The sequence below is a fragment of the Aquibacillus saliphilus genome (assembly GCF_020404745.1).
Lineage (GTDB): Bacteria > Bacillota > Bacilli > Bacillales > Amphibacillaceae > Aquibacillus > Aquibacillus saliphilus.
Genome location: NZ_JAIZAP010000004.1, coordinates 1 through 57,671, shown reverse-complemented (window position 1 = coordinate 57,671; position 57,671 = coordinate 1). Strand labels below are relative to the sequence as shown.

The 57,671-nt window shown below is 36.2% G+C and carries 53 protein-coding genes and 1 pseudogene; 23 read left to right on the top strand and 31 right to left on the bottom strand.

The annotated features are described in order from the left end of the window. Positions 1 to 70 precede the first annotated feature (70 nt). Positions 71 to 1,249 (top strand): annotated as a pseudogene (locus LD272_RS05440) (flotillin family protein); the annotation flags it as partial. 254 nt (positions 1,250 to 1,503) lie between these two features. Here the strand turns inward: LD272_RS05440 and proC are convergent. Beyond that, positions 1,504 to 2,298 (bottom strand): pyrroline-5-carboxylate reductase, encoded by a 795-nt coding sequence (gene proC / locus LD272_RS05435; protein ID WP_226035578.1) that lies wholly within the window; start codon positions 2,296 to 2,298, stop codon positions 1,504 to 1,506. 322 nt (positions 2,299 to 2,620) lie between these two features. On the opposite strand from proC, the gene LD272_RS05430 reads away from it, so the two are divergent. Then, a complete protein-coding gene (locus LD272_RS05430; protein WP_226035577.1) occupies positions 2,621 to 3,409 on the top strand; it encodes an ion transporter in 789 nt (262 codons plus the stop codon). 186 nt (positions 3,410 to 3,595) lie between these two features. Here LD272_RS05430 and LD272_RS05425 read toward each other — a convergent pair whose 3' ends face one another. From LD272_RS05425 to pflB, 3 genes are all read right to left on the bottom strand, one after another. After that, positions 3,596 to 4,018 carry an organic hydroperoxide resistance protein gene (locus tag LD272_RS05425; protein WP_226035576.1) on the bottom strand — a complete coding sequence of 141 codons (423 nt, stop codon included), beginning with the start codon at positions 4,016 to 4,018 and terminating at the stop codon, positions 3,596 to 3,598. Positions 4,019 to 4,195: 177 nt separating this feature from the next. Further along, a complete protein-coding gene (gene pflA / locus LD272_RS05420) occupies positions 4,196 to 4,936 on the bottom strand; it encodes a pyruvate formate-lyase-activating protein (protein ID WP_226035575.1) in 741 nt (246 codons plus the stop codon). 124 nt (positions 4,937 to 5,060) lie between these two features. Further along, the gene (pflB, locus tag LD272_RS05415; protein ID WP_226035574.1) at positions 5,061 to 7,316 is read right to left on the bottom strand and encodes a formate C-acetyltransferase; all 2,256 of its coding nucleotides are present in this window, start codon (positions 7,314 to 7,316) and stop codon (positions 5,061 to 5,063) included. 434 nt (positions 7,317 to 7,750) lie between these two features. On the opposite strand from pflB, the gene LD272_RS05410 reads away from it, so the two are divergent. The 4 genes from LD272_RS05410 to LD272_RS05395 all read left to right on the top strand — a co-directional run bounded on the left by LD272_RS05410 (position 7,751) and on the right by LD272_RS05395 (position 9,826). After that, positions 7,751 to 8,005 carry a hypothetical protein gene (locus LD272_RS05410; RefSeq protein WP_226035573.1) on the top strand — a complete coding sequence of 85 codons (255 nt, stop codon included), beginning with the start codon at positions 7,751 to 7,753 and terminating at the stop codon, positions 8,003 to 8,005. Next, entirely contained in the window at positions 8,006 to 8,251 is a 246-nt protein-coding gene (locus LD272_RS05405; RefSeq protein ID WP_226035572.1) for a hypothetical protein, read from the top strand. A 125-nt stretch (positions 8,252 to 8,376) separates the two neighbouring features. Then, positions 8,377 to 9,009 (top strand): LysE family transporter, encoded by a 633-nt coding sequence (locus tag LD272_RS05400; protein WP_226035571.1) that lies wholly within the window; start codon positions 8,377 to 8,379, stop codon positions 9,007 to 9,009. 85 nt (positions 9,010 to 9,094) lie between these two features. Continuing rightward, a complete protein-coding gene (locus LD272_RS05395; protein ID WP_226035570.1) occupies positions 9,095 to 9,826 on the top strand; it encodes a YqcI/YcgG family protein in 732 nt (243 codons plus the stop codon). Positions 9,827 to 9,878: 52 nt separating this feature from the next. Here the strand turns inward: LD272_RS05395 and LD272_RS05390 are convergent, their stop codons facing one another. The 3 genes from LD272_RS05390 to LD272_RS05380 form a co-directional block, all read right to left on the bottom strand. After that, positions 9,879 to 11,264 carry an amino acid permease gene (locus LD272_RS05390; protein WP_439647382.1) on the bottom strand — a complete coding sequence of 462 codons (1,386 nt, stop codon included), beginning with the start codon at positions 11,262 to 11,264 and terminating at the stop codon, positions 9,879 to 9,881. A 423-nt stretch (positions 11,265 to 11,687) separates the two neighbouring features. Next, complete coding sequence (locus LD272_RS05385) at positions 11,688 to 13,127, bottom strand: MDR family MFS transporter (protein WP_226035568.1); 1,440 nt, start codon at positions 13,125 to 13,127, stop codon at positions 11,688 to 11,690. Positions 13,128 to 13,152: 25 nt separating this feature from the next. Beyond that, positions 13,153 to 14,028: a TetR/AcrR family transcriptional regulator gene (locus LD272_RS05380; protein WP_226035567.1), complete on the bottom strand. Its 876-nt coding sequence runs from the start codon at positions 14,026 to 14,028 to the stop codon at positions 13,153 to 13,155. A gap of 359 nt (positions 14,029 to 14,387) precedes the next feature. Here LD272_RS05380 and LD272_RS05375 point away from each other — a divergent pair, with 359 nt between their 5' ends. Further along, positions 14,388 to 15,554 carry an iron-containing alcohol dehydrogenase gene (locus LD272_RS05375; RefSeq protein WP_226035566.1) on the top strand — a complete coding sequence of 389 codons (1,167 nt, stop codon included), beginning with the start codon at positions 14,388 to 14,390 and terminating at the stop codon, positions 15,552 to 15,554. Positions 15,555 to 15,604: 50 nt separating this feature from the next. On the opposite strand, the gene LD272_RS05370 is transcribed toward LD272_RS05375, so the two are convergent. Both LD272_RS05370 and ytzI read right to left on the bottom strand, forming a co-directional pair. Next, positions 15,605 to 16,153 (bottom strand): ribonuclease H-like YkuK family protein, encoded by a 549-nt coding sequence (locus LD272_RS05370; RefSeq protein ID WP_226035824.1) that lies wholly within the window; start codon positions 16,151 to 16,153, stop codon positions 15,605 to 15,607. A gap of 202 nt (positions 16,154 to 16,355) precedes the next feature. Further along, positions 16,356 to 16,517: a YtzI protein gene (ytzI, locus tag LD272_RS05365; protein ID WP_226035565.1), complete on the bottom strand. Its 162-nt coding sequence runs from the start codon at positions 16,515 to 16,517 to the stop codon at positions 16,356 to 16,358. 164 nt (positions 16,518 to 16,681) lie between these two features. On the opposite strand from ytzI, the gene LD272_RS05360 reads away from it, so the two are divergent. Beyond that, positions 16,682 to 17,104: a pyridoxamine 5'-phosphate oxidase family protein gene (locus tag LD272_RS05360; RefSeq protein WP_226035564.1), complete on the top strand. Its 423-nt coding sequence runs from the start codon at positions 16,682 to 16,684 to the stop codon at positions 17,102 to 17,104. Positions 17,105 to 17,366: 262 nt separating this feature from the next. On the opposite strand, the gene ltaE is transcribed toward LD272_RS05360, so the two are convergent. Further along, a complete protein-coding gene (ltaE, locus tag LD272_RS05355; RefSeq protein ID WP_226035563.1) occupies positions 17,367 to 18,395 on the bottom strand; it encodes a low-specificity L-threonine aldolase in 1,029 nt (342 codons plus the stop codon). Positions 18,396 to 18,565: 170 nt separating this feature from the next. Here ltaE and LD272_RS05350 point away from each other — a divergent pair, with 170 nt between their 5' ends. Both LD272_RS05350 and adhE read left to right on the top strand, forming a co-directional pair. Further along, complete coding sequence (locus tag LD272_RS05350; protein WP_226035562.1) at positions 18,566 to 18,793, top strand: hypothetical protein; 228 nt, start codon at positions 18,566 to 18,568, stop codon at positions 18,791 to 18,793. A gap of 49 nt (positions 18,794 to 18,842) precedes the next feature. Then, entirely contained in the window at positions 18,843 to 21,446 is a 2,604-nt protein-coding gene (adhE, locus tag LD272_RS05345; protein ID WP_226035561.1) for a bifunctional acetaldehyde-CoA/alcohol dehydrogenase, read from the top strand. Between the two features lie 165 nt (positions 21,447 to 21,611). Here the strand turns inward: adhE and LD272_RS05340 are convergent, their stop codons facing one another. The 5 genes from LD272_RS05340 to LD272_RS05320 all read right to left on the bottom strand — a co-directional run bounded on the left by LD272_RS05340 (position 21,612) and on the right by LD272_RS05320 (position 25,972). Continuing rightward, positions 21,612 to 22,553, bottom strand: a complete 942-nt coding sequence (locus tag LD272_RS05340; RefSeq protein ID WP_226035560.1) for a nucleoside hydrolase — start codon at positions 22,551 to 22,553, stop codon at positions 21,612 to 21,614. 153 nt (positions 22,554 to 22,706) lie between these two features. Beyond that, entirely contained in the window at positions 22,707 to 23,903 is a 1,197-nt protein-coding gene (locus tag LD272_RS05335; protein ID WP_226035559.1) for an MFS transporter, read from the bottom strand. Between the two features lies 1 nt (position 23,904). Next, positions 23,905 to 24,318, bottom strand: coding sequence for a MarR family winged helix-turn-helix transcriptional regulator (locus tag LD272_RS05330; RefSeq protein ID WP_226035558.1), 414 nt, complete (start codon positions 24,316 to 24,318; stop codon positions 23,905 to 23,907). 197 nt (positions 24,319 to 24,515) lie between these two features. Then, complete coding sequence (locus tag LD272_RS05325; protein ID WP_226035557.1) at positions 24,516 to 25,199, bottom strand: lysozyme family protein; 684 nt, start codon at positions 25,197 to 25,199, stop codon at positions 24,516 to 24,518. 419 nt (positions 25,200 to 25,618) lie between these two features. After that, entirely contained in the window at positions 25,619 to 25,972 is a 354-nt protein-coding gene (locus LD272_RS05320) for a DUF1360 domain-containing protein (RefSeq protein WP_226035556.1), read from the bottom strand. Between the two features lie 121 nt (positions 25,973 to 26,093). On the opposite strand from LD272_RS05320, the gene LD272_RS05315 reads away from it, so the two are divergent. Next, positions 26,094 to 26,456, top strand: coding sequence for a DUF2512 family protein (locus LD272_RS05315; protein ID WP_226035823.1), 363 nt, complete (start codon positions 26,094 to 26,096; stop codon positions 26,454 to 26,456). Positions 26,457 to 26,527: 71 nt separating this feature from the next. On the opposite strand, the gene LD272_RS05310 is transcribed toward LD272_RS05315, so the two are convergent. After that, complete coding sequence (locus LD272_RS05310; protein WP_226035555.1) at positions 26,528 to 27,304, bottom strand: ABC transporter ATP-binding protein; 777 nt, start codon at positions 27,302 to 27,304, stop codon at positions 26,528 to 26,530. A 457-nt stretch (positions 27,305 to 27,761) separates the two neighbouring features. Between LD272_RS05310 and katA the strand changes: the two genes are divergently transcribed. From katA to LD272_RS05280, 6 genes are all read left to right on the top strand, one after another. Continuing rightward, positions 27,762 to 29,222, top strand: a complete 1,461-nt coding sequence (katA, locus tag LD272_RS05305; protein WP_226035554.1) for a catalase KatA — start codon at positions 27,762 to 27,764, stop codon at positions 29,220 to 29,222. Positions 29,223 to 29,414: 192 nt separating this feature from the next. Beyond that, a complete protein-coding gene (locus LD272_RS05300; protein ID WP_226035553.1) occupies positions 29,415 to 30,023 on the top strand; it encodes a DNA-3-methyladenine glycosylase in 609 nt (202 codons plus the stop codon). 387 nt (positions 30,024 to 30,410) lie between these two features. Then, a complete protein-coding gene (locus tag LD272_RS05295; protein WP_226035552.1) occupies positions 30,411 to 30,560 on the top strand; it encodes a YfhD family protein in 150 nt (49 codons plus the stop codon). Between the two features lie 401 nt (positions 30,561 to 30,961). Next, a complete protein-coding gene (gene ectA, locus LD272_RS05290) occupies positions 30,962 to 31,501 on the top strand; it encodes a diaminobutyrate acetyltransferase (RefSeq protein ID WP_226035551.1) in 540 nt (179 codons plus the stop codon). Between the two features lie 82 nt (positions 31,502 to 31,583). After that, on the top strand, positions 31,584 to 32,855 hold the full coding sequence (ectB, locus tag LD272_RS05285; protein WP_226035550.1) for a diaminobutyrate--2-oxoglutarate transaminase: 1,272 nt from the start codon (positions 31,584 to 31,586) through the stop codon (positions 32,853 to 32,855). Positions 32,856 to 32,920: 65 nt separating this feature from the next. Then, positions 32,921 to 33,307: an ectoine synthase gene (locus LD272_RS05280; RefSeq protein WP_226035549.1), complete on the top strand. Its 387-nt coding sequence runs from the start codon at positions 32,921 to 32,923 to the stop codon at positions 33,305 to 33,307. A gap of 69 nt (positions 33,308 to 33,376) precedes the next feature. On the opposite strand, the gene mscL is transcribed toward LD272_RS05280, so the two are convergent. Then, positions 33,377 to 33,868: a large conductance mechanosensitive channel protein MscL gene (mscL, locus tag LD272_RS05275; protein ID WP_255639654.1), complete on the bottom strand. Its 492-nt coding sequence runs from the start codon at positions 33,866 to 33,868 to the stop codon at positions 33,377 to 33,379. A 291-nt stretch (positions 33,869 to 34,159) separates the two neighbouring features. Here mscL and LD272_RS05270 point away from each other — a divergent pair, with 291 nt between their 5' ends. Together LD272_RS05270 and LD272_RS05265 are read left to right on the top strand one after the other, a co-directional pair. Next, a complete protein-coding gene (locus LD272_RS05270; RefSeq protein ID WP_226035548.1) occupies positions 34,160 to 34,597 on the top strand; it encodes a YueI family protein in 438 nt (145 codons plus the stop codon). 415 nt (positions 34,598 to 35,012) lie between these two features. After that, positions 35,013 to 36,029 (top strand): aldo/keto reductase, encoded by a 1,017-nt coding sequence (locus LD272_RS05265; protein ID WP_226035547.1) that lies wholly within the window; start codon positions 35,013 to 35,015, stop codon positions 36,027 to 36,029. Between the two features lie 56 nt (positions 36,030 to 36,085). On the opposite strand, the gene LD272_RS05260 is transcribed toward LD272_RS05265, so the two are convergent. From LD272_RS05260 to LD272_RS05225, 8 genes are all read right to left on the bottom strand, one after another. Beyond that, positions 36,086 to 37,279, bottom strand: a complete 1,194-nt coding sequence (locus LD272_RS05260; RefSeq protein WP_226035546.1) for an aminotransferase-like domain-containing protein — start codon at positions 37,277 to 37,279, stop codon at positions 36,086 to 36,088. A gap of 186 nt (positions 37,280 to 37,465) precedes the next feature. Beyond that, a complete protein-coding gene (locus LD272_RS05255; protein WP_226035545.1) occupies positions 37,466 to 38,212 on the bottom strand; it encodes an amino acid ABC transporter ATP-binding protein in 747 nt (248 codons plus the stop codon). Between the two features lie 20 nt (positions 38,213 to 38,232). After that, positions 38,233 to 38,934, bottom strand: coding sequence for an amino acid ABC transporter permease (locus LD272_RS05250; protein WP_226035544.1), 702 nt, complete (start codon positions 38,932 to 38,934; stop codon positions 38,233 to 38,235). Then, on the bottom strand, positions 38,921 to 39,733 hold the full coding sequence (locus LD272_RS05245) for an amino acid ABC transporter substrate-binding protein (protein WP_226035543.1): 813 nt from the start codon (positions 39,731 to 39,733) through the stop codon (positions 38,921 to 38,923). The genes LD272_RS05250 and LD272_RS05245 overlap by 14 nt, the downstream gene beginning before the upstream one ends. A gap of 197 nt (positions 39,734 to 39,930) precedes the next feature. Then, positions 39,931 to 43,371: a hypothetical protein gene (locus LD272_RS05240; RefSeq protein ID WP_226035542.1), complete on the bottom strand. Its 3,441-nt coding sequence runs from the start codon at positions 43,369 to 43,371 to the stop codon at positions 39,931 to 39,933. A 340-nt stretch (positions 43,372 to 43,711) separates the two neighbouring features. After that, entirely contained in the window at positions 43,712 to 44,506 is a 795-nt protein-coding gene (locus tag LD272_RS05235; protein WP_226035541.1) for an ABC transporter ATP-binding protein, read from the bottom strand. A 4-nt stretch (positions 44,507 to 44,510) separates the two neighbouring features. Further along, the gene (locus LD272_RS05230) at positions 44,511 to 45,494 is read right to left on the bottom strand and encodes an ABC transporter permease (RefSeq protein ID WP_226035540.1); all 984 of its coding nucleotides are present in this window, start codon (positions 45,492 to 45,494) and stop codon (positions 44,511 to 44,513) included. 77 nt (positions 45,495 to 45,571) lie between these two features. Next, positions 45,572 to 46,624, bottom strand: coding sequence for an ABC transporter substrate-binding protein (locus LD272_RS05225; protein WP_226035539.1), 1,053 nt, complete (start codon positions 46,622 to 46,624; stop codon positions 45,572 to 45,574). A 236-nt stretch (positions 46,625 to 46,860) separates the two neighbouring features. Between LD272_RS05225 and LD272_RS05220 the strand changes: the two genes are divergently transcribed. After that, the gene (locus tag LD272_RS05220) at positions 46,861 to 47,976 is read left to right on the top strand and encodes an NAD(P)/FAD-dependent oxidoreductase (protein WP_226035538.1); all 1,116 of its coding nucleotides are present in this window, start codon (positions 46,861 to 46,863) and stop codon (positions 47,974 to 47,976) included. A gap of 125 nt (positions 47,977 to 48,101) precedes the next feature. Here LD272_RS05220 and ilvD read toward each other — a convergent pair whose 3' ends face one another. Beyond that, entirely contained in the window at positions 48,102 to 49,781 is a 1,680-nt protein-coding gene (gene ilvD, locus LD272_RS05215; protein WP_226035537.1) for a dihydroxy-acid dehydratase, read from the bottom strand. Positions 49,782 to 50,053: 272 nt separating this feature from the next. On the opposite strand from ilvD, the gene LD272_RS05210 reads away from it, so the two are divergent. Both LD272_RS05210 and LD272_RS05205 read left to right on the top strand, forming a co-directional pair. Further along, positions 50,054 to 50,602: an HD domain-containing protein gene (locus tag LD272_RS05210; RefSeq protein ID WP_226035536.1), complete on the top strand. Its 549-nt coding sequence runs from the start codon at positions 50,054 to 50,056 to the stop codon at positions 50,600 to 50,602. A 122-nt stretch (positions 50,603 to 50,724) separates the two neighbouring features. Next, on the top strand, positions 50,725 to 51,294 hold the full coding sequence (locus LD272_RS05205; RefSeq protein WP_226035535.1) for a M15 family metallopeptidase: 570 nt from the start codon (positions 50,725 to 50,727) through the stop codon (positions 51,292 to 51,294). A gap of 66 nt (positions 51,295 to 51,360) precedes the next feature. Here the strand turns inward: LD272_RS05205 and LD272_RS05200 are convergent, their stop codons facing one another. The 5 genes from LD272_RS05200 to LD272_RS05180 form a co-directional block, all read right to left on the bottom strand. Beyond that, positions 51,361 to 52,362, bottom strand: coding sequence for an NAD(P)/FAD-dependent oxidoreductase (locus LD272_RS05200; RefSeq protein WP_226035534.1), 1,002 nt, complete (start codon positions 52,360 to 52,362; stop codon positions 51,361 to 51,363). A gap of 39 nt (positions 52,363 to 52,401) precedes the next feature. Then, a complete protein-coding gene (locus tag LD272_RS05195) occupies positions 52,402 to 53,361 on the bottom strand; it encodes an ABC transporter substrate-binding protein (protein ID WP_226035533.1) in 960 nt (319 codons plus the stop codon). 17 nt (positions 53,362 to 53,378) lie between these two features. Then, the gene (locus LD272_RS05190) at positions 53,379 to 54,392 is read right to left on the bottom strand and encodes a FecCD family ABC transporter permease (RefSeq protein ID WP_226035532.1); all 1,014 of its coding nucleotides are present in this window, start codon (positions 54,390 to 54,392) and stop codon (positions 53,379 to 53,381) included. Then, positions 54,392 to 55,435, bottom strand: coding sequence for a FecCD family ABC transporter permease (locus tag LD272_RS05185; RefSeq protein WP_226035531.1), 1,044 nt, complete (start codon positions 55,433 to 55,435; stop codon positions 54,392 to 54,394). Before LD272_RS05185 ends, LD272_RS05190 begins: the two co-directional genes overlap by 1 nt. A 219-nt stretch (positions 55,436 to 55,654) precedes the next feature. Further along, positions 55,655 to 55,867, bottom strand: a complete 213-nt coding sequence (locus tag LD272_RS05180; protein ID WP_226035530.1) for a hypothetical protein — start codon at positions 55,865 to 55,867, stop codon at positions 55,655 to 55,657. A 120-nt stretch (positions 55,868 to 55,987) separates the two neighbouring features. Between LD272_RS05180 and pepT the strand changes: the two genes are divergently transcribed. Continuing rightward, positions 55,988 to 57,220, top strand: coding sequence for a peptidase T (gene pepT / locus LD272_RS05175; RefSeq protein WP_226035529.1), 1,233 nt, complete (start codon positions 55,988 to 55,990; stop codon positions 57,218 to 57,220). Positions 57,221 to 57,671 lie beyond the last annotated feature (451 nt).

The window sequence follows — 57,671 nt, the reverse complement described above, 5'->3', positions numbered from 1 at the left end:
CCTCTTCTCTATTGTTGAGTTGAGGGGATTTATAAACTTAGTCATATCAACCTTCTACACTATTAGTACAGGTGTACCCGTAATGGCTGACGGAACCGCAATTATAAAGGTACAAAGCACAACAGAAGGCATCGCTACCGCAGGTGAACAGTTTCTAGGCAAGGATGACTCCGAACTACGAAAAGAAGCACAAGAAGTTCTTGAAGGTCATTTACGTGCAATTTTAGGTACGATGACTGTAGAAGAAATCTACAAAAATCGCGAACGTTTCGCACAAGAGGTACAAACACAAGCAGCTGTTGATTTAAAAAAGATGGGGTTGCAAATTGTTTCTTTTACAATCAAAGATGTTCAGGATGAAAATGGATACTTAGAAGCTTTAGGGAAACCACGGATATCGGAAGTAAAACGAGATGCTCAGATTGCTGAAGCAAATGCAATGAGAGATGCTCGTATTCAAAAAGCACGAGCAGAGCGCGAGAGTAAAAGTGCTGAGCTCCTTAGTGAAACACAAATAGCAGAGTCAACGAAAGATAAGGAATTAAAAGTTGCTGCCTATAAGCGTGAACAGGATACATCAAAAGCCGAGGCTGACATGGCTTATAAACTACAAGGGGCGAAATCAGAACAACAAGTAAAACAAGAAGAAATGCAAATTCAATTAGTTGAGAAAAATAAACAAATAGAAATTGATGAAAAGGAAGTTATTCGTAAAGAGCGTCAATATGAAGCAGAGATTTCTAAGAAAGCGGAAGCAGAGCGCTATGCTACAGAACAAAAAGCAGAAGGTGATAAGGTCACTCGTGTCAAAAGTGCCGAAGCTGAAGCCGAAAAAATCCGCTTAGATGGTGAAGCGGAAGCGGAAGCAATTCGTCTTAAAGGGTTCGCCGAGGCTGAAGCGAAAGAGAAATTAGCGGAAGCAATGGCCAAATACGGAGAAGCAGCAATACTTGAAATGATCATTAATATGCTTCCTGAATTCGCCGGAAAGATTGCTGAACCAATCAGCTCGATTGATAAAGTGACCGTTGTTGACAATGGTAATGGTGATGGTGACGGAGCTGCAAGAATGAGTAATTATGTAACAAAATTAATGAGCCAATTACCAGAAACCTTAAAGGACGTTTCTGGTGTTGATTTAAAAGGCATGCTAGATAATGTTGCTGCTAAAAATGAATCAAAAATCAATGAAAGCTTATCTAATTCGGTGAAGTCAAAGACTGATATCGATACAGGAGATATAGATTAGTATAAATCAACAAAAACACACGGGGCCTTGCTCACCTAGGGCAATAAGAAAAGCCCCGTCGTGACGCTTTTTGTCACAGATAGGATTGACTCAGGGACCTCGAGCGTGTGCATTCGAAATAAGCAAACCACTTATTTCCGGGTAGGCGTTAGAGCTGGATGCTGCCTAAACATGTCAAAATTATCTATACGAAATCAATCCTACGCAAGAACATAGGTGAAGGGGCTTATTACCCCTTCACTTTTTTATAAAAATCATTCTCTTTTTGCTTTTTTATGACACGCATCAATAGCATCTCTCATTAAACCATCTAAATTATTTTCTTTTAGAACATTTAACCCTGCCCAAGTAACGCCACCGGGTGTTGCGACTTGGTCTTTTAATTCCTTTGGTGATTGACCAGTCTTCAGCATCGATGCTGCTCCACCAATCATTTCAGCAACAAGTTTTCTAGCCTTATCTTCTGTAATCCCAGATTCGAGCGCACTATTTACTAGTGATTCAGCTATCTCATAAATAAAAGCAGGAGCACTACCAGTAATTGGAGTTAACTCATGGATTTGTTGCTCCGATACCTTCTCGAAAACCCCAATACCTTTAATTAAATCCTCGACAACATTTTGATGAAACGATTGAACGTATTGACCAAGTGTATATAGTGTTGTTGACTGTCCAAGTTCTGCCGCTGTATTTGGCATAATCCAAGCAACTGGAGTACCCTTCGGTAATTGTTGCTCTAATTGAGTTGGTCCAATTCCCGCCGCCACGGTAATAACTAATTGACCATCTATAATCGGGTTTATTAATCTAAGTACTTCGTCATGTGCCTCGGGCGGCATCGCCAAAACAATAATATTGAAGGTTGTTAATTCTTTCTCCCATTCTGTTTTAACTGCTACATCATAAGTATCTTGTAGATTAATAAGCCTTTTTTGATTACCATTATTTGTTACAGAAATTTCAAATCTACTGTCTTTTACTAACCCGGCAATAATAGCCTGTGACATTCTACCTGCACCAATAAATAAAACTTTTATAGTTTGTTCCATAACTATTCTCCTAACGATTTAAAAGTGTATCCTTTTAGAATCACGTTTTAGCTTTAAGCATATCCCCTTAATTACTCAGATGCAATTTTTTGCTTAATTATTCAATTATATATAGACATAAACAAAATGAACCATTAATGCCTTTTTATTTGCAAACAAACTTATCATAAGGTTAATTTTCAGTATAAGCTATTTTTATCCCCAATCGAATCAATGTAAACAATTATCTTGTGCCATTGTTTACTATCGATATATAATAAACTTTTGATAGATTTAAACATATTTATTTTTTAGCTATATAAGAAAGGAGAACCGTCTGTACATGCAATCCATAAGAACCGTATGTTCAAAGATCTCACAACATTCGTTATTCACCAATATAATTATCGGACTAATTCTTATAAATTCAATCCTCGTTGGGTTAGAAACGTACTCTTCTATTGTGGAACGGTATTCCTCCTTGTTACATATAGTAGACAGGCTATTACTTTGGATATTCACAATTGAGATACTGATAAGATTAATAGGAAGTAAATCGATTGGATCCTTTTTTAAAGACCCTTGGAGTGTCTTTGATTTTATCATTGTTTTAAGTGGTCATATTTTAGTCGGTAGTCACTATATTACCGTCTTAAGAATTCTCAGAGTATTACGCGTACTAAGGGCAATTTCTGTCATTCCTTCACTTAGAAGAATAGTCAACGCCCTCATACTTACTATCCCATCGATGGGGACCATTCTATTATTACTAGGAATCTTCTTTTACATTTATGGTGTTATTGGTACGATGATGTTTCAATCAATAGCTCCCGAATACTTCGGTACATTGCACGATTCTCTTCTAACTCTTTTTCAGGTTGTTACCCTTGAATCATGGGCAAGTGGCGTAATGAGACCAATTCTAGCAGAAGATGGTTCGGCTTGGTGGTATTTTGTTAGTTTTGTTTTGATTGGAACCTTCGTGATATTTAACCTGCTTATCGGTGTTATTGTTACTGATGTAGAAAAAGCTAATAATGAGGATTCACCTTCACCAACCGATGTAAAACTAAACGAATTGCAAGCCGAGTTACAAGAAATTAAACAGGTTTTACAAAATAACAAAAAATAAAAAACCCCATAGCCATCAATTCGGCTATGGGATTTTTATTTTAAATTGCAGAAATAAAGTGCCTAAACACATTTCTAATACATATAACCATTACCCATTTTGTTGCATACATCAATAAAGCATTAAAGCTATAAGGTAGAAAAAACCCCTTTTTAACTCACAGGCTAAAAAGGGATTTTTAAAATATTAAACTGCTGTTGTTTTCAACTGTACATCAATGTTGCCTCTTGTTGCTTTTGAATAAGGGCAGAAATCATGTGCTTCTTTAGCTAACTCTTCAGCCTCTTTTTGACTGACCCCTTTTACCTCAATATTTAGGGTTACACCTATTTTAAACCCGTTATCTGCTGGATCCTTCAAAAAGTCTACGTCAGCTGTGATTTTAGATTCAATTTCTTTCTTTTTCTCCTTAGCCTTATGATTAAGTGCCCCATCATAGCATGCAGCATAGCCAGCCGCAAATAGCTGCTCAGGATTGGAACCTTTTTCATCAGATTTTCCAGCTGCAGGATTAACAAGTTTTAAGTCAATTAAACCATCATCAGATTTAACGTTACCCTCACGTCCGCCTTTTGCTGTTGCATGTGCTGTAAAAATTGGTTTACTCATTAAAACCACTCCTTTTATTAAATTAGATCCTTATAAGAATCTTATTTTAATCAATTCTACTTAGTCTATTCCTTTTCCTACCAAATATTAAACATAATCTACGTGAAAGTTTTAAAAAACGGGAAATCCAATTGGATTTCCCGTTTTTATCATCACTACACTGTTATAAAAAATAAATTATGTTAAAACTTTTGTTCTATTTAAAATAGCAACAGCGTTTTTAACTCGTTCCTCGGAAGGGGGTTCAACACCTTCTAATTTATATTCCAAACCAAGACTTTGCCATTTATAAATACCAAGTTTGTGATATGGAAGAACCTCGATTTTTTCTACATTAGTTAACGTTTGAATAAAATCAGATAAAGAATATAAATACTTATCAAAATCACTTATGCTTGGAACCAGTACATGACGAATCCAAACAGGAACCTGCTTCTCAGATAAATAGTTTGCTAAGTCTATAATATGTTCGTTAGACATTCCAGTCAGTTCTTTGTGTCGATCGGGATCTATATGTTTTAAATCCAATAAGACCAGATCCGTTAACTCTAACAATTCATCCAAATTTTTCATGAAGCGAGGAGAGCGACTAAAGCATCCACCAGAGCTATCAATGGTTGTATGAACACCCATTTTTTTCAGCTCTCTAAACAGCTCAATTAAAAATTCCAGTTGTAAAAGTGGTTCCCCCCCACTTACTGTTACGCCGCCATTAGATGATTGGAAAAATGGAAGGTAGTCTTCGATATCTGCAACGATTTCTTTAACAGACATCTCTTTCCCTTTATTAATTTTCCAAGTATCCGGGTTATGACAAAATTGACACCGGAGTAAACAGCCTTGAGTAAATATCACGTAACGTAGTCCTGGACCATCGAGTGTTCCACAAGTTTCTATTGAATGGATCCTTCCTTTCATGTTGTTCGCCCTCCCTCATTCTATTAAGGCCGGGGGGAGACCCCCCGAATATATAATCTAACCTTTATGCATCAAGTCCCTCTCAAGTTTGGCGGGATTACTTAGACGCTAATGGCTTGTTTACTTACATACTTTCGTGGAATGTTCGATTAATAACATCTATTTGTTGATCTCTAGTTAGTTTAATAAAGTTTACTGCATATCCTGATACACGGATTGTCAGCTGTGGATACAGTTCAGGGTGATCCATGGCATCAAGTAATGTTTCACGGTCAAACACGTTAACATTTAAGTGATGGCCTTTCTTAATTACATACCCATCTAACATCCCTGCAAGATTAGCTTCTCTTGTTTCCTCTTCTTTTCCTAATGCTTTAGGGACAATTGAAAAAGTATTAGAAATACCATCTAATGAATATTCGTATGGCATCTTAGCTACAGAGCTTAGTGAAGCTAGTGAACCGTTACTGTCTCGACCATGGAGTGGGTTAGCACCTGGAGCGAATGGTTCTCCCGCTTTTCGTCCATCTGGTGTATTCCCTGTTTTCTTTCCATAAACGACATTTGATGTAATCGTTAAAATTGATTGCGTTGGTGTAGAATTACGGTATGTTTTATTTTTTTGAATCTTTTTCATAAAGGTTTTTACTAAGTCGGCAGCAATTAAATCAACGCGATCATCATTATTACCGTATTTTGGATAGTCTCCTTCGATTTCATAATCAACTGCAAGCCCATTTTCATCACGTATCACTTTAACCTTAGCATATTTAATGGCACTAAGCGAATCAGCGACAACAGATAATCCTGCAATACCACAAGCCATCGTCCGAAGAACTTCTCGATCATGTAATGCCATTTCAATACGTTCATAGCTATATTTATCATGCATATAGTGAATTACATTTAGTGCATTTACATATAGACTTGATAACCAGTCTAGCATTGTATCGTATTTTGCCATAACTTCATCATATTCAAGATACTCAGAAGTGATAGGTGCATAATTTGGAGCCACTTGAACTTTTAACTTCTCATCCACGCCGCCGTTAATCGCATATAATAAGGCTTTTGCAAGGTTTGCACGTGCCCCGAAAAACTGCATTTGTTTTCCAATCGCCATTGCAGATACACAACAAGCAATACCATAATCATCACCATAAATATCACGCATTAAATCATCATTTTCATACTGTATTGAGCTTGATTTGATTGACATTCTTGCACAATATTTTTTAAAGTTATCAGGTAACTTTACTGACCATAGAACTGTGAGGTTCGGCTCAGGTGCTGGACCTAAATTATCCAGTGTGTGTAAGAAACGGAATGAACTTTTTGTAACTAATGGACGACCATCTTGCGTGATACCAGCAAGTGATTCGGTAACCCAAGTTGGATCTCCACTAAATAATTCATTATATTCTGGTGTTCTTGCAAATTTTACTAAACGAAGCTTCATTACAAAATGATCAACAATCTCTTGCGCTTCTTCTTCTGTAATAACACCATTTTCTAAATCTCGATCAATATAAATATCTAAGAAAGTAGAAACTCTACCAAGACTCATCGCTGCACCATTTTGTTCTTTAATAGCAGCCAAATATCCAAGATATAACCATTGAAATGCTTCTTGAGCAGTTGTTGCAGGCTTGGAAATATCAAAACCATAAGTCTCACCTAATTTGTTTAACTCTTGTAAAGCACGAATTTGTTCAGATGTTTCCTCCCGGTCACGGATGATTTCTTCAGACATCGCTCCATTGCCGATTAAATCTAGCTCTTTCTTTTTCTCTTCAATTAAGTGATTAACACCATAAAGAGCAACTCGACGATAATCACCAATGATTCTTCCGCGACCGTAAGCATCTGGTAATCCTGTGACGATACCTGCTTTGCGCGCCATTCTCATTTCAGGCGTGTACGCGTCAAATACTCCTTGGTTATGTGTTTTGCGATATTCAGTAAAAACTTTTTCAACTTCTTTGTCAATCTCAAAACCATAAGATTCAGCTGCTGCTACTGCCATTCTCATGCCACCATATGGCTGCAATGAACGTTTAAAGGGAGCGTCAGTTTGAACACCTACCACTTTTTCTTTTTCTTGACTTAAATAACCTGGTCCATGTGAAGTTATTGTTGAAACTATTTTTGTATCTAGATCTAACACTCCACCATTTTCACGTTCTTGAGTAGTGAGATCCATTACTTGATCCCATAAAGCTAATGTATTATCGGTTGGTCCTGATAAAAACTCATCATTTCCTTCATATGGTGTAAAGTTACGTAAAATAAAGTCACGAACATCGATTTCTTTTTGCCATCTACCCTTCTTAAAACCATTCCACGAATTCATTTCTTTCACTTTTTCTAAAGTTTTCATAATTTCAATTACCTCCTTCAAAAGGTTAATCAATTGTTCAGTGATGAACAAATTGATGTCTTAACTCTTAACTTTATTATATATCAATTGTTCAAAAAACGCTTGTGACATTTATCACAAATTTGAACTGTTATATTAATTGTTCTTAAAATGTTCATAATTTCATAAACCAAATTTTATTTGTTTTTTATTAAACGTTTTAAAAATAATCGAGGCATAAACCCTTATAACTTATGAACTCAATCTGCCAACAGAATAAATTTTCACCCGAACGTTTCTTTTAGATAAAACAACTGTATCATTCTGTTACAATTTATTTTTGCGATATAAGTAATACAGTTTTACATGTATAAATTTTATAAAATTTATACAATTTTTACGCTAAATTGTATAAATCGATAAAATAAACAAACGATAATCGAGAGGTGATAACAATGGAAGAAAGCCAAATTATCGAAGCAGATGACTCCATTCTTATTGAGGACCAAGATGGTAATGAGACAACTTATCATGTTGATGCAGTAATTGAAATGGACAGTAAAAATTATGTTTTATACTCAGAAGGTGACATTCTCTCAATAAAAGAAATTGTTTATGAGAACAAAGAGCAATTATTAGTAGATGTTCCTACAGAACAAATGGAAGAATTAATGAGTGCCTATGATAAGGCTCTAGAGGAGGATACTTGAGTGGAAGAATCCTTTTCTGTTCAAGAGGCAATAGACGCACTTAAAGAAGCTCAAAGCTGGGTAGAAGGTGCCCAAGCGAACCCCAACGGCTACACAGAAGCTCAAAATCAACTTAATTATGCAGAACATTTGTTAAGCAATGCTCAAATTGAATACGGCAATATCCAAGATAGACACCAATTACAACAAGCATCCGATTTACTACGATTGCTACAAGAAACTCAACAAGCCATACGAACAAAGTAACTCGTTAGTTTTCGCATTATCATACAACTATGATAGTGCGTTTTTTATGGTATTTTTGATTTTTGTATTATTTTGATTTTCCTATGAATAGAATTGTACAAGTTGTTCATAAGGGAGAGAGAATAGTGAGCATTTTTATTAGTTATATATTTTTAGGGTTATCTTTAGCCGCGCCGATAGGACCAATTAATGCTGCACAACTTGACAAGGGGATTAAAAATGGGTTTTTTCATTCTTGGTTAATCGGACTTGGGTCAATGGCTGCAGATATTGTGTACATGCTTGCCGTCTATTTTGGTGTTGTTCACTTTTTAGAGATAGCTTTCATGAAAACATTCTTATGGTCTTTTGGTAGTTTTGTTCTACTTTATACTGGAGTAGAAAGTTTATTAAGTTCGAAACATATCTCTACTACCAATTGGCGAAACAACTCAGATTCTTATACAAAAACTTTTTTCACCGGCTTTTTCTTATCATTGTCAAATCCACTGACAATATTATTCTGGCTAGGTATTTATGGATCTGTATTAGCTAAAACTGCTTCTGAATACGACGCATCTCATCTTTTTTTATACAGTAGCGCAATTATTATCGGACTGCTACTTTGGGATTTCACGATGGCAATGGTATCAAGCAGTTTCAGAAAAATTTTAACTGACCGAGTACTTGTACTAATCTCCTTCATATCAGGTTTATCACTTGTAGGGTTTGGCATATTCTTTGGTTATCAGGCTTGTAAGATATTGTTCAAATTTTGAATTATTTTAGTCACTTGGATTAGTTAAAAGATTTTATTATATAGTCACCTATCATCCTTCAGATTAATAAGGTAATTATGAAAGGATGATAAAGGTGTACCTTTTTAAAAATGATGACATTAGAAATGAAAATCCATATTTAGTTGATTGGCAATACAATGCCTACCAATGTTTTTCAGAAAAAATAACCAATAAACAACTTAAATTCCCCTGCATTCCAGCTACACAGGGTTTCACTCTCGGCCATTTCAAGTATGGTTTCATTGGTAACCCTATAGATGAATTTGCCCCTACTGAGCTTGCGAAATTATTAAAAGAATATGCTCTTTGTTATCAGGAGTTAGGAAACTATACATCGTTAGTAATTTTTTTCGAACAAATAAAAGAGGATACTAACACGGTGTATAATTACGAGAACTTATTTTGGAAAATTTTAAATGAAGTTAGTCAATTAGATCAACTTGAGTGGCCTAGCGATATTCCAGATGATCCAAGCGATAGATTATGGGAATATTGCTTTCATGGAGAACGCTTCTTCATTTATTCTGCAACTCCAAAACACGAAAAACGTCTAAGTAGAAGTTTTCCCTATTTTATGCTCGCCATTACACCCAGGAAAGTGTTTGAAGAATTTCAACAATCAAACTCGGCAAAACAGATTAAAAATAAAATTAGAGAAAGACTAATTCAATACGATAACGTTCCCCCTCATCCTGAATTAAAGCAATACGGCGAGAAAGACAATTATGAATCCAAACAATACTTTCTCCGTGACGATCAATCAACGTTAACCCAATGTCCCTTTCATAAAAGTTAGTAACCTATCTTTTTAAGATAAGTATCTAAGGTTTCTGTGGTAAAATTAAAAATCAATTATCCTTATTATTTTTAAATAATGAGTTGGGTGGACTTTTCTCTGGCGGTTGATTCTTCCACTTATTTCTCATCGAAATAGTTACTATTGCTATTAATAGAAGAAAACCTAAACTTATAAAAAAACCTGGTCTGCTTGAATTATCAAACAACGTTCCAGAAATCCCGATAATAATTAGAACTAATCCCAATACCTGCTTCATGTTTCCACCTGCATTCAATTGCATCAGTTTCTTATAGGAAAGTAAAATGAATAACCATGTATATAACAACATTAAACCCGCAGCTGTAGTAAAGTATTCATAGATATTATCTGGTAAAAACAAAGAAACAACGATAGACAGAATTAGACCTATAATTGTAAGTCCTAATGCTCGAAAAGGAATATCGCGCTTTCCGGTCTTCGAAAAAAATTTAGGGGCATCTCCATCACTTGCTAATGTATATAGAATAGTAGTAATTGCATATAAAGATGCAACCATCGTCGAGAAACCCGCAATGATTAAAGCTCCGTTAAATACATGTGGGATAAAAGTAATATCGTAACTCTTCAAGGCAATAATAAATGGGCTTTCATCTACAGTAAATTGATCCCAGGGCACTAAGTAAATAGCCATTAACAGCGAAACGACATATACAGTTGCTAAAGTCACTAGCATAAAACTACCCGCTTTGGGTGCTTGCTTCGGATTTTTTAAATCATTAGCCATTATCCCCATTATTTCAATCCCACCGAATGCATAGAAAGCATAAATCATTGCTGTCCAAAAACCCAATAAACCGTTTGGAAACAACCCCTGATAACTTGCAGTAAATGATCGATCAGGGCGATTTCCGTCTAGCAATCCAAAGATGGCTGCTCCCGCAATAATAATGAACATTAAAATAGCTGCAACTTTTATTACGGCAAAAATATTTTCAAACCTTTCAAATCCACTAATACCCGTTAAAATAACTATAATTCCAAGCACTCCATATATTGTTGCAAATAACCACAGGGGAGTGTCCGGAAACCAAAATCTTGAGAATATCCCCAAAGCTGTCAACTGACTTCCCATGATAAGTAGTTCCGAGGACCAATAAACCCAACCATTACTGAAACCTGCCCACCTACCAAATGCTTTTTTTGCATATGACCTGAATGATCCCTTCTCAGGATGATCTGCAGTCATTCTAGCCAACGAATCGAAAACTATATATGTACCAATAGCAGCAAATAAAAAGGCAAACAATGCTGAAGGCCCGCTTTGCTTAATTGCAATACTTGATCCCAGAAAAAAACCTGTTCCAATGATAGCTCCAATTCCAACTAACGAAAGCTTCCACCAGGTTAAGTTTTTTGTGTTTGAATTTCTCTTTTCCACAGAGTTCCCCCCATTCATTTCCGAGTTAGTCTGAGAAAAAAGGTACAGAATTATTCGCTATTATTTTGAAACAATCAAATACACATGAGAGTAAATTAAACCGGATTCTTTATTTATTTCTAATCATTTGAGGGTATATTGTCTCTTCTAATATGCATGTCGGTGCAATTTCAAATTTCAACCGATCTTTTCCGACAAAAAATGTGTGGTCCTATTACTGGTGTCATTTCAAGAGTTAATATAAAGAGGAATGTTCAAAAGTTCTGGTAGGACTGATTGAAATGTTTTAAAAAGGAAGTTTTGATTCTATTCCTTTTCCTTGATCTATTATCACACACAAACAGAAGCGATTACTCCTATTGAGTAATCGCTTCTCGGTCATTCCAAGGATCTATTTTTTTGGAAAAACGTAAACACGCGCCTAAGTCCAAAATTATTTTACTAGGCGTCTCCCCTTGCTTGTTGTGCTGCTCTTTCATCTGCAGGCGTAGTATTCTTAATAAAGAAAGTCAAAACTAAACCAATAAACGTTATAAATGAAGCGACCCAAAATGCTATATTCACACCATGAATTTCTTCACTTGGCAGTGCATTTTCCCCTGTATTTAGCGCAGCACTTGTCATCACCGTTACAAGGATTGCTGTTCCCATAGAAGCAGCTACTTGCCTCATTGTATTATTCATTGCTGTTCCATGCGGAATTAAACGAAGTGGCAGTTGATTTAAACCAGCAGTCGTAACTGGCATCATCACCATCGACATCCCGAACATCCGAATAGCGAAGACTACTGTTAAATAAGTTAAAGATGTAGTTGTAGAAAGATTGGTAAACAATAGAGTTGTAACTGTCATTATTGACAATCCAGTAATCGCTAACCATCTAGCACCTAATTTATCAAATATCCTGCCCGTTATTGGTGACATAAAGCCCATTAATAGTGCACCTGGCATAATCATAATCCCGGATTCTAAAGCTGTAAATCCAGCCATTCTTTGCATATAAATCGGTAGTATTGTTTCTGATCCAATTAGACCAATAAAAACGATCATGCCAATAACCGTAGTAATCGTAAATGTCTTGTACTTAAAGACTCGAAATTCAAGTATAGGTTGGGTTAATTTATATTGACGCAAAATAAAGAGTGTAAGTGTAGCAGCACCAATAATAATAGATGCAATTACAGTTCCGCTTCCCCATCCATTGTCGCCAGCACTACTAAATCCATATAACAAACCTCCAAATCCTAATGAGGAAAGAATAATCGATAAGAAGTCAACTTTAGGATATGTTTGTTTCGTTACATTTTTCATCGCGTAATAGGCAAAAATAATAACTAAGATGGCGATTGGAAAAATAACGTAAAATAAAACTCTCCAAGAATAATTTTGAACAATAAATCCAGAAAGTGTCGGCCCAATAGCAGGAGCAAATGAAATCACTAAACCAACCATTCCCATAGCTGACCCTCGTTTTTCGATTGGAAAAACAGTTAAAAATACAGTCATCATTAATGGTAGTATGATACCAGCGCCACTAGCCTGAACAATTCTTCCCAAAATAAGAATAAGAAAGGTTGGTGCGAACGCACAGATTATTGTACCAACCGCAAAAATAGACATTGCCGAAATAAACAACTTTCTGGTAGTAAATGTTTCAATTAAGAAAGCCGTTATAGGAATCATCACACCATTAGTTAACATGAAAATAGTTGTTAACCATTGTGCTGTATTCTCGGTTATCTTGAATTCTTCCATAATATGCGGTATAGCAGTCGCCATCAATGTCTGATTTAGAATTGAGATAAAACCACCAGTAATAAGTACCGCTACAATCATTCTTCTGTCTAGCGCTTGAACCCCTTGTGCTTGCTCATTTACCATCTATTTTCATCCCCTCTTTTTTCTGTCATTGATGTAAGTTTAATAATTTTTTTATCGTTGAAATTTGAGATTCTACTTCTAAGGAATTCTTTAAATATGCTAATAAAGACTCAATTAAAAATAGCCTTGGCTCCTCTTCTAATACTTCCTCTTTCAATAAATCAACAGCAGCGTACAAGCTTTTTTTTACCGTTTGATCAATTTCTTTTTCTTTTATATTATCTGAGATTTGTTTTAACCATTCAGTTAGCTGATCTTCAACACTTAAAGGATCCTGGTCTCTTTTTAATTGATAGTCTGTCATCATGTCAGCAGATAATACAGGTTCTGGTTTAGACTGTTGATCCACAATAGCATCGATACTAAACACAATAAAGTCTGCAATCAATTCTGGTTTAACCTTTTTATCATCTAATATCCTTATCTGGATAAATTCTTTAATAATACCTTGTAGCGCAATTACTATATCCCAAACATTCGCTTCAATTTTCTCTCCATACACATCTAATAATATATCTTTGTGCCAAGTATGCATCTCAGCTCTTATACGTTTCATCAATGGTTTGAATTGTTTATTTTTTGGTAAAGATTTCGAAATTAAATTAAAATAATCCTTATTTATTAATATTCCTTCAAACTCAATTACAATTAATTTTTTAAGATTTTCCCTTGGAGACAGTGACTGATCTGAATTTATAAATTTTGCTTGTTGCACCATTTTGTCATGATTGTATTCAAATACTTTGACGAGCAAGTCTTCTTTTGACTCAAAGTATTTATACAAAGATCCTTTTGAAATTCCACAATCCTCTGCTATCTCTTGCATAGAGGTGGAAAAATACCCTTTTTGCGAATATAATTTCATCGCTGTTTTCATAATATCTACCTGTTTGTCTTTCATATCATCACCTCTTCAAACTCACTCCGACTACATTTGACCACCGGGTCATTTTTACACCCATTAGTTTTTTAGAACACGAGGAATTATATATAAAAGAGCGATAGAAGTCAATTCATCCAGCTTGAACTTCTTAGAAAAGAAGAGCTACAACAATCGGCCAGGTAATTCATTTCAATAGCCGACAAATAATCAGTTCTTAAGTCATCTACTTAACTCAAAGAATTGATAATTTAGCGTTTTGAAATACATTGCATTCTACTTGAATAATTAAAAGACATTGTCTTTAAACTATGATGATGTCTATTACTTTACAATAATTTTGTGATTCGGCATTATGTAGATAAGGAGGCTGATAATAAATGAAAAACTTTACATACCATAATCCTACCAAGCTAATATTTGGTAAAGGACAAGTAGAACAGTTAACAGAAGAAGTGCCGAAATATGGCAAGAAGGTTCTAATCGTTTATGGTGGAGGCAGTATTAAACGAAGTGGCCTTTACGATCAAGTTATAGAAACTCTAGGTACAATCGGCACAGAGGTGTTTGAATTAGCAGGGGTTGAGCCCAATCCTCGAGTTACAACTGCTAGAAAGGGTATTGAGATTTGCAAAGCTGAAGGAATTGACTTCATCTTAGCTGTCGGTGGAGGAAGTACGATTGACTGTACGAAAGCAATAGCCGCTGGTGCTAAATCCAATCAAGATATCTGGGATATTGTAACAAAAAAAGTTGGTGTTGAAGATGCCTTACCATTTGGAACTGTCTTAACACTAGCAGCTACAGGTTCCGAAATGAATGCCGGATCTGTTATTACAAATTGGGAAACAAATGAAAAGCACGGCTGGGGTAGCCCTTACGTCTTCCCTAAGTTTTCTATCCTAGATCCTGTAAACACTTTTACAGTTCCAAAAGACCAAACTGTTTATGGAATGGTAGATATGATGTCTCATGCTCTTGAGCACTATTTCCATCATGATACGAATACGTTGCTTCAAGACAGAATGGTTGAAGGTATTTTACGTACCGTGATTGAGACAGCACCAAAACTTCTAAATGACTTAGAAAGCTATGAACATCGCGCCACTATCTTATACAATGGTACGATGGCATTGAACGGTATGGTGAATATGGGTTATCAAGGGGACTGGGCGTCTCACAACCTTGAGCACGCTGTTTCAGCTGTACATGATATCCCTCATGGTGGAGGACTTGCAATTATCTTTCCAAATTGGATGGATTATGTAGTGGATGAGAATATTGGACGTTTCAAACAGTTAGCATTGCGCGTCTTTGATGTTGATCCATCTGGCAAGTCTGACCGTGATATTGCAGTAGAAGGAATTCAAGAAGTAAGGAAATTTTGGAATAGCATTGGCGCACCTTCAAAGCTATCTGATTATGACATTACCGACGACAGTATCGAAATAATGGCAGAAAAAACTGTAATTGCTAGATCGGAATATGGTAATTTCAAAAAGCTGAATAAAGACGATTCAGCCGCTATTTTTCGCGCTTCACTATAAAAATTCACTTATTTTAGGTACGCTTGGATTTCCAGGCGTATCTTTTTATTTTAATATTTCGTGTACCTGTTGGCATATGAAGAAGAGACAAATGAATCCGGTTTAACCACTGGTTCAAGGCCTGCCGATTCAATTCTAAACATCATTTCACTAGCTAAAAAACGTGTTAACGACCTCTTCTCTAATCCTATATCAATATGCCCTTCCATTGTAAAAGAGCTTCCCCGGTAGATATGAGGTAAGACAATATCGATTAGCTTACTTTTTCTTTCTTCATTAAATAGATATGCCACCTGTTCTGTTAAGGTCGTTTCCATAGAGATTTTTTCGTGTAAATTCAAATATTTACGTTCGAATTTCACAGGTAGAATACAACCCCAAGCACCTTTTTTATATCGTTGAATTACTATGCCAGTGATAAAGATTGTATGGGATTTATGAACTTGAGAATCAGTTCCTACTATTAATCTGTAGTTCGCCTTTTGATCCATTAGCATAAAATCCTCTATATGTTTAAAAACTCTATTAAACGACATGTTTTTCTCAGATAAATTGTTAAATTTTAACTCTTCAATAAAAGGAAATGCTTCATCCTTCATCAATTATTCTTCTCCCTTCACATTAATCAGTTATCTCAAAAGTTTGTACCTCTTTTATAAAATATAATAATATTATATTCATTTATTATTATTATTGTGTGATGAGTTATATTATCCAATTAACCTTTTAAAGAATAAAAAAAGGAAAGCAGAAGTTATAAAAACCTCTGCTTTCCTCTTTCACTCAATCTATTGTAATGCTTTATTTTTGTATCTCTTTATTTTGGTCGTTCTCATCCTCTAACTTTTCACCGGGTAGTGGATCCACTGAATGTTTATAATTGTATCCTTTGTTTATAGTCATTAGAGATAGACCTAAAACGAGAATAACAACTACAATACAAATAATTACAACAACAAGCATACTAAAAAACTCCTCAGACTTATTTTAAAGAAAACCTGCATCCTTCTTAAACAATAACTCGATATACGCAATCACACAAGGAAAAACAAATGGTTTAGCAGAATAATTTATCTACTAATCATCATAATAAGCTTAGACATTTTAAAAATACAGGAGGGATTGTCATGCAACAGTCAGAGGTTAATAAAAATGCCGAGGAAATTCTGAATAACAATAAAGTTGGCACGCTTGCAACAGTTAAGAATGATAAACCATTCTCACGCTACATGACTTTTTTTAATGACAGTTTTACACTTTACTCTGCTACTAACAATGAAACACATAAAGTAGATGATCTAAACAAAAACAATAACGTTCATATTATTATTGGATATAATCATGAAGGCTTAACAGATTCTTATCTCGAAATAGAAGGTAAGGCAGAAATCATTGACTCGATTGATGTTAAACAGAAACTATGGAATGAAGATCTAGAACCTTGGTTTGATGGAGTTGATGACCCTAATTTATCTATCTTAAAAGTTAAGCCAAATAAAATACGTTTAATGAATAATAAAACGAATGAACCCCAACTAATTGAGTTTTAAATTACTAAAGTCAAGCTCTACCTGAATGCAATTGTTACGGAACACTTCTTATTTATAAGTAAAACGCACCTAGTGTGTTTTACTTTATACTTGATGAAAGGATTTAAGATCTTTTAGAAATCTTCCAAGAGTTACTTACCTTTTCGGTGCTGGACCAATAGAGAAAGGTTTTTGAAAAAGAGATGTTAGAGATGATTAACTAACTTCTATTGTTAACAACAAAATAGGCAAAGAAAAAAATCTCTCCCTGCCTTATTTTTATTCACTGATTGTTGGTAGCCTTGGAAATAGCTGTTATTACTTTACCTGTATCTTCCTTTGATACGTGATAATTTGTTACTAGTCTTATCGTATTAGGACCCATGGAACCAGCTAAAACTCCTTCAGCTTTTAATTTTTCTAAAAATTGTTCTGATGTAAATCCAGCTTCTTTAACATTGACCAAGATAATGTTCGTTTCCACTTCGCTTTCAATTTTTAATCCCTTACTATTCGCTAATCCCTCTGCTAAAATTCTAGCATTCTCATGATCATCAGCTAATCTACTTACATTATCGCGTAAAGCAACTAATCCAGGAGCAGCTATCACACCTGCCTGCCTTAGCCCTCCACCTAAGCGCTTTCTCCATTTTCTTGCTTGTTCAATAAAATCATTGGTCCCTGCTATGATTGAACCAACAGGTGCGCCTAGCCCTTTTGATAAACAAAATTGCACTGTGTCTGTGTACTGCGAATAATCCTTCAAAGCTATTCCGGAAGCGACCGAAGCATTAAACAATCTAGCACCATCCAGGTGGATTGGGATGTTGTTTTTGTTAGCAATTTGGTAAATTTCCTTCATATTATTTAATGGAATTATAGCCCCACCTGCCTTGTTATGTGTATTCTCCAAACATATTAGGCTTGTTCTTGGAAAGTGAACATCTTCTGGTCGAATTGCTGCTTCAACATCTTCTGGATTCATTGCTCCTCGGACCCCTTGTAGCGGCCTCGATTGAACACCCGCTAATGCCGAAAAACCTGCACCTTCATAGAGATAGATATGCGAATTCGCTTCTAGTATTACTTCATCACCAGACCTGCAGTGAGTAAGCGCAGCTATTTGATTTCCCTGGGTACCACTGGTTACAAATAGTGCCGCTTCTTTCCCTAGCATTTCAGCAGCTGTTTCTTCTAAATTATTTACCGTAGGATCCTCACCATAAACATCATCCCCCACTTCTGCTTGGTATGCTGCTTGCCTCATTGCACTGGTTGGTTTTGTTAATGTATCACTTCTTAAATCAATCACTGATGTTATCCCCCTTTTTAATTACATGATACTACATACCGTTAATAGTTAACTATTTTTCTATCAGAAGCTTATGTGAAACATTTCACAAACTTGTCATAAATAGAGCAAACTGTAAACGCTACCAGCTGATAAGCTTAAATTAGAAAGAGTAAAGGGGTGAGAAAATAATGATCTTATACGATTGGTTAAACTTTGGCACAGATACTGATATCTATACACAACAAGCTTTTGAGAAAGAAATTGGTGACGTGTTTGAAGCAATGTTAATTGATGATATAAAAGAAATACCACATTATATTTGGACTAGAAATTATGTCGTTATTATCAAGCCAACTACACGAATGTATAAGGATGTATCTTTTACCAAGATCCCCCGCAATCCATCGATTGTTTAAATTTGAACCTTTATGCTCAGAACTTCACAATAAACTAGGAGGGATTTACATGACAACGAAAGTTAAAAAAAGGACAGATCAAGGAAAAACAGTCATCCAGAGTATTGATGAGCTAGTTGATAACGCAAAAATTGCTTTACAAGAAATGAAAAAATTAAATCAAGAACAAATCGATGATATTGTTAAAGAAATGGCTTTAGCCGGACTAGATCAACACATGCAATTAGCTAAATTAGCTATTGAAGAAACTAAACGCGGTGTTTATGAAGACAAAATCATTAAAAACATTTTCGCAACAGAATATGTCTATCACAATGTAAAATACGACAAAACAATTGGCGTAATAAGTGAAAATACACAGGACGGAATGATAGAAATCGCGGAACCAATTGGTGTTGTTGCTGGGGTTACACCTGTTACAAATCCAACTTCAACAACAATGTTTAAAACCATTATTTCAATTAAAACAGGTAATCCGATTATCTTTGCTTTTCATCCTTCTGCCCAAAAATGTAGCTCTGCTGCAGCTCGTGTATTATATGAAGCAGCAATAAAAGCAGGAGCTCCGAGGCATTGCGTCCAGTGGATAGAAACTCCTTCACTCGAGGCTACACAAACATTAATGAATCACGATGGTGTTTCATTAATCTTAGCAACGGGAGGAGCAGGTATGGTGAAATCCGCCTATAGCTCAGGAAAACCTGCATTAGGTGTTGGACCAGGTAACGTACCTTGTTATTTTGAAAAAACTGCTAACATCAAACGCTCAGTGAATGATTTAATTTTGTCTAAAACATTTGATAACGGGATGATTTGCGCTTCTGAACAAGCTGTAATTATTGATAAAGAAATTTATCAAACAGTTAAACAAGAACTAATTGATAACAATTGCTACTTTTTAAGTGCTGACGAAAAAGCAAAAGTTGAAAAGTTAGTAATTAATGAAAATACATGCGCAGTAAACCCCTCTATTGTGGGAATGAAACCAGTTAGTATTGCGGAAATGGCTGGCGTAAAAGTCCCTGAAGATACAAAGATTCTAATTGCCGAATTAACTGGGGTAGGTCCCGACCATCCGCTTTCTCGCGAAAAATTAAGTCCTGTGCTTGCGTGTTTTAAAGTAAATAACGCTGAAGAAGGGTTACTGCGCTCAGAAGAGATGCTCGAGTTTGGTGGGCTTGGCCACTCTGCAGTTATTCATTCAGAAAACCAAGCAGTAATCGATCAGTTTGGAAGAAGAATGAAAGCTGGACGTTTAATTATTAATGCACCATCATCACAAGGAGCAATTGGAGATATTTACAATGCTTACATGCCTTCTTTAACGCTCGGGTGTGGTTCCTATGGTGGTAACTCAGTTTCTACTAATGTTGGTGCTGTTCATTTAATGAATGTTAAAAAGATGGCAAAAAGGAATGTTAATATGCAATGGTTCAAAGTTCCATCTAAGATCTATTTTGAGAAAAACTCTGTTCAATATCTTGCTAAAATGCCAAAAATCTCTAAAGCATTTATAGTCACTGATCCTATGATGGTTAAACTGGGTTATGTAGATAAGGTCTTATATAATCTTCGCAAACGTCCCGATTATGTACATTGTGAAATATTCTCAGACGTTGAACCAGATCCATCTAAAGAAACCGTCATGCGTGGGGCAGAAGCAATGGATGCTTTCAAACCTGATGTTATCATCGCTCTTGGTGGAGGATCTGCTATGGATGCCGCTAAGGGAATGTGGTTATTCCATGAACATCCAGAAACTGACTTTAATGGAATAAAACAGAAGTTCTTAGATATTCGCAAACGTATTTACAAGTATCCTGAGTTAGGAAAACGAACACAGTTTGTTGCAATTCCAACAACATCAGGTACAGGATCAGAGGTAACATCATTCTCAGTTATTACAGATAAACAGAACAACGTTAAGTATCCACTTGCTGACTATGAGTTAACTCCAGATGTTGCAATTATCGATCCGCAATTCGTTATGACTGTACCAAAAAATGTTACAGCCGATACTGGAATGGATGTTTTAACTCATGCAATTGAAGCCTATGTATCAAATATGGCTAATGATTATACTGATGGTTTAGCAATTAAAGCCATTCAGTTAGTATTTGACTATTTACCACTTGCTTACAAAGATGGCTCTAATGAAAAAGCTCGCGAAAAAATGCATAATGCATCTACGATTGCAGGTATGGCTTTTGCCAATGCTTTCTTAGGGATAAACCATAGCCTTGCACATAAATTAGGTTCTGAGTTCCATATCGCTCATGGACGTGCCAATGCAATTCTTCTACCACATGTAATTCGCTATAATGCAATGAAGCCTAAGAAATTTGCTGCATTCCCTAAGTATGAGTACTTTATTGCTGATACACGTTATGCAGAAATTGCAAAAGTATTGGGGTTACCTGCAAAAACTACAGAAGAGGGTGTAGAAAGCTTAGTAGAAGCAATTATAAAACTTGCTAAAGAGCTGAATATCCCAATGAGTATTGCACAAAACGGTGTTAGTAAAGAAGCTTTTGAAGATAAAGTTGACTATTTAGCCGACCGAGCATTTGAAGACCAATGTACAACAGCAAACCCTAAACTTCCTTTGGTAACTGAACTGGCTGAAGTTTATAGAAATGCATATAAAGGATAATGGTTAGTACTATAACCACAATAAAAACCTCCCATATGGGAGGTTTTTATTGTTTGTGAAAGTAAAAGACTAAATAGCAAACTATTTCTTATTTGGGATACTATGTCGATCGTTTCTAATCACTCAATTAATTTTGGTAGCACATTTGATTGACGCGCCTATGGCCTACTTAACCTTCTTAGCTAAATCTGTAATGTAATTAAAGAAATCATCTGCTGACACATCATAGACAACGTTTACCGAGCGACCATTATCTGAAAGAGCCGTTTTACCTTGGCTTGGTATTTCAGTCTTGATCGTACTCTTAACTGTCTTAGACGAAACTAAATCAGGCTTACCAACAGAAGCAGTTGCGAGTACATCCCATAGAAAGTAAGTCGAGTTAGTTTGAACATCATGTACTAGTGGCGGAACAGTTGCATAGCACTGTCCCAAGAAATCTACACCCTCATACTTTCGTTCTTTAGCCCATTCATTTCTTACATTAAGCGTTAACGGGACTTGTTGCGTGCTTTCTAAAGCAACCATCTCAATCTCTAATCCACTTGCCCACACACGTTGGACCGCATATGGGTCCCAAAATGCATTCCACTCCGCTGTTCCATCGTGCTCAGGCTCTTGTACATTCCCTACATCCATAAATGTACCACCCATCCAAACGAGCTTTTCAATCTTATCCTCTATTTCAGGAGCCTCGTCAAGTGCACGAGCCAGATCTGTTAATGGGCCCGTGAATAATAATGTTGTTTTCTCCTTTGTATCTTGAATTTTTTTTATCATGTCCAGATGTGCTGGCAACTCACTTATATTGGTATCCATTTTTCCACTTTCATTAAGTATCGGTAATGCATCAACGTTAAACGTCTGTTTTCTCCAATCACCAGGAAATGGATTTTGTCCACGAGAGTTTGATTTGGCCACTTCAACTTGATATCTACTGAATCGGTCAATAATTTTTCTGCTTGCGTTTGTTCCTGGTTCTAGATAACCATCTGCTGGAATTACTGAAACACCTGTTAGTTCTACACTTTCCATCTGTGTTAACAAAAATAGAGATACAAGATCATCTACTCCAGCGTCATGGTTGAAATAAATCTTTTTAGCCATTAAATAATCTCCTTTTTTCGTCTTTTATCTGATCGTAGTCTATACATAATTTTAACATACTATTATTTAGCTTTTAAAAAGCGTAGGCAGCGCAAGTTTTATAGACGAAAAGCAAAAATTGCGACAGTCCTCGCACCTCGTTTACTCGTTTGTTTATTCTGTTTGCTCTGCAATTTTTGTTTTTTTCACAAATGACTGTTGCAGGATGAACAACCCGAAAACAACTAGTAGCAGAGTTGCACAAATTATATATAAGGTTTGGAAACTATAAAAAGCAATAATAAGTCCTAATACATAAGAACCAATCGCAATTCCAGAATCATAAAAAGTAAAGAATGTAGCTGTCGCATGACCACTGCGATGTCTAGGGGCTGATTGAATAGCCATCGTTTGAAAGCTTGGTAATAGTGACCCACACCCCAACCCAATGATACCAGCGGATAAAAGCAACATCCAAGTAGAATCAGTAAAGCTTAACGTTACTAATCCAATTGCAAAAATCAACAAGCACGGAAGAATCACATACTTTGCACCCTTCAAATCAAATAATTGGCCCAAATAAGGACGCGAGGCTATCATCACAACTGCGAATACGACAAAGAAATAACTAGCAACAGCGGATAATCCAATTGATCCTGCATAGACAGATATATAGGAAAGTACACTGGAGTATGCGATCCCTACTAACCCACTAATAGCAGCAATTGGAAATGCCCTTAATTCAAATAAATCGTGAATTGAAAACTTTTTACCCCTTATAGCTATTTCTTTCTCGCTAGATTGTGGAACATGAACAAGTAACGAACAGATTACTCCACCGATCATGATGATACTAAGCAAAGTAAATAGCATTTGGAATGATACAACTTGTAATAACGTTAATCCAATAAACGGACCAATGACAACAGCAATGTTCATCGACATCGCAAAATAGCCTAACCCTTCACCTCTACGTTCATCAGGTACAATATCAGCCGCAATCGTACCGGTAGCTGTAGTTAATACACCAAAAGATAAACCATGAAAGAATCTTAAAATTAATAATGGAATAAAATCATCAATCCAAATATAGAAAAACATCGTTACAGTAAATAAAACGATACTCCAAATGAGTCCCTTTTTCTTACCTACCTTTTCTAATATTTTCCCAGAAAAAGGACGCATAATAATAGCTGCAAGCAACATAAAGGTGACTAGTAAACCACCCTCTGCTTCTGTACCACCCAAATGATTAATTACATAAATAGGCAATGTCGTTAACAATGTATAAAAAGCAACAAATACCATAAAGTGCGTCAATGAAACATTAATAAAGCTTTTCGTCCAAATCGGTCTTCTTTCCTTAGTCATCCTACTTTCCCCCATCCGATCCTAATCTCTTAATTAACAACAAAAGGTTGTCATGATCCTGTTTAGTTATTTTTTGAAGTATTTTTCGTTCAAATTCCTGAACAGATTGTTCAATTTCTACATATTGAACTCTTGCCGTTTCTGTTAACGAAATAAGACGCTCCCTTTTATCTTTACCTTTTGTCCTTTTGACCCATCCATTATCTTCCATCCGCTTCAATGTTCGTGTAACCGTGGGTGCTTCCACATTCAAATACATCCATATCTCTGTCTGTGTCATGGGACCATAAGTGTGCAGACAGTAAAGAATTAACCATTGAGAATGATACAATCCATGCTTATTTAACTGTTCATTTAATTGTTTATTTAAGTACCGAACTTGTTGATTTAACGTATGAATTAGATTATTATTCATTTTTATCCCCCGAAAATTATTTACCTAGGTAAGTATTGACTAAATCATATTACTATCTTTCTCAGATAATTGTAAAGAATGATGCTTTTTAAGTAATATTATTAAATAGAAAGAACCTAGAGTACTCATCTTTAAAACGAGTAACCGAGGTTCTTCTATACTGTCAGGTAACATTTAAGAACATCAGACAAAAAAATCTAATTATCTAGCGCCACTTGAACAACCTCATTATCCACATAGGAAAGCGCGTCTGGATAGTAATTTAACACCGCTTGAACATATAATATATCTCCATAACAAGCGTTATACTGATTTGCCTCTTCCCTAATACAACTGTAAATACCTTTGTGCTTTAATTTTTGATACATTTTGGCTGAAAAATCTATCGCTAGATCTTCCGTGTACCGCCCACCACGTTCATTAACATAAGCGATAAATCCTTCTCCGAAATTATAAGACTGTAAAGCTAGTCTCACATCACCATTAGCTTTATCTAAAACTCTATTGAAATAAGATACACCCTGTTTAATTGATAGCTCCGGGTTATCTATACACCCGACTTCTCCACAGTAGCTCTCTGAAGCTTGCATTGGATCATTACCTCTTCCGGTTGATTCCTGCATCATTAAAGATAATACAACACTCGTGTATTCCAGTTTTCCAACCTCTTTAAGATGCTTTTCTACCATTGGGCGATAATCTTTTACTTGCTGCGATAACCCAGGTTGCCTTTGGCTATCAGGAACGGCTACACGACGGTCACCATTCGATAAAAAGGAAATTAATGTCATCATTATTGTTAATAACAAAGTGATTGTAGCTATTGATTTAATTGCTCGGATTACCGGCCATTTATTTTTATTAGATTTATACTTTGACATGTATGACTCATCCTAACACGGTTAAACATTCGTTGTTGTTAACGATTGGTTATTCTACTTTAAAACTATACCAATATATTATCTCTTTAACTACCAATATATTTAATTCATTGATTCAATTGGCGGATTTTTTAAAAATTATAGCCAAGCGCCCTATCCAATCGGTAAGAACTCGCATATAAAATTATATATTGATTAACAGAACTAGAAACATTTCTTAACTATATTTTTGATTCTTATAATGAGGTGATAGGATGTCAGAGCTAAAACTTTCTAAAAAAAGTGTAGCAACTAAGAAAAATAAAAGAAAAAAATCCGGTTGTGGTTGTGGAGCCGCAAGACGAAGAAAAAAAGCAGATAACTAATAAAAACGAAAGCCAAACAAACCCTAGACATTTTGATGTCTAGGGTTTTACTCTTTAATCGTCAGAAATGTAATTCGTTATTACTTGAACAATTGACCCGACAGCTGCCAACGCTAAAATTATTATTAAAGGCATAACCATAAATGGAAATAATGTATAGCCTACAAATAAAATAGCCGCACTCCATATTCCGGTACACCAATGACAGCTAAGCAGTTCACCTATGAATTTCCGTATTCCGCTTCCTTTTATATAAAGGATTTCATCTATTGATCCATCTTCGTTTACCTCTTCTCTAATATCATGAAATGGAAGCCTAATAAAATTAGTGATATCATCATATACCACTAATCTCGTTAATCGAAATGTTGCTAAACTTAATAACAAAAAAGTAAACCATGTAATCATACATACCACTCCAATTGTTCCTTGATATTATATTCTATTCAAGCAACATCAAAGGAGGGATAACATTATTAACATACTTTTTACTAATCAGGGGAGGTTAGTATAAAAGGAGTGATACAATCTGACAGGTTTATTCGTTAAATTAATTGTTTGTCCAATCACAGTGATTATTGCTTGGATGTTATTTCCAAATGTAGACTTCGCCTTTTGGTACCAACCAATTATCCTTGGAGTTATACTCGCTGGCGCTGGACATTTAATGGAAATGTTACTTCTTAATAAAAACACAGTACTATTTAGTACATTTATGGATGTAGTTGCTTCCGTAATTATTGTTTACTATGTATCGATATTTTTCACAAATACAATTGTAACCTTCTGGGGTGCTTTACTAACCTCTCTTTTACTAGGTGTCACAGAAATCGTCCAGCACCGGTGGCTAGTACAAGAAAGGAAAACAAAGAGTTCACCAATACTAAAATAACTAAGGTAAGGGTCTAGCTCAAAAAGCTTGGCCCCTTACTCTTTCGACTCGGACATTTTGATACCTCAGTATTAAATTTTTGTTAGGAATGGTCGCCCTTTTTTCCATTCTACATTTACTGGTACTTTAAAAAAATCAGTTAACATATCGTTTGTTAACAGTTCCTCTGTCATACCAGAAGCAAAAACGTTTCCAGCCTTTAGTAAAAGTGTATGCTGAAAACACGGTAAGACTTCTTCTACATGATGTGTAACATAAAGGATAGACGCGGGATTTGTATGATTAGCTATTCGACTAATCGCCTCAAGTAATTGTTCACGAGCAATAAAGTCAAGCCCAATAGTAGGCTCATCAAGAATAAGGAATTCAGGATCTGCCATAAGAGCTCGTCCAATTAGGACGCGTTGCCGTTCTCCTTGTGATAACGTGCTGTAACTCCTATTGGCATACTCAAAACATCCTAATTCTTTTAATAACTGTTGAGCTTTTTGCCTCATATCATCAGTAGGTGTTTGATACAGTCCTATTGATGCAAAAGCACCACTTAATACGACTTGATAAGCACTGTCCTCCCCGTATATCCGTTCCTGTAGTGTTGAAGAGACAATTCCAATCCGTTTTCTAAGATCTTCTCCAAGTGGATCTTTTCCAAATCGCTTTTGAAGTACCGTTACATTCCCTTTCGTCGGAAAGTAATATGCGGATAACATATGTAATAAAGCTGTTTTACCCGCCCCATTTAATCCTAACAAAGCCCAGTGTTCTCCTTTATTTATTTTCCAAGTAATATCTTTTAATATCCATTTACCATCTCTCATTAACGACACATCATCTAATTGAATGACCAACGTAGAACCTCCCCTTTAATCAAAAATGAATATAAATTTAATTCTTAACTATCATCTCTTCATTTTCAAAAAACTTCGACTACTGTGATTATACTAGAAATTCTCATTTATTCCGAATCATTAATAATTTAAATAATCAGATATTTAAATGAGGGGGTTTTTAAAAAAGTCCTATCCACTCATTCAACAACAGCTGATTTCCAGTGAATTTATGATGGATTAGTAGTTTGATTACAATCTTCCCCTTAAATAATGGAGAGGTATTTTCAATCCTTTTCACTATTTAAAATTATATTATCTATCGGTATAATACTCGTCTTAACAACATAAAGTTTAGTATATAATCAACCTTATTTAAAATCATTTTAATTAAATATTGATTTTTATAAAGTTTGCATTATAATAAGACATGTATTATTCTTAATTTAGTAACTATTAAGGGAGAGGTGTTCACAAAGTGAGTAATGAAAAAAAATACTTAACAACAGCGTCTGGAGCCCCTGTGGGTGATAATCAAAATTCAATAACTGCAGGTCACAGAGGACCTACACTAATTCAGGATGTTCACCTACTAGAGAAACTCGCACACTTTAATCGCGAGAGAATTCCAGAACGCGTTGTCCATGCTAAAGGCGCAGGCGCACACGGATACTTCGAGGTAACTAACGATCTTTCAAAATATACTAAAGCGGACTTTTTATCCGAAGTTGGTAAACGAACACCTATGTTTATTCGTTTCTCAACTGTAGCAGGTGAACTTGGCTCTGCCGATACAGTAAGAGACCCTAGAGGTTTCGCTGTTAAATTCTATACAGAGGAAGGTAACTACGATTTAGTTGGTAATAACACACCGGTGTTCTTCATCCGTGATGCTATAAAATTCCCTGACTTCATTCATACTCAGAAGCGAAATCCAAAAACCCATCTAAAAGATGTAAATATGGTTTGGGATTTCTGGTCTTTATCACCAGAATCCTTACACCAAATTACGATTCTTCACTCTGACCGTGGTATTCCAGCAACATTACGTCATATGAATGGATATGGAAGCCATACGTTCAAATGGACGAACGCAAATGGAGAATCTGTTTTTGTAAAATATCACTTTAAAACATCACAAGGCGTTAAAAACCTTGATGTAGATTTGGCTGGTAAACTAGCAGGTGATAATCCTGATTATCATCTAGAGGATCTCTACAATTCTATTGAAAAGGGTGACTACCCTGAATGGGTACTTCATGTACAAATCATGCCTGAAGAAGATGCAAATACGTATCGATTTGATCCATTCGATGTTACAAAAGTATGGTCTCACAAAGACTATCCATTAATTGAAGTTGGTCGTATGGTGCTTGATAAAAACCCAGAGAACTATTTCGCTGAAGTAGAGCAAGCTGCATTCTCACCAGCTCATTTTGTACCTGGAATCGAAGCTTCACCAGACAAAATGCTTCAAGGTCGCTTATTTGGATACTCTGACGCACATCGCTATCGTGTTGGTACTAATCATGAATTACTACCAATCAACCGTTCTAAAGCAGAAGTAAATAACTATCAACGTGATGGTTCTATGCGCTTTGACGGCAATGGTTCCGGTGTAAATTACGAACCAAATAGCTTTGATGGACCAAAGGAAACTCCTGAAAATAATGTTACTCCATTTGAAGTAACTGGATTCGCTGATAGTGTTTCTTATGATAGTGAAGATCACTATACACAACCAGGAGACCTATTCCGTCTAATGAGTGATGATGAACGTACTCGTTTAATTCAAAACTTCGTAGACCATATGCAAGACGTTGAAAAAGATGAAATTAAACTACGTCAAATCGGTCACTTCTACAAAGTTGATCCCGAACTAGGAAATCGCATTGCAGAAGGTCTTGGATTATCTGTACCAGAAACAGCTAAAAAATAATCTTTGAGATTTCAGGGGCCACTCATTTCGTGAGTGGCCTTGTTTTTTTGTGGCACAATCAAAACAAGTATAGATGGATAAACTCTCATTTTCCGTTAAAAATATACTACCTGTATTCAACACATGGTAATTTTTCGTTTATTTAGAATCAAAAGGAACTTTAGAAATTTCTAGCTAAGGAGCACATTCATAGTGACACAAATAAATACTGATGAACTAAAACCACATGACATATCTTTTTATAATCAGCCTACATTAGAATTGGCGCAATCCTTACTTGGATGCTTGTTAATCAAGGAAACCTCTGATGGCATAGCCGCTGGGATAATTGTCGAGACAGAAGCTTACAAAGGACCAGTTGACCAAGCTGCCCACAGTTTTAACAATCGTCGCACAAAGCGAACTGAAGTTATGTTTGGTCTGCCTGGATATACCTATACCTACTCCATGCATACACATTGTTTATTTAATGTAGTGAGTGGACCAATAAACAAGCCCGAAGCTGTATTAATACGTGCCGTTGAACCTTATTTAAATAGACAGTTAATGACTACGAGGCGACCAAAAATAACAACCGAACAACAATTAACTAATGGACCCGGCAAGCTCACAAAAGCTTTAGGGATTAGTATGAGTGACTATGGACATTTACTAGACCAAGAACCGTTATGGATTAGCCCTAGCCAGCTCTCTTCAATAGAGATTTCATCCGGACCTCGTATTGGTATTGGCAACTCAGGTGAAGCTAAAGACTATCCATGGAGGTACTTTATTAAAGGTAATCCCTATGTATCAAATTGACTTCTTTCCTATAGTTAAAACTAGACGATTTTTAAAAACTTCATCAGAATCGCCCTTCATCCGGGAGTGTCCCTGTTTTACTACCTTTAGTTCATTACGATAAAAAAAACTAACTCCTATATCGCAGCCCAATAAATAGGCACTACACCACTATCTTTTTACTCCTTATCGGATTGGAATTAACTAAGATGATCCCGGTGCCCTTTTTCATCACAAAACGGGCACGTTTCAGACGTTCCTTGATTACCATGAAGTCATTCGTTTTACCCTGTTTTTTGATAAACAAATACGTCCCAATGTATAGCTTGCCTAGAATACTTACATACTAGTAAAGAATAAGTAACTAAACTTATTCAATTACTCTAGCTATCGAAAGGAATGCTGTTTATGAGTAAAAAAAGATTAAAAAGGAAAAGTGATATCGAAAAAGCAGAAGATGTAGAATTCTCAAACGAACTTGCGGACTCTGATGATTTAGAAGCTGTAGAACGAATGAAAAAAGCAGATCGTCGTGCACAGGAAAAGTCATCAGAATAAGAAAAAGCAAATGCCGATCGGCATTTGCTTTTTCTTGCTTTAACGAATCTACGAAAAACGGCTCCTTTAATAACTAAATAATCAAAAACTAGTGAAAACGTCTAATTTTCTACTAAAAATTGGATTTTTATACTTTTTCTACAATTTTGTTTCTGAAAGCTTCAAACCCTTTGATATCAAACAAGCAAGCGCTATTTTAAAGTAAAAAAAATATATACAGAAATGTTAAATTTGTTAGAATACTTAACAAAACAGTAGCATTCTTTAAGCATTTCTATCTTGTTGGTGCTAATCAGCTCTTAGAAGGCTTAACGCTTGTTAATGCTATTTAAACTGGTTTGCGAAAAATTCGCATCAACTTTATTATAATATAGGTAAACATGAGCGAAATACAAAAGTAATTGAAGGGAGAATTTACTATTAACAGTCAAATAGCAACTGTAACCGCTCCTACTGAAACAGTTTACTTCGATAAACCAACTGTAGAAGATGGTGCAGCAATGTGGGAATTAGTAAATAACTCAACACTTGATCAAAACTCAGCGTATAAGTATATTATGATGTGCGAATATTTCAAGGAGACATGTGTTGTAGCTAAAGAAAATGATAAATTAGTAGGATTTGTTACCGCATTTATCCCTCCAGAGCGCCATGATGTACTGTTTATCTGGCAAGTGGGTGTTGATTCTTCCCAACGCGGAAAAGGAATTGCATCTAAACTTCTGAATACACTTATTCAGAGAGAGTATTGTCAAAATGTACACTATGTGGAAGCGACTGTTACCCCATCAAATAAAGCATCTCAATCATTATTCCGTCGCCTAGCACACGACCATCAAACTGAGTGTACTGTTAGTGATTTATTTGGCGAAGAACTATTCCCAAGTGATGATCATGAGCCAGAACTTAACTTTAGAGTAGGACCGTTAGAAGATAAATAAATAACTTGTTTAACAGTTAAAATATAAGATAACAACATACTCATTACCCTGGGTATGCATTTACTTAAGGAGGATTTTAAACGTGAGCAAAGATATGGATATTATTAATACATTAGAATCAGAAGTACGCAGTTATTGCCGTAGTTTCCCTACGGTTTTCACACAAGCGAAAGGTTACAAAATGTGGGACCAAAAAGGGAAAGAATATTTAGACTTTTTTGCTGGTGCAGGTGCCCTTAATTATGGTCACAATAATCCAAAAATGAAAGAAAAACTAATTGAGTACATTACTAATGATGGTATTACTCATTCTCTTGATATGGCATCAACAGCTAAAGCTGAATTTTTAAATAAGTTCAATGAGGTTATTTTAAAACCTCGTAAGCTTGAGTATAAAGTAATGTTCCCTGGACCAACAGGAACAAATACAGTAGAAAGTGCGTTGAAGTTAGCTCGTAAAGTAACAGGACGTACAGATATTATTAGCTTTACAAATGGATTTCATGGTATGACTATTGGTTCTCTTTCTGTCACAGGAAACTCGATGAAGCGCAAAGGTGCTGGAATCCCATTACAGAATGTAGTTACAATGCCATATGATAATTATGTAGATAATCAAGACTCTTTAGATTATCTTGAGCGCTTTTTAGAAGATAGTGGTAGTGGTGTCGCAATTCCTGCAGCCATGATTTTAGAAACAGTTCAAGGTGAGGGTGGAATTAACGCCGCTAGCTTTGAATGGTTGAAAAAAGTAGAGAGTATTTGTAAGCGCTGGGGGATCTTATTAATCGTAGATGATGTTCAAGCAGGTGTGGGCCGTACTGGTACATTCTTCAGTTTTGAAGGTGCAGAAATCAAACCAGATATTGTCTGCTTATCAAAGTCTCTAAGTGGCTACGGGGTACCATTTGCTATTACGCTTATTCGTCCAGACATTGATAAATTCCAACCTGGCGAACACAATGGTACATTCCGAGGAAACAACCATGCATTTGTAACAGCAACCTCAGCACTAGACTACTGGAAAGATGACGAATTTGAAAAAGACATTAAAGTGAAATCAGAAATGATTTATAGCTTCCTTGAAAAAATGGTTGCCACTTATCCAGAGCTAAAAGGTGAAGTAAGAGGTCGTGGCTTCATGGTAGGTATCGCTTCTGAAGTAGATGGACTTCCAAATAAAATTGCCGCTAAAGCATTTGAAAACGGCTTAATTATGGAAACATCTGGACCACTAGATGAAGTATTCAAGTTATTCCCACCATTAACTATTGATGAGCAAGGACTTAAAAGTGGGTTTGAAATTATAGAAGAAAGTATTAAAAGTATCGTAAAAGAGCCAGTAACTAGTTAAATTTGGGTAAACCATAAAATATATTATAAAAGATTTAGCAATTAAATTATCAGGGGGAACTAAACATGAAAGTAGTATCACTAAAAGACGTAATAGGGACTGAACAAGATATAGATGGCGGAAATTGGGTATCTAGACGCCTACTTCTTAAAAAGGATGGTATGGGATATACTGTCAATTATACAACTATCAAGCCTGGAACTGAGACTCATATCTGGTATCAAAACCACCTAGAATCTGTTTACCTTACAGAAGGTGAAGGCGAAGTTGTCACACTTAGTGACAACAAAGTATGGCCAATTAAAAAGGACGATCTTTATGTACTAGATAAGCATGATGAGCATTTACTACGTACAAAAGATGGAATGAGTATGGTTTGTGTATTTAACCCACCATTATCAGGAAAAGAAGTACATGATGAAAATGGAGTATATCCAGCAGACCTAGATTAAAACTTTTGCCCTCAACAATGTTGAGGGCTTTTTATTTCTATACTAATAAGACAAAACATTCATTATGTGTTATTTAATCTTTATCCGAAGTTTGGATTTATTTGTGCTAATTTGACTTCGATTTTGTTCATCTAGTTCAGATGAACAGTTAGGGCATTTTACAGCTTGAGAAGGGATCGGTAAACGACAAAAAGGACATTCCTTTTTTGTCATTGAATCAACAGGGTGTTGATTGGGTCTTCTCCAACGATTCATCTGTCTTATCATGATAAATATAACAAAAACAATAATAATAAACCGTATAAATGACGTAATAAACAACCCATAATTAATCGTTGCAACACCTGCCTCTTGCGCATCCTTAAGAGAAGAATAGTGTCCCCCACCAAGCACAAGAAAAAGGTTTGAAAAATTCATTTTGGCTAATAATAAACCAACCGGTGGTAAAAGTACATCACTAACAAATGAATCAATAAGTCCACTGAAGGCAGCCCCTAGGACTAAACCAATTCCCATATCCGCTGCACTTCCCTTTAATACAAATTGACGGAATTCTTTCATTAAACCTATCTATATCAACTCCTTAGCATCCAATTTCATTCAGCTCTCTGGGTTTTGGGATCATTATCTAGTCGGCAGTTCCCTTAACTCTTTATACTTTGTGAATGTGAGAGACTAAAGGAACGGACTTCCATGCACAAAACGGTTTGCTTTATACTATGATTGGACTGAACAAGCTATGCTAAAGGAGCTAAGTAAAATTACTTTTTCTTTTTTCTTTATTTAAGATAATTTATAATAATCATCATAGAGAACGATATAATAAGTTTATAAAGTCAGGGAGTGTTACTTTTGAAAAAAAATGATGTTGATGATTATTTACAGGAAGGAATATATGGCTCTAGAGAAATAAATCCATCCGAGCGAAAATTGTTTTTAGGAACATTCAGAGAAAGGGTTGTGCTAGCACTTACGAAAGCACAGGTCATGCAAGGCCAAGGAAAAACTGAAGTTGAACAACTAATGAGAGAAAACCCTAAATCGAGACTACTTTTGAACGGAAATGTTAGTATCCGATTTTTCAAACCATATAAGAAGTTAGCATCTAAACATAATATTCGATATACATCTGTAAAAAATCGGGATGCAAAATCAGACTATGGCATTGTACTAACTCTTGATTATGCAGTTGATAAAGAAGATATATTTATTGTAGAAAAAAACAAAAAAGAAGATATCAAAAAGAAAAAGCCTTCATTAATAAGTAGATTATTTGGCAAGTCGGATTAAGAAGTAATTCGTTATTGATGCATTTGCAATCCCAACAGTAGGTACTTATGGTGTACAATGAATGCGATCACGTTAAAAACGATGCAGAATCCTTATCTAATCACATAAAGGAATATGCTGTTCGCCATTTCCTATGGTACAGTAAGTACCTTGATTGGCTATTTTCTCTTATAAAATACAGTAAGCCGTCTAATTAATCGTTTTATTTGGAGAGTGGTCTTTCTTTTCATATTTACATAAAAGTTTTATAATGTAAGCAAATTAACTCTTACATTATGCTTCCTGAACACTTCTTCTCAAATTATGAAAACGCTGTCAATTCATGCAAGCGAAACTTTTATACAAGAGTTTGCTTGGGTTGTTATAGAATTTTTGTCACGATGTAATAAAAATCTATATGGAGGAGTGAGTATCGATGGAATTTCGTTATTTAGGAAAAACAGGATTAAGTGTAAGTGAACTTTGTCTTGGTACAATGACGTTGGGAAGAGAAACGAGTGAAGATGATAGTTACAATATTTTAGACCGTTATATTGCCGAAGGTGGTAACTTCATTGATACAGCAGATGTGTATAGTCGCGGAGGTTCAGAGGAGATTGTTGGTAATTGGTTTAAAAATCAAAAAAGAAATGATTTTGTTTTAGCGACAAAAGTACGATTTCCAATGGGAGAAGGACCAAACGATTTAGGTTTAAGTCGAAAACACATTATTAAAGGAATAAAAGAAAGCTTGCGTCGCTTGAAAACTGATTATATTGACCTTTACCAAGTTCATGCTTGGGATCCAAGAACACCACTCGAAGAGACATTAAGTACACTGAATGACTTAGTACGAGAAGGTCTTGTCCGTTACATTGGTGCAAGTAACTTTAAAGGATGGCAGTTGCAAAAGGCTATTGATATGAGTCGCGAAAAAGGGTGGGAGCAATTTTCCTGTTTGCAACCTCAATATAACTTACTTTGTCGTGCAACCGAATATGAGTTAATTGATGTGTGTGTAAATGAGGGGTTAGGCGTTATTCCGTGGAGCCCACTTCGGGGTGGTTGGCTAACCGGTAAATTCACACGAGATATGCAAGGACCACCAGAAAATACCCGTATTGGCGTTGCCAAAGAAAAAGGATATAGTGAAACGTGGGACATGTACAACAATGAGTTCACTTGGAATTTAATAGATGAACTAAAAAGCGTTGCCGAAGAAGCAGGAAAAACACCTGCACAGGCTGCAATTAATTGGTTACTGCAACAATCAGGGGTGACTGCACCTATTATCGGTGCACGAACAATCGAACAATTGGAAGCAAACTTAGGTGCTGCTGGATGGTCATTATCAACTGCACAGGTAGATCGTTTAAATAAAGCTAGTGCGCTATTTGTAAGCTACCCCTATGATCAATCAGCAATTGACCAAAGAAATAAAGGACGTGAATAAAGAATCAAAAAGGATTAACTGTGATACAGTTAATCCTTTTTGATTCTAAATCTTGTTTAAACAATAGTTTCATATTGGTTTTCATTAATGACAGAAACTAAACGCTCCATACCTTCTTTTATAAGGTCTGGTGTCGCATTTGTGAAATTAAGCCGCATGGTGTTCTCCTGAGGGTTTGAAACATAAAACGGTGCTCCAGGAACAAAAGCTACACCTTTGTCTACTGCTTTCTTTAGTAATTCTGTGGTATTTACATCGCTTGGCATGCTAACCCAGAAAAACATCCCGCCTTTTGGAACCATATACGACAACTGGTCATTTTTCACACTATCTAATATACCCTTCATCACTAGCATTCTCTCATAATAGGTTTGTCTTATCATTTGAATATGTTGATCAAGATTAAAATCATTCAACAAATGAACTAGAGCATGTTGGCTAATCGAATTAGTATGCAAATCTGTAGCTTGTTTTGCTTGGGCCATTAATCTGATAATCTGATGCGGACCTACAATCCATCCAATTCGCATAGCTGGAACAACTGTCTTCGAAAATGTACTTGTGTACATTACAAATTTATTATTATCCATTGAAGCTATTGATGGCGGGGAATCTTCTTGATCAAATTGTATATCACCATAAGGATCATCTTCAAAAATAACAACGTGATATTTCTGGGCTAGCTTTAGTAGCTTTTTCCTTCTTTCCAAAGACCAAACTTTACCACCTGGATTTGAATAAGTCGGAACAACATATATACACTTTGGTTTAAAACGAATAATTTTTTCCTCTAAATCCTCTTCAATCATTCCGTCCTCGTCTGCATCCACCGGAATTATTCGAGCCTCATAAGAGTCAAACACCTGTAGTGCTGCCAAGTAAGTAGGATTCTCTGTAAGAATGATGTCACCCGGATTAAACATTATTCGCGAAAACAAATCAATTGCCTGTTGAGAACCTGATGTGACTAAAATATCCTCTGGACTACGATGTATATTTTTGTTAGCCATCCGCTCAGATAACTTTTCACGCAGCTCCATTACACCTTCCGTTTCTCCGTACTGAAGAGCTTTATTACCTGATGTAATCGCCTTATCAAATGCCTGGCGAACAGCTTCTACTGGAAATAAACTCTCATCTGGCAAACCACCAGCAAAAGAGATTACATCACCTTGATTAACAACTTTTAAAATATCACGTACTGCTGATGACTTCATGTAACGGACACGCTGTGAAAAACCATATTTCACGATGTTTCCCACCTTTTCTGTTTTATCTGATATCGTTCTTATATTTTGAAAAGTCAGATATTTTTAAATGTTTATATATTATAACATTATTGACTGACATTACAAGGGATTAATTAACGATAATTAATTTCCTCAACTACAAAAAAAGCCGCCTGACCCATGATAGGATCAGGCGGCTTTCTTGTATTAAGGATTGAGTATTCGTTCTAGGAATTGTTGTGTTCTCTTTTCCTTTGGTGATTTTAGGACTGCTTCAGGAGGACCCTGTTCGACAATTTGTCCTTCATCCATAAAAATCACTTGATTAGACACTTGTTCTGCAAATTTTAATTCATGAGTAACGATTACCATCGTCCAACCTTCATTCGCTAAATCCTTGATCACCTTTAATACTTCCCCTACTAGTTCTGGATCAAGTGCTGAAGTTGGCTCATCAAATAACATTAACTCAGGCTCAATCGCTAGTGCTCTGGCTATACCAACTCGTTGTTGCTGTCCACCAGAAAGCTGGTGCGGATAAAGATTCATTTTATCTGCTAATCCTACTTTATCTAATAAATTCTCTGCAAGAGCGAGTACTTCGCTTTTAGGTCTTTTCTGAACAATCAAAGGTCCCTCAGTAACATTTTCTAATGCTGTTTTATGAGGGAATAGATTATAGGATTGAAAGACCATTCCAGATCTACGTCGTAAGCTTGTCACTTCTTTTTTTGATGGCTCTTTACCAAAGTCAACTTGTACTCCATCGTGAAACGCAAATTTCCCTTTGTTTGGCATTTCCAATACATTTAAACACCGAAGCAATGTCGTTTTTCCCGAACCTGAAGGGCCAATAATAGTTAATATATTACCTTTCTCTATCTCTAAATCTATGTCTTTTAGCACCTCTAACTCCCCAAATGCTTTTGTTAATCCTTCCACTGTTAAAAACACAAGCTTCCTCCCTCCTAAAATTAATTAGAAATATGACGTTCTAACCGGCGCTCAATTCTATCTTGAATAATCGATAGTACAAAACAAATAATCCAATATAATAATGCTGCTTCTAAATACAACAACATAAAATCATACGTCCTAGCTGCAATTTCTTGAGCTTTTCGAAATAATTCAGTAACTAAAATTAAAGAGGCAAGTGACGTATCTTTTACTAAGCTAATAAATGTATTGGATAACGGGGGGATAGATACTCTAGAAGCTTGTGGTAAAACGATCCGCCTTAGTGCTTGCCAATAACTCATACCAATCGTATGACTTGCTTCCCACTGCCCCTTTGGAATAGAAAGAATAGATGCCCGGATAATCTCAGATGCATATGCCCCCACATTTAATGTAAAAGCAATTATCGCACTAGGAAATGGATCAATCGTTAAACCTATGCTGCCCAAACCGAAAAAAACAATTGAAAGCTGCACAAGTAAAGGTGTCCCTCGTACAGCTGAAACAAGCATTCTAGCAGGTATTGTAAAATACTTGCGATTAGAAAGGCGCATAATTGCTAAAAGCAAGGCTAGAGCTAATCCTAGTGTAAATGAAATTAAAGTAAGAGGAATCGTATATTTGATTCCTCCTTGAATCATTGGCCAAAGGGAGTTTTTGAATAACTCCCATCCTCCCATATCAGCCGTTATTGTCATTATAATATTACTCTGAAACATCTTCACCAAACCACTTTTCTGAAATTTCCGCTAATTTTCCATCTTCTTTCATAGCTTCTAGCTGTTCATTAACAGCTTCGATTAACTCTTCATTACCTTTATTAAATGCAAATGCTGTTTCTGATACATCTTCCTCTCGTGCTGAAATCTTCACACCAGAGTCAGGTTGTTGATTAATGTAATCAAGGACAGCTAACCGATCATTTACAGTGACGTCAACTCGACCTTGCTTAATTAATTCAATTGATTGGGCAAGACCTTCTACTCCCTCTAACTCAGCACCATTCTCTTTTGCGATAGCACCGAAATTACTTGTTAATGATTGTGCTGATGTCTTACCTTCTAAATCCTCAAACGAAGTAATATCACTATTATCTTCTGGTACTACTATTACTGCTGCTGATACAGTATATGGCAGGGAAAAGTCATAGTTTTCTAATCGATCCGGATTAATACCTACTTGGTTAGCAATTAAGTCAAAACGCTCTGCGTTTAATCCAGCAAACATTGAATCCCATTGCGTTTCCTCAAAATTGACTTTTAGTCCCATGCGATCTGCTACTTCTCTAATCACTTCTACATCATAACCAGTTAGCTCATCCTCTTCATTATGGAATGTGAACGGAGCATAAGTACCTTCTGTTCCTACTGAAATAACTCCCTCTTCCATGATTTTGTCATATTGAGAATCTCCTGCCTCCGCGCTATCTCCATCTGTAGATTCTTCATCATTATTCGTTCCACATGCAGTTAAAACTAATATAAGACCAAGCATTAATAGCCATATTGCTTTTTTCATAGTAAAACCCCCAGTAAGTTTATCGGAATTAATTCCAAATTGATTATAACCTTGAACGATATTATTTGTAAAATAAATAGATTTACGTATTTATATAGTTTCCAAAGAAAGATGAACTATTAGTTGTTTTTTCGGAAAAACGAAAAAAAGCATTCCCCAGAGGAAATGCAATCTTTTCATTTTACTTACCTTCCCTTCTAATCCCATTCTTTTAAAGAAGATAAAAATTGTTTGAGCTTTCTTTTCATTTTTCCTTCGTTATTTTTTGGTCGTTGTTTTCTCCACTCATGATAACTTGCAATTCCAATCAGTGTGGAGCCAGCAATCAGCAAATAACCCCACCACGGCATATTACCCCAGTATGACTTTGTTTGGTACATAACATTAAATACTAGAACACCAATTCCTACAAAGAAGTATGCTTTAATTCTATATTGCATACCAATAACAATAGAAAAAAGCGATAAGCCTCCGATAACAATTGCATCCCATACTGTTTGACTCTCTATCGCATCGATCACTAAGTATCCAGTGACTAAAAGTAAAACAATTAGTTGTATTTTTCCCATTAGCTTCTTGTAGCCCTTCCAAGTTTGTAAGCTTAAAAAGATTGAAATACCTAGGATTGGCAAAACAGTTATTTCTGCCTTAATTAAGTCTGGAATCCATGCTTGATACTCTTTTAATAGTAAGAGATAAGCAGGAATGATGCCGAGTACCCCTAGAGTTTTAAAAATTAATTTTAATAGTAAATTATTTAGTCGGTTAACTTGACCAAAAAACCAGACTGTTAAAAGCAGTATCGGTGTTATTTGAACGATTATATTGTCTTGTTCGCTAATAAATGAGATTGAATAAACTAGATAAAATACAGCAACAATAGAATACCAATCTACGTAACTCTTATCTTTTTGTAGATTATATAATTTTTCAAACAGATAATACCCAGCGATCAAGTGCACAAAGTAGCTAACAATACAAACAAAGTAAAGCGTTATAGAATCAAATAAATACCGCTCCTGTTCCCACATGACAAAAGTTAGAGCTAATGGAATAATGGTGAATGTATAATAGTTTCGCTTGTGTAAAAAATACAAATTATATACTACATATCCTAAAATAGAGAACAATTCTATTAAAGGGAACATTTGTCGTTCCATTATAACTATATATAAACCTACTAGAGAAAATGGAATGATATACCATTCCATTCGAGTACGCCAGGTCTGGTTAACAAACATCCAACTAACGGCCATTACAACGCTAGCTATTACCCATAGATAAGGAGAGGGCATTTGTTTTAAAAGGTTGAAATAATCAACTACCATTGTCAGTAGTATCGGTACTAATGTCATAGCTGCATATAAGAAACCTTTGATTTGCCATTCTTTTGCCTTGATAATCGTACTATATACATAGACCACTAGTGGAATAAATAGAACTAATGGATTTATCCTGCTGCCAAAAATAGAATCAACAATAACAACGATAATTAGTAAGAATAGAATTAGTTGGGCAAACCAGAAAAAGTAGTGTCTAAGCTCCTTGACCTTCCTTCCAACGAAAGTCTCTATCACTAAAAGAATTACCGGACCGAACATTAAATATAGAATAGTCGCTTGCAGAGTATCAAAAGGCAAAGGACTAAGTAATGATCCAAAAAATGCAAAGGATGTAATTGCAACTAACAACCAAAACATTACTTGTTTGGACCGGATGACCAACCAAATACACACAAATATACCAACAAATAATAATAATGGCCTAACGATATTCGCATCAATCGAACTAAAGCTTAGCATCACTAGCAGCCCATAAAGGTATGCAAATTGTCCTGTATAAAAGCTTGCATTTGAAAGCCCCGATTTTTTAATTCGACTCCATCCCTGACTAATTGCCAATAAAATCAGACCTGTGACTCCATAATGAAATGGCAGATTGAAGTAAGTTTGATAGTCCGTTACTATACTAGTAAGTTTCGGGTAAATAATCAGCAGCGCAACTAGTATGCTGATAGCATGGACCCATTCTGCTATTTTCCTTTCCCTGCCTTGACTAGTTACCATAGTGACAACAAAAGCAACTAGTGAAAATAAGATTAATAATAATGAAGCCTTTATATAATCCATTAATAAGACACCATAAACGATAGATACAACCATTAAGATTATGGATAAATAGTAGCTACTTTTCTTGATCGGGTGTAAGTATTTATTATTATTAAACACTCCTACTACCAGGAATAGCACTACACCATAGATAAACATGAACATATCTGGATTATCTATCTTGAACCAATGATTGGTAGATTCCCATAACTGATAGCCAGTAACAATTATAAAAAAAGAAGCTAGGTACTTGAATAGGTTGTAATATGTCAGATATGCTAAAAACGCATAGTTTAGTGCGATAAGCACATAAGACGCGAGCAATAAGAGACTAGGTTCGTCAGCTTTTAATAGGATTCCCTGGTAACTGACATAAATAAACGCGAAGAATGAGATTAATCCACTCGTAAAACGAAACATCCGCTTCAAATAGTTATTATTTCTAACCACATAAGCGAAGCATATATAAACTAGTCCTACTAGAGAATAAATGACGAAATCAATGTTTTCTAATCTAGTGTGATCAACTAGTTGATAGACTCCATATGCAAATAAGACAGAAAAGACAAAATGGTACTCTTTTGTGTTATATACATAGACCATTGCTATATAAATGGCTGCAGTTAGTAATAAGTTAAAACTATAGAAAACTGCTTGATTATAAATGAATAACATCAATAATGTTGAGATTACTAAATTCAACTGCGAATAGGCTGGCAGTTCCTTTAAAAAGATAGTAAATCTTTGATTAGTTCTAACTAGATGATAAATATATAACAATATCGCATTAAATATCATAATTAATAGATAAAATGCGTCGATAGACACTCCTGTAGAAGCTATCAAGAAGGCTACAGTAAAAGACAAAAACAGATAAGAAATCCAAACGAATAATCGGGAATTATGTTTAATTGCACTTCTTACATATAGCGGAAGTGGAATTAATGTTCCTATCAGCCCTAGATAATATCTCCCTTCACCTGTTAATGAAAGATAACTACCAAACAACTCAAAGTATCCAATTGCTACGATAACAATAGGAATTAATAAACTACCTAGAGTCAAAAAAGCAAATGCGGTTTTTTCAATTTTTAAAAATTTAGATGAAATTCCGCTTAGCATTAGAAAGATTATAGCAACACATGAAATAGCAAACACTCTGAGTCCCGGCCCCATTTGTTCCCAATTACTAGTTGCTAGCACCAGACCACCAATAAGCATCAGAACAACACCTAAAATAAGGGACCAGCTAATGTTTCGTTCACGGATTTGTTCCATGGATAATTGTTTCTTCCTCTTCTCTTTTTTAGGCTGTGACTGTTTCTTTATTTCTACGTTTGATACAACCTCGTTCTTCCCATCTAATAAAAACTCTGCCTGACTCGTTTCCTTTTTTCGTCTTACTAGTAATTTTTGATAAGATTTTAGAAGAAATTGGTAGTCTTTATCGTTTATATAATTAAACCTATTTAGCTCCTCAAATTCTTTTCTGACTAATTGCTCTCGTTCTTCTTGAGATAAATCCCCCACAAAATTCCCCCCTTAACCCTGAGATAGCATTAGTATCTAATTTGACAATTACTGATTAATTACCTGCTTTTTTATCGATTAACTTAGTTTTATAAGAAAAGCTAAAGTCGCGCCTTGGTCACCCTAGGGCAATAAGTCGAGCCTCTATGTGGTGCTTTTTGCCACAAAGAGGCTTGACTTAAGACCTCAGGCGAGGACATTCGAAATAAGGAAACCGCTTATTTCCGGGTAGGCGCTGGAGCTAGACATTGAAGCGCAAAATTTTATCCTTTCTTACCTTAAAAAAATGACCAATTGATTATAATAATAATCAATTGGTCATTAATATGTTGTTAATAAATTATCCCAAAACAGCGCGGTCATTTACTAATTGTTCTCCTCGGATTCGCTTGAATTCATGAAGTAGCTTTTCAATGGTAAGGTTCTGTTTTTCAATACCTGAGACATCAAAAATAATTTGTCCTTTATCCATCATAACCAAGCGATTTCCTAAATCTAATGCTTGTTGCATATTGTGAGTAACCATTAATGTTGTTAAATGAAACCTATCTACCACATCACCTGTTAGCTTTGTAATTAACTCCGCCCTAGAAGGATCAAGTGCTGCTGTATGTTCATCTAAAAGCAATATATTAGGTTCAGTAAAAGTAGCCATCAGTAACGACAGAGCTTGCCTTTCACCTCCAGATAAAAGACCAACTTTAGCATTTAATCTATCTTCTAAACCTAGATTAAGTGTAAGCAGATATTCCCGAAACAACTCTCTACGTTTCTTGTTAACACCTATTCGGAGCATCCGTTTTTTATTTCTTGCATATGCCATTGCTAAATTCTCTTCAATTGTCATCGACGGAGCAGTTCCAGCCATTGGATCCTGAAACACTCTCCCTATATAGTTTGACCGCCTAAATTCAGGTAAAGGAGTAACATTTTTATCATCAATTTTGACTGTTCCAATGTCCGGTTTTAAACTACCTGAAATGACATTCATTAGAGTCGATTTTCCGGCACCATTACTACCAATTACCGTAACAAAATCTCCTTTTTCAAGCGTTAAATCTATATCTTGTAGTGCTTTTTTTTCATCAGGTGTATCCTCATTAAATGTTAACGATATATCATTTAAATGTAGCACAGTCCTATGCCTCCTTTGCCTTGTTGTTTAGTGCTAATTGTTTTCGATAACGGCGTTTTTGTTCTTTTCTTGCTGAAATCATTCTAGGTGCAACTAATGCAATTATAACTAACGAGGCAGTGATAAATTTCATATCTCCTGTTTCAAGAAAATCGACCCGAAGAGCGAGTGTTACTACAATTCGATAGACGATCGCTCCACCAATAACAGCTAGAGTCGTTCTTGCAATTGTTTTCTTTCCAAATAGTGCTTCACCGATAATAACAGAAGCAAGTCCAATAACAATCATTCCGATTCCCATACTTAAATCAGCGAAACCACCATATTGGCTAACTAATGCTCCTGATAAAGCTACCAAACTATTCGAAATTCCTAGTCCAGTTATTTTTAAGTTATCGGTATTTGCTGATAAACTTCGAATCATTTTTTCGTTATCACCAGTTGCACGGAGTGCCAAACCAACTTCAGTTCTTAAATAGAAATCCGTCATTAGCTTAACGATAATTGTTACGATAATCATTAAGATAAGAACAGACCACGTACTTGGTAATCTCTCCGCTCCCATTACTCCGACCAAACCATTTAACGCCTGATCTATCCCTACTTTCTCCCAGAATGACTCTATTGAGTTAAATATTGTTGATTCATTTAATAGAGGTAAATTTGGACGTCCCATTATTCGCAAGTTAATCGAATAAAGAGCAATCATCATTAAAATTCCGGATAATAAGGGGTTGATTTTTCCTTTTGTGTTTAAAATCCCAGTTATACTTCCGGCGATAAAACCTGCAATTGCTGCCAATAACGTTGCTAGAATTGGAGGAACACCATTAATTATTGAAATAGCTGCAACGGCTCCACCTGTTACAAAACTTCCATCTACAGTTAAATCCGGGAAGTCTAATACACGAAACGACAGGTAAACTCCAAGCGCCATTAATGCATAAATAATGCCTGATTCAACAGCTCCGAACATTGATATAAACATGATGCATTTCTCTCCTTCTGCAAGTGAAAAGAAAACCGACAATTAAACCTTAAAAGGATAATGTCGGTTTATATTTCCTATTCTAAAAATTGTGCTTCTTCATCCCATTCAGTATTCCATTCAATACTCTGTTCTTCTGCTGCATCTTTATTAAGGAACAACTGCATAGTAGGTGGGATTTCTACTGGAATGTCCGCAGTTGTCTTATCTCCGGTTAACACTTCAACAGCCATTTCACCTGCACGGTATCCAATTGTATGATAGTCAATTCCAAATGTAGCGAAGCCACCTTTTTGAAGTGATTCCGTCTCACCAACAATTAAAGGAACTTCTTGTTCATTAGCAACTCCGATAACCGTTTCAAGAGCAGAAACAACGGTATTATCCGTAACAATATAAAAAACATCTGCTTCACCAACTAATGTCGTAGCGGCTTGTTGAACATCAGCTGAAGTTGCTACTGTACGTTCGACAGTACTTAAGCTAGTACCTTCAACCGCTGCGTTTACTGCATCAATTTGCGCTACCGAGTTAGCTTCACCAGCATTATAGATAAGTCCAACTTTTGCACCTTCAAAATAAGTATCAATGAAGTTAATCGTGTTTTTAATCGCATCTGGGTGAAGATCAACAACCCCAGTTATATTTTCACCTGGTTGATCCATCGCTTCTACTAATCCACCCGCAACAGCATCAGTTACAGACGTAAAGATAATTGGTATATCGTCTGTTGCTTGTAATGCACCTTGGGCACTAGGCGTTGAATTTGCGAAAATCAAGTCTACATTATCTGCAACAAAGTTGTTTGCGATAACACTAGCGTTATTTGGATCATTTTGTGCACTTTGATAATCAAATTCCACCTCTAAACCAGCATCAGTAAAGGCATCCTGGAAACCTTGGTAGGCAGCATCAAGTGAAGGATGCTCAACAATTTGTGTCGCACCTATTTTATAAACAGTTTCTTCTTCAGCTTGTTGATCTTGAGCCGCTTCATCTTCAGCTTGCTCCTGTTCTGTTGGTTCCGCTTCGGAGTCATTTGTTGTTTCATCATCTGAACCACAAGCTACTAGTACTAAAGAAAAAATAATTGCTAATCCCAAAAAATATAACCACTTTTTCAATTGCATTTTAGTTATTCCCCCCGCATTCCATCTTTTTAAATATTCTAAAGATTTGAAGAATATTATAACACATAATTAATCGGCCGGGTACATCTTTATGCAAAAGTTTTTATGGGATTATCATCCAAGTAAAATAACCTAGTTCCTTTCTCTTGTTTAAGTAAAATTTCTATAGCAAAATATATAAAGGAATAGCGGATAAACTATGTTTAAATCAACTAAGGGGTTGGAGTGTAATACATATGCAAAAAGTTATTGTTATTGGTGCGGGTGTACTAGGTGCATCGACCGCCTATCACTTAGCGAAATCTGGAGCAAACGTTGTAATGATAGATAGAAAAGATACTGGTCAAGCCACTGATGCCGCAGCTGGAATCGTCTGTCCTTGGCTATCCCAACGCAGAAATAAAGCATGGTATAAGTTGGCCAAAAATGGAGCCCGTTATTATCCAAGTTTAATTAACATGCTAGAAACGGAAGGCGAAACAGAAACTGGCTATGCAAAAGTTGGAGCAATCAGCATTCGTAAAGAAGAAGCTAAATTAGATGCTATGGTAGAAAGAGCAACTAAAAGAAGAGTAGATGCTCCAGAAATAGGAGAAATTACAAAGCTAGATTCTAACGAGACCAAAGATTTATTCCCCCCTTTAGCAGAAGGGTATGGAGCTGTTCACGTTAGTGGCGCTGCTCGTGTTGATGGACGTTTACTACGTAATGCCATGCAGAGTGCCGCTATCAAATTGGGTGCTAGCTTCATTAAAGGTAATGCTGAGATTGAATTTAGCAATAATAAAGTTACCGGAGTAGCTGTAGACGGTAAAATTATCCATTCAGATACTGTTATTGTTACAACTGGAGTTTGGGCAAGGGACCTGTTAAAGCCACTTGGTGTAACTTTTGCTGTTGAGCCTCAAAAGGCCCAGATTGTTCACCTACAACTACCGAATCAGGACACAAGTAAATGGCCGGTTGTTATGCCACCGAGCGATCAATATCTACTAGCTTTTGATGACAGCCGTGTCGTCGTAGGTGCAACACATGAAAACAATGTAGGACTAGATTACCGAGTTACACCTGGAGGACTAAATGAAATATTTGAAAAAGCATTACAGGTTGCTCCCGGATTAGCAAACAGTACATTTTTAGAAACAAGAGTAGGGTTTCGTCCATCTACACCTGGATTTCTGCCAGTTATTGGTCCAATACCAACTTATGACGGAATCTTAGTAGCTAACGGGCTAGGTTCCTCCGGTCTAACTACAGGTCCCTATCTTGGAGCAGAGTTAGCGAAGATAGCGCTCGGAAATGAAACCGAAATAGACCTAGAACTTTATCCGGTGAGTGGTGCACTACAATAACAGAACAAAAGCGCTGGACGTGGCTAACTTAGTAATTAATTATCCACAGCTGTCCATTTTATAATTTCCTAGACAACAGGAAAATCCCCCCTGAAAATCTTGATTTCAGGGGGGTTTTTAAATTCTTAATTGAAATAATCAGTAACTGCACCTTTAGATGAGCAGGAAACATTATGAGCGTATTTCCCTAATACACCTTTAGAATATAGTGGAGGAGCTGTCCAATTTTGACGACGCTTTTCTAACTCGGAGTCCTTGACGTCCATCGTAATTTCTTGTAAATCCGAGTCGATAGTAACCTCATCACCCTCTTGTAAAAGCGCAATAGGCCCACCTACTTGTGCTTCTGGGGCTATATGGCCAACTACTAGACCATGTGTACCACCAGAGAAACGACCATCAGTTAATAGAGCAACCTTTTCACCAAGTCCTTTACCAACAAGGATAGCCGAAATGGATAACATCTCTGGCATTCCTGGCCCACCTTTTGGTCCTACATTACGAATTACTAATACGTCACCTTCATTAATTTCATTATTAATAACTGCATTCGTTGCTTCGTCTTCGGTATCATAAACTCGTGCTGGACCGGTATGACGCTTAACCTTTACACCAGAAACTTTTGCAACCGCACCACTTGGAGCTAGGTTACCTTTCAAGATTACCAGTGGTCCATCTTTTCGTTTTGGATTATCAAACGGTAGAATGATATCCTGGCCTTCTTGCAATGAAGGTGCATCAGCCAAGTTTTCAGCAATTGTTTTACCTGTAACTGTTAAACAATCACCGTGTAAATAACCCGCCTCAAACAATAATTTCATAACAGCAGGAACTCCGCCTACATTATGCAAATCCTGCATCACATACTTGCCACTCGGCTTTAAATCAGCAAGATGGGGTACTTTCTTCTGAATACGATTAAAGTCATCGATTGTTAAATCAACATCGATTGAATCTGCGATAGCTAATAAATGAAGGACTGCATTAGTTGAACCACCTAAGGCCATCACAACAGTAATTGCATTTTCAAATGCTTCTTTAGTCATAATATCTTTTGGATAAATACCTTTTTCTAATAATTTATATACCGCTTCTCCGGCTAGATTACAATCTTCTGTTTTAAGGTTTGATTCAGCTGGATTAGAAGAGCTTCCTGGTAAACTCATACCAAGCGCTTCTGCAGCAGACGCCATTGTATTTGCCGTGTACATACCACCACAAGAACCAGCACCTGGACAAGCATGACATTCTATTCCATGAAGCTGTTCATCGTTAATATCACCATTATTGTGTTTACCAACACCTTCAAACACAGAAACAATGTCTAACTTATCGCCTTTATGAAATCCAGGAGCAATTGTACCACCATAAACAAACACAGAAGGTACCTCTGCTTGTCCAATTGCAATCAAACAGCCAGGGATATTTTTATCACAACCGCCAATTGCTACCAGACCATCAAGGTTTTCAGCACCTACTACTGTTTCAATTGAATCTGCAATAACATCTCTACTTGGTAAAGAATAGCGCATTCCTGACGTACCCATTGAAATACCGTCGGAAACAGTAATTGTGTTAAAAATAAGAGGTACTCCTCCAGCTTTTCTCGCACCTTCTTTAGCACTTCTTGCTAAGTCATCAATATGAATATTACAAGGAGTAACTTCACTCCATGTACTAGCTACACCAATCATCGGTTTCTTGAAATCTTCATCTGTTACCCCTACAGCACGTAACATCGCACGGTTTGGGGCTCTTTTTGCATCATCGAACACTTTACTTTTAATTCGTAAATCCTTTTCCATTGTTATTCCTCCTGTCACTCTTTCTAACAACTATAATAGTTTAGTAGAAATAGTTCAATAAATTTGTTAAATTCAGATAGTTTACTTTAGTAAGTATATACCTTTTAAAATGAAATGGCACAACATTTATCACAGTCACGTTCATAGAAGTATGATATATGATATCCCAAACCACTTGCATCATTTTTAGCGTTATGATATTTTATTTAGCAATACTATTTTTAGATTAACTTAAATCAAAGGATTTTTTTATAGAAAAGGAGGTTGAAATAATGAGGAATGTCACCTTAGAGAACCTGTTCACACACCCTATTGCAAAGAAGTATTTAGGTCGATCTGGCATTGCTCATGCCATCACTGTTGCAGAAAAAGCTTTTCACATTGCACAAAAGTCAGGTGTTGATCCAGACCAAGCCGCTAAAGCGGGGCTCTTACATGATATTGGTCATTACACATGGTACCGTAATGGAGAGTGGGATTATCAGTTATATAAAGAAAACGATATTCATGCCATAAAAGGGAGTGCAAGAGCACACAAATTATTAATTCGGTCCGGCGAAGTCCCCCAAGATGCAAAGACAATTGCTTTAGCAATACTGTTACACACAGACTCCTATCTCCCAGATGGTGAGCTACAACTTAATCCGTTACAACGAGTTGTTTCATTAGCTGACGAAGCAGACGAGGAACCTGGCGGGGAGCATCATTATCGAAAGGTTGACCATATAAATGCCCTTGAGAGAATTCAAGGTTTAGATATGTTAATTGATAACTATCTGCGTTCTAACAACCAAAAACATACTAATCTGCGCATTAATTAGTAATCGCGTAATCCTCAAGTTTAACAACTATCAGTCAAATACCACGATATTGCTCAAACTGTAACCCCAACTAAAACATACTCTATATTTCATTGATAGCGCGCCTTTAAGCTATCGATGGTATGCTATTTAGCAAGGGGTGGTACTACTTCGTGAAATTCACTAAATTCCTTTCACTTATCCTAATTATACTAACGATTGCCATTGTACTTTTTCTTTTTAAGTTATTCAGAGCTCCAAGCGATATCCAAACGCCAACTCAGCTGCATCCAGTAGTAGAAAACTACCAAGATGAATTGATTGAACAAGCAAAAGCTAAAGGCATTGATATTATTATTACCGACGATTTCAGAACGATTGAAGTCCAAGACTCCCTATACAAAAGAGGCAGAACAACTGAAGGAAATATTGTGACCAATGTCAAGGGAGGAAATTCCTATCATAATTATGGACTTGCAATTGACTTTGCTCTCAAACTAAATAATGGAGATGTGATATGGGACCTCTCGTATGACGGAAATAATAACGGAGAAGCAGATTGGATGGAGGTCGTAGAAATAGCCAAAGAACTTGGGTTTGAATGGGGTGGAGATTGGAAGAGCTTCAAAGATTATCCTCATCTTCAAATGGACTTTGGTTTAAGTATATGGGAATTAAAACGTGGAAAAAGACCCGAAATCTCTTATGAATAGAAAAATTCGACATTAGTTTTACTAATGTCGAATTTTTTGTTCTAGTTTAATAAACAAGAAGCAAACTTATTTTTGATTTCGATAAATTACCGTGCTATACACTTGTGCATTAGCCTTTGGCTCCATATATTTTTTGGCACTAGTAACTGCTGTAATTGCTTCTGTATAACCTGAAGCAATTAACATTGCTTTGTCTGAATAGAAAGCTGCATCACCTGCTACAAAAATCCCGGCTATATTGGTCGCCATTTTAGAATCTACGATTACCCTGTTCTTTTCTGTATTTGCACCCCAAATTTCAAAAGGAGCACGCTCTAACTTGACTCCATCATAGAATAGCAAATGGTCCACTTCTATTAGTTCGGTATTATCCTTTTCTTTAATAATCACCTGATTAATAAAACCGTCTTCACCTTCAACACTTGCTATGGAGACATTTAGTTTAACTGTTACTTCTGAACGATTTAACTGATTAAGCTCTTCGTCCGTAGCAAATTGAAACGTTTGTCCACTGTTAATCAGATAGACTTCCCTAGCTTTAGACACTAATTTCAGCGCCCATTCGATTCCAATACGATTCGTTGAGGAAATCATCACTTTTTTATTGATGAATTGTTCAAAATTACTCAACGTATAGTGAAGACTACTACCTTCAAAGGAATTCGCATTCTCTATTTTAGGCGCTAGCGTCTCAAAAGCGCCCATTCCGGTAGCAAGGATAATAGTTTTTGAATAATGCTTGTCCCCTTTATGTGAAGAAAGCACAAATGTTCCATCATCAAGTTTGTTTATACTTTCCACCCATTGGTTGCAAACAATCGTAGGATCATGCTTTTTGGCCTGCTCATCCATTTGCTTTACAAGCTTATCTCCTGTTATCCCTGGTAGACCACCAACATCATAAATCCGTTTTTCTGGAAAAAATTGAGCTACTTTACCACCTAGCTCAGCGTGATATTCTATAATCTTAGTTTTCATATCTCGCATTCCACTATAAAAAGCAGCAAACAAACCTGTTGTCCCACCACCAATAATGGTAACGTCATATAAGTCTTGTTTGTCTTCCATCATATAACTCCTTCACTAATTGGGGATGGGTTTTAACTATTAGTTATCAGATAACATTAGATCTACTTGAATGTCTAACTGATCTTCCAATGAAATTGGATCAAAGTAGAAAAATTCATCTATGTCAATTTCATATACATTATTATTCTTAACAGCATCAAGTGACTGCCAAACGGCACTATTTCTAATCTCTTCCGCTCGTTCACTACCACCATCAGCTCCATAAACAGACAAGAAAATATGGTCTCCTGCAACATCAGGCAACGTTTCAAGTGATACCTCTAAAAATGGCTGGTCATCTATCAAATTCTCTTCAACCATTTCTGGTGGAGTAAATTCTAAGACATTATATAAGTTATATCCACCTCTACCCCACTTATTGCCGTAGACATAAATGTTATTTGCCCATATTTCAATTATAGATACAGTTTCATCTTCTCCTACAACACCTGATAATTGTTCTTTTGCTTGTTCACCCTTTTCCTCAAATTGAGTAATCCAATCACTTGCAGCTTGTTCTTTTCCTAGGATATTTCCCAACATTTCCATTTCTTCAATAACATGATGACTTCCGTATTCAATTAAAACAGTTGGCGCTACTTTTTTTAACTGCTCATAAGACTGTTCATCTGAAGCGATAATTAAATCTGGATCCAACTCAATTACCGACTCAATAGAAACTGGATCACCTATGTTTTCAATGCCTTCTATTTGATCTTGAATAAATGGGTTGTCTAATTCCGTTGGCAATGTACCTAATGGTTTTTTATCTAACGCTAACAGATGACCAACATAGTACATAGAAACAATTTTCTCCGGGTTTGCCGGCACTTCCACTTCACCTAGGTCGTGTTCCACAGTTCTAGTACCTTCTGACTCTTCTGTTGATTCAGACTGATCATCTTGCTCTGTCTCTTGTGTGTCATTATTACCACCACAACCTACAAGAATAGTCGCCATGATGATTGAAACTAATAAATATAAAAGTGTTTTATTCATTTTTATTTTTCCTCCATTTAATTTGTTTTTATAAGCAAATAGATAAAGTATGGTGCGCCTAAAGCAGAAACAACTATTCCGACTGGTATTTCTGATGGAGCCAATAAGTTTTTTCCAATTATATCAGCTACGACAAGTAGCAATGCTCCCATTAATGCTGATCCCGGAATTAAAAATTGGTGCTTCGGCCCTATTATTCTTCGCACCAGATGTGGTGCAATTAGTCCGAGAAATGTGATATTTCCAGCGACAGAAACACTGGCTCCAGCAAGTGCAACAGCAATAAGTAACAAAAGTCCTCTTTCTTTTTCGACATGAATACCTAAGCTTGAAGCTATTTCATCACCCATATGTAATATGTTTAAGGAAGGTGCTTTTATCATTGTTAACGGTATTAAAATAATAATCCAAGGCAGGATTGCCAACACATATGACCAATCCGTTCCCCAAATACTCCCCGATAACCATGTAATAGCCTCTGTAAAATCCTGGGGGTCCATTTTCAGCTGAAATATGATTAATATTGCATTAAAGCCAGCATTGACTCCTATTCCAACGAGTATTAACCGGACCGGAGATACGCCATCTTTCCATGCAAATAAGTAAATGATGACAGCGGCTAAAATTGCTCCAAATAAGGCTGCAATTGGTAATAGATAGTTTGAAGATATTGCTAAATTAATAGTTTGAAAAAAGAATATAAATAAAACAACAGCTAAACCAGCACCAGCATTTATTCCCAAAATTCCGGATTCAGCTATTTCATTCTTCGTAATCGATTGTAGGATTGCTCCTGAAACCGCTAATCCCGCCCCAACTAGGATAGCAATAACTATTCGGGGTAACCGGAACTCAAACAGTATCAATTGATGTTTGTCTGTCCCATTGCCTAATAGGGTCTGGATTACATCCTTAGGCCCCATTGTCGATGCACCTGTATTTAAAGAAAAGAAAAACGCAATAACGATTAGGGTTACTACAATAACGATGAAAATCCAAGGTCTTTTTTTGATTGTATCTGCAAGTCCCATTAGGCATTTCCCCCTTTACGAGCTAAATAAAGAAAGAAAGGAACGCCAATAACTGCCGTAATAGCCCCTACCGGTGTTTCAAATGGCGGATTTAACATCCTAGCTCCGATGTCGGCAAGGACGAGTAGTATTGCACCAAGTATCGAAGCACACGGAATAACCCACCTGTAGTCCGTTCCAACCAGGAACCTAGTAATATGCGGGATAACAAGTCCAATAAATCCGATTGCGCCTGCGACAGAGACTGATGCACCAGTTAGAAGCATAACAACGATGATTGCTAATCCCTTAACAAAGAACGTTCGCTGCCCCAATCCTTTTGCAACATCTTCACCAAGGTTTAATACTGTAATGGAGTGCGCTAGAATAAAAGCAATTCCTAGCCCAATAATGCCTACTGGTAATAAAAGCTTGATACTTATCCACTGGGTACCAACCAATCCACCCGCATACCAAAAACTCATATTCTGAGCAACCTGATTATAAATTGCAATTCCCGATGCAAGTGAACTCAGTAGCGCCCCAACTGCGATTCCGGCTAGCGCTAACTTAACTGGTGTCAAGCCACCTTTTGCAAGTGCCCCAATTCCAAATACAAGTATCGTTCCGAGTCCAGCACCAAGAAATGCCCAGAACATGATCATCGAATAGCCTGTGGTTGGGAAAAATGAGAACACTATTGCTAGCGCGAATGCTGCACCATCCGTTATCCCCATGATCGAAGGTGCCGCGAGAGGGTTTCTTGTAATTCCCTGCAGGAGCGCACCTGATACAGCCAAAAACGCACCTACTAACGCTCCCGATATAGCTCTTGGTAAGCGCACTTCTTGAATAATTTGATGGGATGTTAATTCTGAATTAAACTGAAAAATTGCCGACCACACTGTCTTGAAATCTATTTCGGAAGCACCAAGTGAAACTGATGCACCTAATGCTAAAAATAATGCTATTGTACCACCGAATAAAATCACACTAGCAAAGATAGGACGATTCTCAGGCTGCGAGTTTATCTCTCGATCTTTATGTTTTTTTGCATTAGCCATACAATCCGATCCTTTACTATAGTTAAATTATTCACTCGTTTATTAATTTTCTCACTTCGTCCATAATACCAAACCATAAATGAGAACCGTTATCATTATAAGTGATAGTAATCATCATGCCAAGTATTTTAATTAAATAACACCTAAAGTAATAATTATAACTATACCATAATAGACAAAAGAGGCATTAGTTACAAGCCAATGCCTCCCTTTAACTACCTATAGATTATTATTTATTTGCTCAATTTCTTCATCTGCAAAATGCTCATTTGCCTTTTCAATTTCTTTGTGCTCATTGACTGAATCACCTGCATACTGATCCACTGTATGATATGGAAGTTCAGAATCTAACTCCGTTTTAATACCAATTCCTTCGGAGGAGTTTTCTTTCGTTTTGTTTTTAAAAGTCCGATTTAAATTTTTCCCTTTCATAGTTAATCACCTCAACATTAGTTTTAACTTATCAATAAGTTTTGATTCATTTTATATCGTGTTATCGTTTCTAACTTATGCTAAGATAATTTCATAATCGTGAAATGGAGATGAAGTGAAATGAAAGAGGAAATGATTGACCGATTCACTACATATGTCAAAATAGACACGCAATCCAATGAAAATAATGAGTCCTGCCCCTCTACCCCAGGACAATGGACACTAGCTAACAAATTAGTAGAAGAATTAAACGAGATTGGTATGGAAGACGTAAGCGTTGATGAGTTTGGATATGTTTTTGCGACCCTTCCTTCCAACACAGATAAACATGTATCTACTATTGGATTCCTAGCCCATATCGACACCGCGACCGATTTCACTGGGACTAATGTTAAACCACAATTAATTGATACGTATAACGGTGAAGACATCATTTTAAATGAAACACCTCACGTTGTCTTATCTCCAAAAAATAATCCGGAGCTAAAAAATTACAAAGGACATACCCTGATTACAACAGATGGAACTACATTGTTGGGAGCAGATAACAAAGCAGGAATCGCTGAAATAATGACTGCGATGGTTTACCTACTTAAACACCCAGAAATTAAACACGGTAAGGTTAGAGTAGCTTTTACACCTGATGAGGAGATTGGACGAGGACCACATAAATTCGATGTCAGAGCATTTGATGCGGCATTTGCCTATACAGTTGATGGCGGTCCACTAGGAGAACTTCAACACGAAAGCTTTAATGCTGCCGCAGCAAAAGTAACATTTAAAGGCAACAATGTACATCCTGGAACAGCAAAGAATAAGATGATTAACTCAAGTAAACTAGCAATGAAATTTCACAATCAATTACCTGAAGAAGAGGCACCTGAGTTTACAGAGGAATACGAGGGGTTTTATCACCTACTTTCTATCGATGGTGACGTTGAAGAAACAAGTCTTTATTATATTATTAGAGATCATGACCGGGAAAAATTCAATGCCAAGAAGTCAAATATAGAAAAACTTGTGAACGATTATGCTGAGCAATACGGTCAAAAAAATATTATTCTTGAAATGAAGGATCAGTATTACAACATGGGAGAAAAAATAGAACCGGTTAAGCACATTGTTGATATCGCATTTCAAGCAATGGAAAACTTAAATATCAAACCACTTGTTAAACCAATACGCGGTGGTACTGACGGTTCTCAGTTATCTTTTATGGGAATGCCAACACCTAATATTTTTACTGGCGGAGAGAACTTCCATGGCAAATACGAATTTATCTCGGTAGATAACATGGAAAAAGCCGTCTACACAATAGTAGAAATTATTAGCTTATTTGAACACCAAGCTTAATGATTACTCGCACGACTAATTACTTTACAATTGGTCGTGTTTTTTTATTTAATTCAGGCAGAACAAAAGCGAAGGCGCCTTGCTCACCACCGACAAGCTTAAGACAAGCCTCGGCGTGGCGTTCTTTTCCACAGAGAGGATTGACTTAAGACCTCGAGGTGGTAGGCGCCGGAGCTGGATGTGGCTAACTTAATAATCAATTATCCACAGCAGTCCATTTTATAATTTCCTCACTAGTGTTGCATTAAAAGATAACGACAATGTCAAGTGTTCATTTAATTCAATTAAATGGAAATTATGGGAGATTATAGTATTCATTAAATCAAAAAAACCCTTATAATTAGTGGCAGAAGGTACTAAGTCCTGTCCAAATCCTAATTATAAGGAGTTCACATGGACAATAATAACACAAAATCTGTTTTTAAAGAATACCTTCATCCAATTGATGATC

What these genes read in the sequence shown, in the direction of transcription:
- proC (WP_226035578.1), bottom strand. Translation starts at nt 2,298, where the DNA reads ATGGAACAAACTATAAAAGTTTTATTTATTGGTGCAGGTAGAATGTCA.
- LD272_RS05430 (WP_226035577.1), top strand. Translation starts at nt 2,621, where the DNA reads ATGCAATCCATAAGAACCGTATGTTCAAAGATCTCACAACATTCGTTA.
- LD272_RS05425 (WP_226035576.1), bottom strand. Translation starts at nt 4,018, where the DNA reads ATGAGTAAACCAATTTTTACAGCACATGCAACAGCAAAAGGCGGACGT.
- pflA (WP_226035575.1), bottom strand. Translation starts at nt 4,936, where the DNA reads ATGAAAGGAAGGATCCATTCAATAGAAACTTGTGGAACACTCGATGGT.
- pflB (WP_226035574.1), bottom strand. Translation starts at nt 7,316, where the DNA reads ATGAAAACTTTAGAAAAAGTGAAAGAAATGAATTCGTGGAATGGTTTT.
- LD272_RS05410 (WP_226035573.1), top strand. Translation starts at nt 7,751, where the DNA reads ATGGAAGAAAGCCAAATTATCGAAGCAGATGACTCCATTCTTATTGAG.
- LD272_RS05395 (WP_226035570.1), top strand. Translation starts at nt 9,095, where the DNA reads ATGATAAAGGTGTACCTTTTTAAAAATGATGACATTAGAAATGAAAAT.
- LD272_RS05390 (WP_439647382.1), bottom strand. Translation starts at nt 11,264, where the DNA reads ATGAATGGGGGGAACTCTGTGGAAAAGAGAAATTCAAACACAAAAAAC.
- LD272_RS05385 (WP_226035568.1), bottom strand. Translation starts at nt 13,127, where the DNA reads ATGGTAAATGAGCAAGCACAAGGGGTTCAAGCGCTAGACAGAAGAATG.
- LD272_RS05380 (WP_226035567.1), bottom strand. Translation starts at nt 14,028, where the DNA reads ATGAAAGACAAACAGGTAGATATTATGAAAACAGCGATGAAATTATAT.
- LD272_RS05375 (WP_226035566.1), top strand. Translation starts at nt 14,388, where the DNA reads ATGAAAAACTTTACATACCATAATCCTACCAAGCTAATATTTGGTAAA.
- LD272_RS05370 (WP_226035824.1), bottom strand. Translation starts at nt 16,153, where the DNA reads ATGAAGGATGAAGCATTTCCTTTTATTGAAGAGTTAAAATTTAACAAT.
- ytzI (WP_226035565.1), bottom strand. Translation starts at nt 16,517, where the DNA reads ATGCTTGTTGTTGTAATTATTTGTATTGTAGTTGTTATTCTCGTTTTA.
- LD272_RS05360 (WP_226035564.1), top strand. Translation starts at nt 16,682, where the DNA reads ATGCAACAGTCAGAGGTTAATAAAAATGCCGAGGAAATTCTGAATAAC.
- LD272_RS05350 (WP_226035562.1), top strand. Translation starts at nt 18,566, where the DNA reads ATGATCTTATACGATTGGTTAAACTTTGGCACAGATACTGATATCTAT.
- adhE (WP_226035561.1), top strand. Translation starts at nt 18,843, where the DNA reads ATGACAACGAAAGTTAAAAAAAGGACAGATCAAGGAAAAACAGTCATC.
- LD272_RS05340 (WP_226035560.1), bottom strand. Translation starts at nt 22,553, where the DNA reads ATGGCTAAAAAGATTTATTTCAACCATGACGCTGGAGTAGATGATCTT.
- LD272_RS05335 (WP_226035559.1), bottom strand. Translation starts at nt 23,903, where the DNA reads ATGACTAAGGAAAGAAGACCGATTTGGACGAAAAGCTTTATTAATGTT.
- LD272_RS05330 (WP_226035558.1), bottom strand. Translation starts at nt 24,318, where the DNA reads ATGAATAATAATCTAATTCATACGTTAAATCAACAAGTTCGGTACTTA.
- LD272_RS05325 (WP_226035557.1), bottom strand. Translation starts at nt 25,199, where the DNA reads ATGTCAAAGTATAAATCTAATAAAAATAAATGGCCGGTAATCCGAGCA.
- LD272_RS05320 (WP_226035556.1), bottom strand. Translation starts at nt 25,972, where the DNA reads ATGATTACATGGTTTACTTTTTTGTTATTAAGTTTAGCAACATTTCGA.
- LD272_RS05295 (WP_226035552.1), top strand. Translation starts at nt 30,411, where the DNA reads ATGAGTAAAAAAAGATTAAAAAGGAAAAGTGATATCGAAAAAGCAGAA.
- LD272_RS05280 (WP_226035549.1), top strand. Translation starts at nt 32,921, where the DNA reads ATGAAAGTAGTATCACTAAAAGACGTAATAGGGACTGAACAAGATATA.
- mscL (WP_255639654.1), bottom strand. Translation starts at nt 33,868, where the DNA reads ATGAAAGAATTCCGTCAATTTGTATTAAAGGGAAGTGCAGCGGATATG.
- LD272_RS05265 (WP_226035547.1), top strand. Translation starts at nt 35,013, where the DNA reads ATGGAATTTCGTTATTTAGGAAAAACAGGATTAAGTGTAAGTGAACTT.
- LD272_RS05250 (WP_226035544.1), bottom strand. Translation starts at nt 38,934, where the DNA reads ATGTTTCAGAGTAATATTATAATGACAATAACGGCTGATATGGGAGGA.
- LD272_RS05245 (WP_226035543.1), bottom strand. Translation starts at nt 39,733, where the DNA reads ATGAAAAAAGCAATATGGCTATTAATGCTTGGTCTTATATTAGTTTTA.
- LD272_RS05230 (WP_226035540.1), bottom strand. Translation starts at nt 45,494, where the DNA reads ATGTTTATATCAATGTTCGGAGCTGTTGAATCAGGCATTATTTATGCA.
- LD272_RS05225 (WP_226035539.1), bottom strand. Translation starts at nt 46,624, where the DNA reads ATGCAATTGAAAAAGTGGTTATATTTTTTGGGATTAGCAATTATTTTT.
- LD272_RS05220 (WP_226035538.1), top strand. Translation starts at nt 46,861, where the DNA reads ATGCAAAAAGTTATTGTTATTGGTGCGGGTGTACTAGGTGCATCGACC.
- ilvD (WP_226035537.1), bottom strand. Translation starts at nt 49,781, where the DNA reads ATGGAAAAGGATTTACGAATTAAAAGTAAAGTGTTCGATGATGCAAAA.
- LD272_RS05210 (WP_226035536.1), top strand. Translation starts at nt 50,054, where the DNA reads ATGAGGAATGTCACCTTAGAGAACCTGTTCACACACCCTATTGCAAAG.
- LD272_RS05205 (WP_226035535.1), top strand. Translation starts at nt 50,725, where the DNA reads ATGCTATTTAGCAAGGGGTGGTACTACTTCGTGAAATTCACTAAATTC.
- LD272_RS05200 (WP_226035534.1), bottom strand. Translation starts at nt 52,362, where the DNA reads ATGGAAGACAAACAAGACTTATATGACGTTACCATTATTGGTGGTGGG.
- LD272_RS05195 (WP_226035533.1), bottom strand. Translation starts at nt 53,361, where the DNA reads ATGAATAAAACACTTTTATATTTATTAGTTTCAATCATCATGGCGACT.
- LD272_RS05190 (WP_226035532.1), bottom strand. Translation starts at nt 54,392, where the DNA reads ATGGGACTTGCAGATACAATCAAAAAAAGACCTTGGATTTTCATCGTT.
- LD272_RS05185 (WP_226035531.1), bottom strand. Translation starts at nt 55,435, where the DNA reads ATGGCTAATGCAAAAAAACATAAAGATCGAGAGATAAACTCGCAGCCT.
- LD272_RS05180 (WP_226035530.1), bottom strand. Translation starts at nt 55,867, where the DNA reads ATGAAAGGGAAAAATTTAAATCGGACTTTTAAAAACAAAACGAAAGAA.
- pepT (WP_226035529.1), top strand. Translation starts at nt 55,988, where the DNA reads ATGAAAGAGGAAATGATTGACCGATTCACTACATATGTCAAAATAGAC.